38 protein-coding genes and 1 pseudogene (1 of these 39 running past the window's edge) are annotated in these 57,671 nt (G+C 35.7%); 15 read left to right on the top strand and 24 right to left on the bottom strand.

What is annotated here, in order from left to right:
* From hpsE (ACP6PK_RS19295) to htpG, 3 genes are all read right to left on the bottom strand, one after another.
* Positions 1-666 carry the 5' portion of a hormogonium polysaccharide biosynthesis glycosyltransferase HpsE gene (gene hpsE, locus ACP6PK_RS19295; protein WP_426561805.1) on the bottom strand. Its footprint begins 345 nt before the window's first position, so 666 of the gene's 1,011 nt are visible here — the first part of the coding sequence; the start codon lies at positions 664-666; its stop codon lies off the left edge, out of view.
* Positions 667-1,467: 801 nt separating this feature from the next.
* Positions 1,468-1,704, bottom strand: coding sequence for a 50S ribosomal protein L28 (gene rpmB / locus ACP6PK_RS19290; RefSeq protein WP_094676490.1), 237 nt, complete (start codon positions 1,702-1,704; stop codon positions 1,468-1,470).
* 804 nt (positions 1,705-2,508) lie between these two features.
* Complete coding sequence (gene htpG, locus ACP6PK_RS19285; RefSeq protein WP_426561802.1) at positions 2,509-4,518, bottom strand: molecular chaperone HtpG; 2,010 nt, start codon at positions 4,516-4,518, stop codon at positions 2,509-2,511.
* Positions 4,519-5,159: 641 nt separating this feature from the next.
* Between htpG and hpsE (ACP6PK_RS19280) the strand changes: the two genes are divergently transcribed.
* Together hpsE (ACP6PK_RS19280) and ACP6PK_RS19275 are read left to right on the top strand one after the other, a co-directional pair.
* The gene (gene hpsE, locus ACP6PK_RS19280; RefSeq protein WP_426561841.1) at positions 5,160-6,233 is read left to right on the top strand and encodes a hormogonium polysaccharide biosynthesis glycosyltransferase HpsE; all 1,074 of its coding nucleotides are present in this window, start codon (positions 5,160-5,162) and stop codon (positions 6,231-6,233) included.
* A gap of 1,013 nt (positions 6,234-7,246) precedes the next feature.
* The gene (locus ACP6PK_RS19275; RefSeq protein WP_426561800.1) at positions 7,247-7,963 is read left to right on the top strand and encodes an O-methyltransferase; all 717 of its coding nucleotides are present in this window, start codon (positions 7,247-7,249) and stop codon (positions 7,961-7,963) included.
* Between the two features lie 635 nt (positions 7,964-8,598).
* On the opposite strand, the gene ACP6PK_RS19270 is transcribed toward ACP6PK_RS19275, so the two are convergent.
* From ACP6PK_RS19270 to ACP6PK_RS19250, 5 genes and pseudogenes are all read right to left on the bottom strand, one after another.
* Complete coding sequence (locus ACP6PK_RS19270; protein WP_210407460.1) at positions 8,599-8,808, bottom strand: DUF6887 family protein; 210 nt, start codon at positions 8,806-8,808, stop codon at positions 8,599-8,601.
* A gap of 32 nt (positions 8,809-8,840) precedes the next feature.
* A pseudogene (locus ACP6PK_RS19265) lies at positions 8,841-8,963 on the bottom strand (DUF6888 family protein); the annotation flags it as partial.
* Positions 8,964-9,255: 292 nt separating this feature from the next.
* On the bottom strand, positions 9,256-11,973 hold the full coding sequence (gene clpB / locus ACP6PK_RS19260) for an ATP-dependent chaperone ClpB (protein WP_426561798.1): 2,718 nt from the start codon (positions 11,971-11,973) through the stop codon (positions 9,256-9,258).
* A 518-nt stretch (positions 11,974-12,491) separates the two neighbouring features.
* Complete coding sequence (gene gloA, locus ACP6PK_RS19255) at positions 12,492-12,920, bottom strand: lactoylglutathione lyase (RefSeq protein ID WP_094673325.1); 429 nt, start codon at positions 12,918-12,920, stop codon at positions 12,492-12,494.
* Between the two features lie 536 nt (positions 12,921-13,456).
* The gene (locus ACP6PK_RS19250; RefSeq protein WP_426561796.1) at positions 13,457-13,906 is read right to left on the bottom strand and encodes a hypothetical protein; all 450 of its coding nucleotides are present in this window, start codon (positions 13,904-13,906) and stop codon (positions 13,457-13,459) included.
* Positions 13,907-14,200: 294 nt separating this feature from the next.
* Between ACP6PK_RS19250 and ACP6PK_RS19245 the strand changes: the two genes are divergently transcribed.
* Positions 14,201-14,323 (top strand): hypothetical protein, encoded by a 123-nt coding sequence (locus ACP6PK_RS19245; protein WP_426561794.1) that lies wholly within the window; start codon positions 14,201-14,203, stop codon positions 14,321-14,323.
* 31 nt (positions 14,324-14,354) lie between these two features.
* Positions 14,355-14,717 (top strand): hypothetical protein, encoded by a 363-nt coding sequence (locus tag ACP6PK_RS19240; RefSeq protein WP_094673324.1) that lies wholly within the window; start codon positions 14,355-14,357, stop codon positions 14,715-14,717.
* A 208-nt stretch (positions 14,718-14,925) separates the two neighbouring features.
* Here the strand turns inward: ACP6PK_RS19240 and lipA are convergent, their stop codons facing one another.
* Positions 14,926-15,852: a lipoyl synthase gene (gene lipA, locus ACP6PK_RS19235; RefSeq protein WP_426561791.1), complete on the bottom strand. Its 927-nt coding sequence runs from the start codon at positions 15,850-15,852 to the stop codon at positions 14,926-14,928.
* Between the two features lie 518 nt (positions 15,853-16,370).
* On the opposite strand from lipA, the gene ACP6PK_RS19230 reads away from it, so the two are divergent.
* Positions 16,371-16,913, top strand: coding sequence for a response regulator (locus ACP6PK_RS19230; RefSeq protein ID WP_426561789.1), 543 nt, complete (start codon positions 16,371-16,373; stop codon positions 16,911-16,913).
* Positions 16,914-18,012: 1,099 nt separating this feature from the next.
* On the top strand, positions 18,013-19,107 hold the full coding sequence (locus ACP6PK_RS19225) for a bifunctional heptose 7-phosphate kinase/heptose 1-phosphate adenyltransferase (RefSeq protein ID WP_426561787.1): 1,095 nt from the start codon (positions 18,013-18,015) through the stop codon (positions 19,105-19,107).
* A gap of 555 nt (positions 19,108-19,662) precedes the next feature.
* Here ACP6PK_RS19225 and ACP6PK_RS19220 read toward each other — a convergent pair.
* Positions 19,663-20,232 (bottom strand): PEP-CTERM sorting domain-containing protein, encoded by a 570-nt coding sequence (locus ACP6PK_RS19220; protein WP_426561785.1) that lies wholly within the window; start codon positions 20,230-20,232, stop codon positions 19,663-19,665.
* Between the two features lie 172 nt (positions 20,233-20,404).
* Between ACP6PK_RS19220 and ACP6PK_RS19215 the strand changes: the two genes are divergently transcribed.
* On the top strand, positions 20,405-23,515 hold the full coding sequence (locus ACP6PK_RS19215; protein ID WP_426561783.1) for a hybrid sensor histidine kinase/response regulator: 3,111 nt from the start codon (positions 20,405-20,407) through the stop codon (positions 23,513-23,515).
* A 672-nt stretch (positions 23,516-24,187) separates the two neighbouring features.
* Here the strand turns inward: ACP6PK_RS19215 and ACP6PK_RS19210 are convergent.
* The 6 genes from ACP6PK_RS19210 to ndhC form a co-directional block, all read right to left on the bottom strand.
* Positions 24,188-24,823 (bottom strand): vWA domain-containing protein, encoded by a 636-nt coding sequence (locus ACP6PK_RS19210; RefSeq protein WP_426561781.1) that lies wholly within the window; start codon positions 24,821-24,823, stop codon positions 24,188-24,190.
* A 284-nt stretch (positions 24,824-25,107) separates the two neighbouring features.
* On the bottom strand, positions 25,108-26,376 hold the full coding sequence (locus ACP6PK_RS19205; RefSeq protein WP_426561779.1) for a M16 family metallopeptidase: 1,269 nt from the start codon (positions 26,374-26,376) through the stop codon (positions 25,108-25,110).
* Positions 26,377-27,185: 809 nt separating this feature from the next.
* A complete protein-coding gene (locus ACP6PK_RS19200; RefSeq protein WP_426561777.1) occupies positions 27,186-32,414 on the bottom strand; it encodes an SdrD B-like domain-containing protein in 5,229 nt (1,742 codons plus the stop codon).
* 459 nt (positions 32,415-32,873) lie between these two features.
* Positions 32,874-33,380, bottom strand: a complete 507-nt coding sequence (locus ACP6PK_RS19195; protein WP_426561775.1) for an NAD(P)H-quinone oxidoreductase subunit J — start codon at positions 33,378-33,380, stop codon at positions 32,874-32,876.
* The gene (locus ACP6PK_RS19190) at positions 33,373-34,095 is read right to left on the bottom strand and encodes an NADH dehydrogenase subunit K (RefSeq protein WP_426561773.1); all 723 of its coding nucleotides are present in this window, start codon (positions 34,093-34,095) and stop codon (positions 33,373-33,375) included. The genes ACP6PK_RS19195 and ACP6PK_RS19190 overlap by 8 nt, the downstream gene beginning before the upstream one ends.
* Positions 34,086-34,448, bottom strand: coding sequence for a photosynthetic/respiratory NAD(P)H-quinone oxidoreductase subunit C (gene ndhC, locus ACP6PK_RS19185; RefSeq protein ID WP_094677266.1), 363 nt, complete (start codon positions 34,446-34,448; stop codon positions 34,086-34,088). The genes ACP6PK_RS19190 and ndhC overlap by 10 nt, the downstream gene beginning before the upstream one ends.
* Positions 34,449-35,052: 604 nt before the next feature.
* Here ndhC and ACP6PK_RS19180 point away from each other — a divergent pair.
* The 6 genes from ACP6PK_RS19180 (at position 35,053) to ACP6PK_RS19155 (ending at position 37,679) form a co-directional block, all read left to right on the top strand.
* Positions 35,053-35,412 carry a rubredoxin gene (locus ACP6PK_RS19180; protein WP_094677268.1) on the top strand — a complete coding sequence of 120 codons (360 nt, stop codon included), beginning with the start codon at positions 35,053-35,055 and terminating at the stop codon, positions 35,410-35,412.
* A gap of 111 nt (positions 35,413-35,523) precedes the next feature.
* The gene (locus tag ACP6PK_RS19175) at positions 35,524-36,537 is read left to right on the top strand and encodes a photosynthesis system II assembly factor Ycf48 (RefSeq protein ID WP_426561839.1); all 1,014 of its coding nucleotides are present in this window, start codon (positions 35,524-35,526) and stop codon (positions 36,535-36,537) included.
* 320 nt (positions 36,538-36,857) lie between these two features.
* Complete coding sequence (gene psbE / locus ACP6PK_RS19170) at positions 36,858-37,106, top strand: cytochrome b559 subunit alpha (protein ID WP_094677272.1); 249 nt, start codon at positions 36,858-36,860, stop codon at positions 37,104-37,106.
* A 24-nt stretch (positions 37,107-37,130) separates the two neighbouring features.
* On the top strand, positions 37,131-37,265 hold the full coding sequence (gene psbF, locus ACP6PK_RS19165; RefSeq protein WP_094677274.1) for a cytochrome b559 subunit beta: 135 nt from the start codon (positions 37,131-37,133) through the stop codon (positions 37,263-37,265).
* 12 nt (positions 37,266-37,277) lie between these two features.
* Positions 37,278-37,403: a photosystem II reaction center protein L gene (locus ACP6PK_RS19160; protein WP_426561770.1), complete on the top strand. Its 126-nt coding sequence runs from the start codon at positions 37,278-37,280 to the stop codon at positions 37,401-37,403.
* Between the two features lie 153 nt (positions 37,404-37,556).
* Entirely contained in the window at positions 37,557-37,679 is a 123-nt protein-coding gene (locus tag ACP6PK_RS19155; RefSeq protein WP_094677278.1) for a photosystem II reaction center protein J, read from the top strand.
* 703 nt (positions 37,680-38,382) lie between these two features.
* Here ACP6PK_RS19155 and ACP6PK_RS19150 read toward each other — a convergent pair.
* The 3 genes from ACP6PK_RS19150 to mfd all read right to left on the bottom strand — a co-directional run bounded on the left by ACP6PK_RS19150 (position 38,383) and on the right by mfd (position 43,825).
* Entirely contained in the window at positions 38,383-38,994 is a 612-nt protein-coding gene (locus tag ACP6PK_RS19150; protein ID WP_426561768.1) for a hypothetical protein, read from the bottom strand.
* A 129-nt stretch (positions 38,995-39,123) separates the two neighbouring features.
* Positions 39,124-39,735 (bottom strand): hypothetical protein, encoded by a 612-nt coding sequence (locus tag ACP6PK_RS19145; RefSeq protein WP_426561766.1) that lies wholly within the window; start codon positions 39,733-39,735, stop codon positions 39,124-39,126.
* 649 nt (positions 39,736-40,384) lie between these two features.
* Positions 40,385-43,825, bottom strand: a complete 3,441-nt coding sequence (gene mfd / locus ACP6PK_RS19140) for a transcription-repair coupling factor (RefSeq protein WP_426561764.1) — start codon at positions 43,823-43,825, stop codon at positions 40,385-40,387.
* 483 nt (positions 43,826-44,308) lie between these two features.
* Here mfd and ACP6PK_RS19135 point away from each other — a divergent pair, with 483 nt between their 5' ends.
* Positions 44,309-45,514, top strand: a complete 1,206-nt coding sequence (locus ACP6PK_RS19135) for an alginate O-acetyltransferase AlgX-related protein (protein ID WP_426561762.1) — start codon at positions 44,309-44,311, stop codon at positions 45,512-45,514.
* 1,016 nt (positions 45,515-46,530) lie between these two features.
* On the opposite strand, the gene ACP6PK_RS19130 is transcribed toward ACP6PK_RS19135, so the two are convergent.
* Entirely contained in the window at positions 46,531-48,357 is a 1,827-nt protein-coding gene (locus ACP6PK_RS19130) for a hypothetical protein (RefSeq protein ID WP_426561760.1), read from the bottom strand.
* Between the two features lie 801 nt (positions 48,358-49,158).
* Here ACP6PK_RS19130 and ACP6PK_RS19125 point away from each other — a divergent pair.
* Positions 49,159-50,223, top strand: coding sequence for a hypothetical protein (locus tag ACP6PK_RS19125; protein WP_426561758.1), 1,065 nt, complete (start codon positions 49,159-49,161; stop codon positions 50,221-50,223).
* A gap of 422 nt (positions 50,224-50,645) precedes the next feature.
* On the opposite strand, the gene ACP6PK_RS19120 is transcribed toward ACP6PK_RS19125, so the two are convergent.
* From ACP6PK_RS19120 to ACP6PK_RS19105, 4 genes are all read right to left on the bottom strand, one after another.
* Positions 50,646-52,052, bottom strand: coding sequence for a hypothetical protein (locus tag ACP6PK_RS19120; RefSeq protein WP_426561756.1), 1,407 nt, complete (start codon positions 52,050-52,052; stop codon positions 50,646-50,648).
* A gap of 502 nt (positions 52,053-52,554) precedes the next feature.
* Positions 52,555-53,898: a hypothetical protein gene (locus ACP6PK_RS19115; protein ID WP_426561754.1), complete on the bottom strand. Its 1,344-nt coding sequence runs from the start codon at positions 53,896-53,898 to the stop codon at positions 52,555-52,557.
* A 553-nt stretch (positions 53,899-54,451) separates the two neighbouring features.
* Positions 54,452-55,705, bottom strand: coding sequence for an SGNH/GDSL hydrolase family protein (locus ACP6PK_RS19110; protein WP_426561752.1), 1,254 nt, complete (start codon positions 55,703-55,705; stop codon positions 54,452-54,454).
* A gap of 381 nt (positions 55,706-56,086) precedes the next feature.
* Positions 56,087-57,340 (bottom strand): pre-peptidase C-terminal domain-containing protein, encoded by a 1,254-nt coding sequence (locus tag ACP6PK_RS19105; RefSeq protein WP_426561750.1) that lies wholly within the window; start codon positions 57,338-57,340, stop codon positions 56,087-56,089.
* Between the last annotated feature and the right edge of the window lie 331 nt (positions 57,341-57,671).

Here is a 57,671-nt window from a genome sequence, read left to right as displayed (position 1 = left end):
AATTAATTCCATTGCTGGATTATACCAAATTTCCCAGCCTGCTTGTTGAATATAACTAATAGTTTCTGTATCCTCAGCAGTTAACATTGAACCTGGTTTTCTACCACTTAATATACAGTATTTGGGAACACTTTCTAGCCAAGCTTTTCTACGAACTACTAATCCTGCGGAAGGCGGTATTACCTTCAATGCTGGTTGATATAGTAATGGTTCTTCGCCCCTTTCAGTAATTGCAAAAAATGGTTTAATTCGATCAAAATTAGTTGGTAGTTCTCCAGCAAAATCTCCATGAATTTGACTGGCATAAGCACCTGCCTTGGGATATTTTTGAGCAAATTCATAAGCTGCTGCAACCCAATTTTGTGCAGGAATATTATCATCATCTAGAAAACCAATTAAAGGTGAATTGGCTGATTGAACCGCTTTTTTTCTAGCAAATCCTGCACCTTGTTTTTCTTCAAAAAAGTATCTTAGGATCATTGGCTGAGGACAGTTTTTTTGATATTCTCTAACTACTTTTTGCGTATTGTCTTTGCTGTTATTATCTACAACAATAACTTCCCAAGATAGTCCTTCTGTATTGATTTGAGAGCGTAATTTATCTAGAACTAATGGTAATCTTTCTGCTCCATTATATGTAGGGATGACTACAGTAAAATCAGTCATAACAATTTACATCCTAAATTAAGTAATTCTATATTTACAATATATTTAATATTATGCTACCCTGACGACAGTATATATTCGTAAGTTCCTAATTTAATCTACAGCTTTCTACGAAAAAATAAAGGTTTTGGGATTGTCGATCGAGCAAATTTGACATCCTCACGACCGCAAGACTATTTCTCTGGTACGGGTCTTATGCCAAAATTAAGCTCAAACAGGAAACAAAACCCTCAAAATTTTCCAGAACTGAATTTTTAGGAGCTATTAATAATATTTATAAATTATAGACTTATATTAAGTCTTCTTGAGATAACTTTGGGTTTGGGATGAGGCAACAATTTGAAATCCTTGACGATCATCAGTCTTTAAATAGAGCTTTTCGATTAAATCCAAAAGCATTGACATATAAAAGCTTTAGCTTTTGCGTGTGTGAAAAAAGTGCAGGGTTTTTGTTCCCTTAAGCTGAAAATACTCAGATTTTGAGTAGACAAACGCAGAAAAAGGAAGGGACAATTCTGACTCCTATCTCCTCTATAATTCCTGTTCTTCCTGACTCCTGACTCTCACCCTTACCAAAAGACTTTTTTAGCAAACCCTAAATATTGAGTTGACAAACAGTCTCTGGGCTAAAAATGTTATTCTCAGAATTCCTAAAGATCCTAAATTTCAATAAAATTAATATATATACATACATACTAATTAACAATCATCCGGAAAAAAGAAACAAATATATAAATAAATAGCCCTATCCTACAGTTGATGAGGACAGGGCTAAATTATTGGAGTAAAGAAACAAAGATATCAACACTTATTCAAGTTAATGCCAGCTTCTTTGGCCATAGCTTGTATACCTTTGTTTTCTAAAGTTTTAATTGCTTTGGTAGATAATTTTAGCTTTACCCAACGATTACCTTGAGGCCACCACACTCTTTTCCACTGGAGATTTGCGTGCTGTAATTTGTGGGTACGAATATGGGAGTGGGAAACTGCATAGCCATTATTAGCTTTCTTTCCCGTCAATTGACATTTACGACTCATAACTTTGTCCTTCGATCTTGTGTTTACAACCTTTTTATTATATAGGTCATTTCAGTTATCAGTATCTCTAGCTAGGGTTTGCTAAAAAAGTCTTTTAGTAGAGGGGAGGAGTCAGGAGTCGTAGGGGCGTTTGCGGAGCATTCCGGAACGGAAATGGCCATGTGCTAACGCAAAGCTCCGCTTTATATGTCGCGCAGCGTTAACGGAGTTGTGCGATAGCAAAACGCCCGTACAGGAGTCAGGAGGAATGGGAGTTATAGAGTAGGTAGTCACAAGAACAGTCCCTTGATTTTTCTGCCTCGCACCTGCCTCAAAATGGTCACTTTTTCAGCTTGAGGGACCGAAAAGCTGGTACTTTTTCCAGACCTAAAAAGGCGAAAACTTTTATCTGTAAATGCTTTAAGATTTACTCAGCAAGTCCTGGTTAAAGTCCTGTGGTTGAAATACTGAAGGTGATTTTTTTCATCCTCTATCCAAGGAAAGGCTATTAACGATGTTAATCCCAAATATTTTAGTTATTGGAATTCCTTATGGGAGTAGGGGAGAAAGATTGTTGTTGGGTTGAGGGACGAAATCTAAGCTAATGGACTGAAACAACTAATTTTGTGCATTGGGACGGGTTTGTCTAAATCTCAGAGTCAGGATGAAAATTATATCTAAAACCCGCCCCTACTATAGAAATAACATGGACTGAAACAACTAATTTTGTGCATTGGGACGGGTTTGTCTAAATCTCAGAGTCAGGATGAAAATTATATCTAAAACCCGCCCCTACTATATAAATGACTATGAAACTGACCCTGTTTATAATGCTTTTTCGGTTAACTTAGTCAAGACCTCGTTAGACCTTTCCACAAATTCTTTCATCCCTTCAGCATCAAAACCCTTTTGTGCCATTAAAGCTAAATCGTATACATGATGACAGATTTCTTTGGCCAATTCTGATGATGGAGATTCTCCACTACCCTGAATAATACTACCTTGACTAATATTAGCGAGATTCTGAATTAGTGGATGGGCTGTATTAACTAACAAAACATGGTCTTCGGGAAATTCTGTTTTTTCCTGCTGTAACATAGCAGTCATATCCCGTAACCTGCGCATTGCTTCTGGTAATAATACCATTGCTGGAGGAGTAGCTTTAGCATCTTCTGATTTTAATGCCTGTGCTTTAACATTTACTTTGGGTTTATTTAGTGCTTTTTCAAATAACTCTTTAATTTGTTCGCTGCGAGTTTTATTGGTGGTTGGGTCAACTATTTCTGATTGATTTTCTTTGTCAATTAATGTGTCATCTAAATCAGAATCTACTCTGGAAAATTTAACATCTTGATATTCTCTTTCTAGGAAACTAATAAAGTGAGTATCTATGAAAGAGTCAAGGAATAAAACTTCTAGTCCTTGGTTTTTATGTAGCTCTACATAAGTTGCTTGAGAAGCAGGTTCGGTACAATAATAAACTCTATTTTCGTGACGTTCTTTATTACGTTCTAAATATTCTTTGAGAGTTGTGTAATAAAAACCTTGTTCGTCAGTATTTTTAACTTCAGAATTTTCTGGAGTTACTTCTTGCCAAACATCTTCTCCTTCTGCTTGAACTTCTACTGCTGGTTTAGCTTCAGTTTCAGTTGTTTCACCTTCGTTTAGTTGAGCTGTGGTGCGATAAATTATAATGTCTTCTACTTGCTTTTTAAACTTATCATCATTCAATGCACCGAACTTAACAAATGTACCGACATCTTGCCAACCACTAATATATTTATCTCGTTCATCGCGATAAAGTTCTTTGAGGCGATCGCCTACTTTTTTGGCTATATAATCGGCAATTCTTCTGACAGTTCGATTACTTAATAAAGAACTACGAGAAACATTTAGAGGAATATCTGTACTATCAATTACTCCTCGCAAAGGCATCAAAAATTTAGGGATGATTTCCTCGCAATGGTCGGTAACAAATACCTGATTACAGAACAGTTTAATATTGCCTTGAGTAACATCTACATCTGGCTTTAATTTGGGAAAATAAAGAATTCCATTAACAATAAAAGGATAATCAGTATTGAGATGAACCCATAAAAGAGGATCTTCTTGGAAAGGATAGAGGTGACGATATAGTTCTAAGTAATCATCTTTTGTCAGATTCTGAGTAGATTCTCGCCAGATCGCCTTATGTTTATTAACTTCTTCACCCTCAAACTTGATGGGCACTGGCATAAAATCACAGTAAGTTTTAATTAACTGTTGAACGCGAGTAGGTTCGAGATATTCTTTTTCTTCATCTTGGAGAGTTAAGGTAATAGTTGTACCTCGTTCTGTACGAGTCGAATCTGATATTTCAAATTCTGGAGAACCGTCGCAACTCCAATGAACAGCTTCTGCACCTTCTTGATAGGAAAGGGTATCAATTTCTACCTTTTTCGCAACCATGAAAGATGAGTAAAAGCCTAAACCAAAATGACCAATAATAGCATCATTTTCGCTGCCTTTATATTTTTCGATGAATTCTTCAGCACTGGAGAAAGCAACTTGATTAATGTATTTTTTAATCTCATCAGCAGTCATCCCAATACCATTATCAGTAATAGAAAGAGTTTGATTATCTTTGTCTATTTTAATTTCTATTTCTGGAGTGGTAACATCACCACTATACTCTCCAGTTCGAGCTACCATTTTTAGTTTAGCAATGGCATCTACACCATTAGAAACTAATTCCCTTAAGAAAATTTCATGGTCAGTATAGAGAGATTTTTTGATAATTGGGAAGATATTTTCAGTATGGATACTGATTTTACCTTTTTCTAGTGTTGTACTCATAGTGTTATCTATTTTATGTAGATGAATATTTAGTAGATCATTCAGGCAATTGTCTAATGTTTAAAAATCTTCAAAGATACTAAGCCGCAATAATTTTTAGACATTATGGCCAATTGCTCCTGGTAAGTCTTCAATACTATTTAATAATTTTGATTTATAGAGTCTTTTTTTTAAACAGGGATTGCACCAAAAATCTGATTCGGATTTCACTACCTAGGAATAAAGAAACAATTAACAATTACCTCTTATTCAAAACAAGAGGATTTTTTTCTCATGAATAGAAAGTCAAAGAATATAAACTGATCAATTATTATAGTTGATAACAATAGCAGGAACAATTTCAAACATACATAAAAGTTTTTAATCTTAACTTACAGCATTTCCGAAGTTATTATGTACATATATTTATGGTTTTAGGGAATTAGGTATGAAGGCAAAAAATATTCACGATTTTCATTATTTTTCTAGAATAGAGAGTAAAAATGGTTGATACAATCATCGGGTGTTACACTCAAGTTAATGAATTATTAACATTTAAAAAACTGGTTTCCTCAGTATTTCAGTATTATTACTGTAGCTGATAACAATGGGAAACTGTTATGCTAAATTTATTCCTCTCTATACTTTAAGGATAAAATGTGATGAAAAAAAATCAGTATGATTTTACTGTTGCAATTAGAGCATACAATGCAGCAGAGCGTTTACCTGATATAATAGAGAAGCTCAAAATTCAAGAGGGAACCGAAGAAATAAACTGGGAAATTGTTATAGTTGATAATAATAGTAAGGACAATACAGCTGAAATAATCGCCAATTACCAATCTAAATGGCAGGAAAAGTTTCCTCTCAAATATTTCCTAGAACCTCAACAAGGAGCGTCAATTGCTAGAAAAACAGCAATGGAAAAAGCACAAGGTTATTATGTGGGTTTTTTGGATGATGATAACTTACCTGCACCTAACTGGGTTGCTCAAGCTTATGCTTTTGGCAAATCACATCCTCAAGCTGGTGCTTATGGAGGACAAATTCATGGAAAATTTGAAGGTGAACTACCTAAGAATTTTAAAAAAATAGCTCCTTATTTGGCAATTATTGAACGAGGTAAAAAAGCTTTTTCCTATAACGAACATAAGAAAAAAGTTTTACCACCAGGAGCTGGTATGGTTATTTCGAAAAAAGCATGGCTAGAAAATGTTCCTAAAAATTTATTCCTTACAGGACCGGCTGGAAAATCTTTGGCACTTAAGGGAGAAGATATAGAAATTTTAGCTCATATACAAAATGCAGGATGGGAAATTTGGTACAATCCAGAAATGCATATCTATCATCAGATACCTTATTGGAGATTAGAACGGAATTATTTAGTATCTCTAGTGAGTGGTTCAGGATTACACAGAAATCATATTAGAATGATACGGTTGAAACCTTGGCAAAGACCTTTAGGATTTTTGGCTTATCTAGTTAATGATTTTCGTAAGGCTCTATTATACTTTATTAAAAATTATAGTTTGCTGAAAATTGATACAGTTGCTGCTTGTGAAATGGCAATGTTATTAAGTATTTTAGTCAGTCCATTTTATATATGGAAGGTGCAGTTGTTGAGAAAAATGGCATTGGTGAATCAAGCTATGAAATCTAAATTTGTAAAAGATCAAATGCTTTTAAATAAGCACTCACCACTCACCACTCAGCACTCAGGAGGATCTTTTTTTTAACGTTTACAAGGAGATTTCCATTCTTCCTAAACATCCGGCCTATAGAAGCCGGGTATTTACTCAAGCTCAAAAAGCTAGCTAGTTAAATAGGATCTAGACAATCGTCATTTCTAGAACAATCATAGCCAAAATTACCAACACCAATATAACCCAAAGGACAGCTATCTCGCGCATTGACAACGACAGTCACAGCATAGATAACTCTATATTTCTCTGACGATGACTGTCTTTCACTACTTTATTGCTTTGACAATTAAGGACAATCCACCTCTCAATAAAACTCTAGAATATCATTCTCTATTGTGCAACACCAATTCTCTAGATAGAGCTTGCTGATTAAATATAAAAGTATTTAAATATAAAGGTTTCAGCCTTTTTAGGTCTGGGAAAAGTACAAGGTTTTCATTATAGGGATCTCAAAAAGTTAGGATTTCGGGTTGACGCGAGGCAGAAAAATCAAGGGATAATTCTTCCGACTGCCTTCTCTAAATTCCCCATTCCTCCTGACTCCTGTACGGGCGTTTTGCTATCGCACAACTCCGTTTTGCTAGCGCAAAGCTCCGCTAACGGCTAAGAGCCGACATGAAAAACGCGGAGCGACATATAAAGCGGAGCTTTGCGTTAGCACATGGCCATTTCCGTTCCGGAATGCTCCGCAAACGCCCCTACGACTCCTGACTCCTACCCTCACCCATAACACTTTTTCAGCAAACCTCTAGATAGATATTTGAAAGGATGAACTAATTAATGAAAGAAAAAATAAAACTACGAAAATCAGAGAATTTAGCATTAGAATTCATTAAATTTGAGTAAATAACTGTAAATGTTACTCAATAAACTTCTTGGGAGAGTTTTCATTAAATAAATTTAAGAAATGAAATTAGTTTATTTTCTCTCTCTATTCCCTATTCCCTGACTTCTTTAAATAAGTCTAAGAAGAAAGTTGATAAGCAAAGTTAGTAAGCTAGTATTTTCATTTAAAAAATATGCTTAACCTATAAGTAGGAGTAATAATGATTAATAAAATACAACAAATTTTCAATCGCTCAAAAGTTTTTTTTGGTCAATCTAGACAAATTCAACGAGATAATCTAGCACTTCAGTTAATCAGTGATTTTTTGCCAGATAGTACAAACTATTTTCCGATCACAGGTTTTTCTGTTAATCCCCATACTCTAGCTTGTATATTAAATGATATACAAATCAACCAAAGAAAATACATGATTGAATTTGGTGGAGGTATATCAACAATCTCTTGTGCTAAATTTGCCAAACTGAATAATCTAAATTTTAAATTATTTACAGTAGAAAGTGATAGTAAATATTTGGATATCTTAGAAATAGCTCTTAGAAAAGAAAATCTTACTGACTTTGTTAAACTTATTTATGCACCATTAGAGCCTACCTCTTTAGCTTTGGAAAAAACTCCGTGGTATAGTGAAAAATTCCAAGATAAATTTAGTGATACTAAGTTTGATATTATATTTGTAGACGGCCCGAAAGCAGGAACTAAAAAGAATAGTCTTTCTCGCTTTCCAGCTTTACCCTTTTTAGTTAAAGAAAAATTATTAGCTGATAATTATGCTGTCTTTTTAGATGATTCTAACAGAAATGGCGAACAAATAGCTATGAAAAAGTGGCAAAAAGATTACAAACTTCGGTTTATTAATTTTAGCGATGTAACTTCAGTAGCTTTTAAAGGAAAACATTTTAATCCGCTGCTTTGGTGAAAGTTGTTGACTTTATGCTTTCTTCACATCAAACTATGAGTATGAAAAAATTACTACTTACTAATTAACTGCATCTTCTGTAAATTGTCTCTTAAAATGTTAATGGAAACCAATAACAATATTATGTTTTGGCACTCCTAAATTCACCTATTCTTCAGCAATATCTATTTCTGTTGTATTGTGCTGAATCACAATTTTCCCATTCCTGAAAGTCATTTACTTTTAGTAATAAAACAGAGAAAGATATGAGTATCTAAGAGTATTTTCATGGATTGGTAAACAGGTTAATAATTTCTTCAGCAAGAGGATCGTTAAAGTCATCTGGTACAACAAATTCATCTACAAATAAACCAATAGGATGAGATTGTTTTTGCTGTTAATTTGTAGGAATTGGTTTAACTTCAGCAATAGGTTTATCAGCGTGGTAATGATTAATTTATTACCTTATTGAATCAGTTTAATAAACTCTGATAACTTTTGTTTAATGTCATCTATATTTAGGCTAATCATCGCATTATTTTTGGTTCATTATTGTGAAATTAACATCAAAATTAGTTAAGCAGATAATCATTATTTTTATTGAACCTTTTCGAGAAGGAATACTCAATCAGACCATACCTCTATAATTTGTGCATCTACTTTTCTTTGAATTGTTCTAATTTTTTTCTAATCACAATATCAACTTCTTCAACTTCAGCAATTGATTTCGGAATATCAAAAGTCTCAGTTGGAGCTTCAGAGGTAAAGCGATCAACAAATATATGAAATGCTGCTTTCTCATTAGGATGAGAAATAACATAAGCTCTAAGTTGGCTTTTATTCATGCTATTAAAATCTAGCTTCATTATAAGAATTTCCAAATACCATCGGGATATATTTATATCTCTATATTATCTCCTGCCAAGATGAATAAATTACCTGTTCGCTCGTCTAGACGAACCAGAAAAATAGGAGTGAATGTATTAGTTAAAGATTGACGGAGTATGACACATCTAATACTTTGTTCAGCAGTTAGTAAGTTTGTTTACTTTATATTGTTATGTTGCTGTTAATTTCATGTTTAATTACTACTAACTTTTCGGACAGTAATACTATAGCAATCCTCCGCATATTCATGTCAAAAATCTTACTGCTTTTTAAGCAACAGGCAACAGGCAACAGGTGTGAATTTCAGCTTTTTTATTTACTTTTTGATTACCCGCAATCTATTTAGGATTGCTATAGCTGTAACTTTTATCTAAAAAAAATCATTTAATTATACTGGCGAGCTAGAAGCTCGCGCTGTTATACAATTATTTTTTTACCAATTCTAGTTCCTCTTTTTTTCCAAATACCAAACTCCCATCTACACAATCAATTACCACAATATCCCCACCAATAAATTTATTCTCTAAAATCAAATTTGCTAGAGGATTTTCTAATTCTTTTTGAATCGCTCTTTTCAAAGGTCGCGCTCCATAAACAGGGTCATATCCAACTTCAGCAATGTGGTCTAAAGTTGCAGCAGTTAACTTCAAACTAATTTTTTGTTCCCCTAATAATCTTTCAATTCTCTTCACTTGAATCTCCACAATTTGACGTAATTCACTCTTCCTTAAAGTGTGGAACAATATAATTTCATCTACCCTATTTAAAAATTCTGGGCGGAAATGTTTTCTCAATCCTCCCATCACTCGCTTATACATTTCCTCATACTTAGAATCATCTCCTGCCACATCTAAAATATACTCACTACCAATATTACTCGTCATCACAATTACAGTGTTACTAAAATCAACCAACCTACCTTGAGAATCTGTAATCCTACCATCATCTAATACTTGTAGTAATACGTTAAATACATCCGGGTGTGCCTTCTCGACTTCATCAAACAAAATTACAGAATAAGGATGTCGCCTTACTGCCTCCGATAACTGACCCCCTTGGTCATAACCTACATATCCGGGAGGCGCACCCACTAACCGAGAAACGGCGTGTTTCTCCATATATTCCGACATATCAATTCGTACTAAAGCATCATCCCGGTCAAACAAAAATCCTGCTAATGCTCGTGCCAACTCAGTTTTACCAACTCCAGTCGGACCCAAAAACATAAACGAACCAATAGGTCGCCCTGGGTCTTTCATTCCTGCTCTTGCTCTTCTAATAGCTGCTGCTACAGCAGATACAGCTTCGGACTGTCCAATTACTCTTTGATGTAGATGTTTTTCTAGTTGGAGCAATTTCTGCCTTTCCGACTCCAATAAACGATTTACCGGAATACCTGTCCACTTAGCAACGATAGTGGCAATATCCGCATCTGTAACTTGTTCCCGGAGTAGGGATGAACCTTGAGCTTGGACCTTTAATAATTCTCCCTCTTTTGCTTCGCGATCGCGATGTACAGTTTCTAGTTGCCCATATTTTAATTGAGCTGCCGTATTCAAATCATAAGCTCGTTCTGCTTGTTCTATTTGTACTTTTAATTTATCTTCTTCTGCTTTGAGAGAGTTAATAGCATTTAACAACTCTTTTTCCCCCGACCATTTAGAGGAAAATTTTTCCTGCTTTTGCTTCAAAGTATTAATTTCATTAGTAATACGTTGTAAAGCAGGAGATACTTTTACAGGTGGGGTAGCTTCAGCATTTTTATCTTTATTATTGCCTTGCAACTCTCCTTCAATGGAAAGTTTTTCCATCTCCAACTGCATTATCCGTCTGTCAATAGCTTCTAACTCCACTGGTTTGGAAGTAATTTCCATTTTTAATTGAGCAGCAGCTTCATCTACCAAGTCGATCGCCTTATCTGGTAAAAAGCGGTCTGAAATGTAACGGTTAGACAAAGTAGCAGCAGCAACCAAAGCAGCATCAGTAATTTTTACTCCGTGGTGAGTTTCATAACGGTCTTTCAACCCCCGCAAAATAGAAATAGTATCCTCAACACTAGGTTGACCAACCTCTACTTTTTGAAACCGACGTTCGAGGGCAGCATCTTTCTCTATATGTTTACGATATTCATCAATAGTTGTTGCACCAATACAACGAAGTTCCCCACGAGCAAGCATTGGTTTGAGCAAATTCCCTGCATCTACACCAGAACCAGTACCGCCCCCCGAACCTGCACCAACAACTGTATGTAACTCATCAATAAACAGAACTATTTGACCATCCGAGTGGGTAACTTCTCGCAAAACTGATCTGAGACGCTCTTCAAATTCTCCTCTAAACTTTGCCCCCGCAATGAGACTACCCATATCCAGACTAATAAGTTGCCGTTCTTTGAGAGACTCCGGAACATCCCCATTAACAATACGTTGAGCTAAACCTTCGGCGATCGCCGTCTTACCCACCCCGGGTTCCCCAATAAGTACAGGATTATTTTTTGTTCGACGAGACAGACAACTAACCACCCGCCGAATTTCTTCATCTCTACCAATAACCGGGTCAAGTTTACCTGCTTTAGCTAACTCCGTCAGGTCGCGCCCATATTTTTCCAAAGCATCATAAGTAGCTTCTGGGTTTTGGTCTTCAACCTTGTTACTACCTCGAGCTGCTTTAATAGCTGCCTCTAGTTCTTCAAATTCAACTTGTGGAGTAGTTTGGGGGCGTTCAAAACCAGGGCGAGTTGGTAGTTGGGGAGTACCACCACCAATAAGTTTATTACCCAAACGTTTATCTTGGTGAAAGGCAAGTAGGAGGTGTTCAACAGCAATAAATTTATCTTCCCATTTTTCTCTAGCTTCATCAGCGAGGTCTAGAAAAATTTCCAGACCTTGCCCTAAGTAGAGATGTTCTATACTACCTATTTTAGGTTGGCGTTTAGCAAAAGTGTCTATTTGTTGCAGAAGGCGTTCCGGTTCTATACCAGAACGATTTAAAATTTTATTAGCTGTGCCTTGTTGTTCTAGGAGAGCAATAATTAAGTGTTCTACTTCTAGTTGTTGGTTTTGGTAGCGTCTAGCAACATCTTGGGATTTTACTATAGCATCCCAGGCTTGTTCTGTAAATTTGCTTGGGTCAGTTGGCTGCATGGATAATGGATAATGGATAATGGATAATGGATAATTGATAATGACCTCGTTGATTAATTATCAATTGTCCATTGGTAATTAAATAAAATGATAATTATATAGTAGGTTTAACCTTGCTGTAGCTTAGTTTAACCCTTGTATTTCTTAGAAAAGGAAGAAGTGAAGATGTATTATGGGTTTAACTCTAGACTGTATTTATCTACTCAATAAGTCTATAATTTTGCCAAATTATGACAAAGGTTCATAGATGTTAGCCTGATATTTTTCCAGCCAAAATATTTACCACAAATTAATCCTCCCTGAGTTTTTCAGATTAAAGAAAGATAGCCAAAAACATCATTTATTTAGCTTTGAGTTAATTACTAATTATTTATTATCAAAATAATTGGGTAATTTACCCTACCTTTACCCTACCTTTTTGAGGGAAATGTTTTTGGAGGGTTGCTCACGCACCCCCCTTTACAAAAACAACTTTCTGACTTCCTTAACTTTTTCTCTTTTCCCTCTTCTGTAATTTTTTAATTAGCACTAGCTGCAACTTCTTTTTCTGAGCTACTACTGTGAGTGCTTAACTCAATTAGCTCTACTTTATATCCATTTGGGTCTTCCACAAAAGCAATAACTGTGGAACCATGTTTCATTGGCCCTGGTTCCCTAGTTACTTTGCCTCCTTGTGCTTTTATTTGTTCGCAAGTGCCATAAATATCATCAACTCCCAAAGCAATATGGCCATAAGCGTTGCCCAAATCGTATTTATCGGTACCCCAGTTATAGGTCAGTTCTAATACTGTATGGTCTGACTCATCGCCATAACCAACAAAGGCCAGAGTAAATTCCCCACCAGGATAGTCTTTCTGGCGTAGTAGTTTCATGCCGAGGACATCGCAGTAGAATTTGAGGGATTCTTCTAAGTTGTTGACTCGCAGCATGGTGTGTAATAGTCGCATGGTCTACTCCTTATTCCTTGACTAAATCTATACTCTTTATTTTGAGGCAATTTGGTCAATATGGGGAGTAGATGTTGTGTTACTTATTCTGCTTTTTTTCCTCTATAGCCTAATTTTCTATTTTTGCCAGATTTACTGTGTCAGATTTAATATAGCAATCCTCCGCATATTCGTGTCAAAAATCTTACTGCTTTTTAGGCAACAGCGGTGCGACCCCGCGTCGGCGATAGACGCAAGCGGTCAGACCCCGCGTCGCCGCCAGGCGCAAGGGAATGCTGACCAAGAGAGGGAACGCGCACCAAGAGAGGCACTATTGCTACAGCTCATCTGGTGGGACTTTCAGTTTTTTTATTTACTTTTTGATTTGTTACGACTTATTTAGGATTTAATATTTGTTTTGTTGCAGCGATCGCTTTGTTTAAATCTGTTATAAATATAAGTTAATTAATTTTACTATTTTACTCAATTGCTATTTAACTCAACTTGACAATTAGTCAAATAGCAATCAATATTTTTATCGTTTTATTTCAAAAATTTTAGTGACTGATTTTTTCTAATCTAGACTTTTCTTGAGCTAAAGCATTCTCAATTTTTTGGATTCCTTCTAATGAGATTAATGACTTACATTGTTTGACTAAATTTTCCCATTTTAATAAGGTTTGAATTGAATTAGACTCTTCAATTTTTTTGACATAAAATTCTGACCAAAATTTAGGTACATACTTTTGCTTTCTAGTTTTTATTCGCTTGCGCCATTTAGCAAAATCAGCTTTTCTTGGTTCCTCTACTCCTAAAATTGGTGGCATATCAGCATAACTGACAAATCTACTTTTACCTTTTCCTACAACATGAATTACATATCGCCAACAGCTTATTTTGTAGATATTGTCTGATTTAATTCCTAAATGAAATGCTAGGGCCTCTCTAGTTACAAATCTATTCAATGGATGAGTACCAGTAGACTTATTTTCTATAGACTTTTTCATAAAATCTACCTTAAAGTTAAATATATTATTGTGGCCTAAGTTATTGATTTATTTGTTTATAGTTTTATTTTAAATAATACTTGGCTATTTTGTCAACATACAAAAGTAAGGTAATTTTTTTCTATAAAAAATCAATAATTAAGTCCCTATGAGGGGATAGAGTGTGGACAGTATCGAAACTAAGTGAAAGATTTTATTGTCCGAGATACACTGCTACGGACAAGTCCAAAGTCATCTCTGAGGTTTGTGTAGCATGACATGCTCTCAGAAAGTCCCGATCTAGGAGGCTAACTAATGACTGATATTGGTGCAGACTTCCTACAAGGTCTAACTGTCGATGTAAAATTTTGTCAAAAATCAGAATATTTTTTAGAAAAATGTAAAAATAGATACAGAAATAAAAATACTTTTTGTTAATGAAAATAACTTTACAATAGGGTCTGAGGATATGAAACTAAATAATGACTATCCAAATAATCGACAAGACCTTCCCACTATTAATACGATCTTTGGGGAAGAGGTGGAGAAATATAGAGGACAACATAGAGGTCAAGGATGGAATTATCCTTACCCTAGACATATCCCCATACATGGGCATCCTCCTAAAAAGATGTTTTGCACTGTCAACTATTCCTTAGGTAAGGAGAAGCAAACTGTTTCTTTTCTTCAAGCAAAAAACAATGTAGCTCAGGTTCACAAAATAAATCTATGTAATATTTTGGAACGCCGATGTTTAATAGCTAAGGCGAAAGGAGATGAAAAGTTATTGTCTTTATTAAAAGATGAATGGCAGTATATATCTTGTGGATAAATTCAATAATTAATAATTAACAATTAATAATTAATAATTACCTCTTCTTGAAAAGAAGAAGATTGGTTAAAAGGGAATTTTCTTCTTCTCTTGGTCGATTGGATATGGCGTTTTGCTCGGCAAACGACCGCTTTTTTCTCCTTTAAAGGAGAGGCTTTAAACCCTTATTTTTCAGTAAGAATATTGTGGAAGTTATCCCCAAATAATCTTAAATACTATCTCCAGCATGATAGGAACTACGAACTAAAGGACCAGAACGAACATGAGAAAAGCCCATTTGTTTAGCGATCGCCCCTAGCTGGTCAAACTCTTCTGGTGTCCAATATTTTTGCACGGGCAAATGTGCTAGGGAAGGTCGCATATACTGGCCTAAAGTTATGCGATCGCATCCTACTCTTCTCAAATCTGCCATTGCTTCTACTACTTCAGTTTCTGTTTCTCCATGTCCCAACATTAACCCAGACTTAGTGGGAATACTCGGATTTAACTCCTTAACAATTCGCAATACATCAAGCGATCGCTCATATTTTGCCCCACGACGGACAGGGCCTTGCAAACTTCGTACCGTTTCAATATTATGGTTATAACAAGCAGGATCAGCATTCACAACAACTTCAATCCGTCTTCTTTGCCTTTCAGCTAAAGAAACAGCCAACTTATCAACACCCACTCCATCTTGACCACCCCAAAAATCAGCAGTCAAGACCTCAATTTTCGCCTCTGGGGTCTGCTCTCTAATAGCTGTCATTGTTGCCACAAACCAACTAGCACCACCATCTGGCAAATCATCCCTAGCCACAGAAGTCAGTACCACATATTCCAAACCCAATAGATAAACAGCTTCAGCTACTTTTTCCGGTTCCTTTGGGTCTAAGGGCATTGGAGCGTGACCCTTATCCACTTGACAAAATGCACAAGACCTGGTGCAAGTAGGACCCATCAACAAAAAAGTAGCAGTCTTTTGGGCATAACATTCACCTCTATTAGGACAGCGACCTTCCTCACAAATTGTATGGAGCTGACGCTGCTTGATAATTTTCTGTACAGTAGAAATATCACTAGCTTTTCCCAAAGAGGGACGTAGCCACTTTGGCATACTCTGAATTTCGGCTTTCATATCTACTTGATTGAGCATTTTTTTGTAGCCTTCACATTTTTCCGATGTTGCGCTTGGACCCTCGTGGGATATCCCTAAGCCTCACGACTTAGGTTTTCTGCTTCTAGCACACCTACCTCAAAGGTAATTCCTTTTTCCGCTTTTGCGGTAGCTCTACAGACTGGTAGTGCTAGTCCAGGAGCCTGATGAAGAATAACACATTATTGTCAGAAGGGCAATATTGATTTGTCTGGGCTGATGAGGATCTACTGAAAAACAGCGCAGGTCTTCGACCAAGGTTATGATTAAAAATAAACAATAATATAGCAGTCGCCAGGGTGATTAGGAAATTATTGCTTATCTCAAATTTCGTCGGTACTACGAATTTAACTTCTGACTTCTTAATTCTGACTTCTGACTTCAGCTATAACTTTGTGGGTTTCTATATTTAGAACAGGTGAATATTAAAGCCAAGATTTAGCTATACTTATGGCTGACTATAAGAATATAGATAAGCTTAATTTGAAAACACCAACTCATCACTGGAGGGGCAAGTTGTGGCAGGACACAAAATTTTAGTTATTGATGATAGTAAAGTCATTAGAGTAAGAGTCCAAGAAATGCTTCCTCAAGGAAACTTTACTGTTATAGAAGCAAAGGACGGCCAAGAGGGACTGAAATTTATTGTTAAGGAGCGCCCTAACCTGATTATGTTGGATTTTCTGCTACCTAAAGTTACTGGTTGGCAGGTATTTCAAAAAATTCAATCCGACTCTAAACTAAAAAAGATTCCCTTGGTACTAATGTCAGGTCGAAAAGAAGAGGTAACAGATAAAATTCCTGAACCTTTTGATAAACATTATTTTGCTTTTCTAGAAAAACCTTTTGAGAAAAAAGAATTAACTGCAGCTATTAAGTCTGCTTTTGATTTGGCCAAAAAACGTCCTACCGATCAGCAAGTTGACGTTGCTGCTTCGGGAGGTAGTTCTAACGACATTCAGGCATTACAAGCTCAAGTTAAGAAAATGGAAGCTGAAATTGCGGCATTGAAAAAACAAATGACTCAACTTGTGACTATTGTCAAACAAAAGTTGAAGTAGTGAAATTAGACATTAAGTATTGGTTATTAATTACTCTAATATTTTTTCTCCAGAGAGCAGTCTAGTAGAAGTCCAGTGGGTTGTGTTAGGTTCTTACTAAAAAATATTGTTGAACTGTCAAAAATTACATTGTGCCGTAACGCACTTTTGAGTAGTTTGTAATGGACATCTCTGATAATAAAAAATTAAATCAATTATTGCACATACAGCATATTTCGGACAAATGAAGTACAATTTTGAATGGTCATTTCAGTTATCAGTTATCAGTTATCAGTTATCAGTTATCAGTGAACCTCCAACTTAAAGTCGGAGGCTTGAAATACTGAGTTAAATATTTTTTTCATCCCCTTAAAAGGGGAGGCGCATACCCTCATTTTTTGGTAAAATTATTGTAGTGTGGGCATCTTACCCGCGATAGGCGTAGCTCATAACAACGGGAAGCGCTGTAAATAATCAATTCTTTCCCTTTACTCCCTACTCCCTCTTTTCTGGATAGGTCTAATGGACTGATACAACTAAAGTGGTGCGTTACGATGAATTGCTAAATACTTTGTCACAGCTTAAATTGTAGCCATCTAACGCACCCTACTGGACTGACACACCTTAAATGGTGCAATAGATGTAGGTTGGGTTGAGGAACCGAAACCCAACAAAAATTTTGCTCCCCTACTCCCTTACTCCCCCACTCCCCTACTCCCTAATGCACTAAATTAGTTGTGTCGGTCTACTACTGGACTGTTTCATCTAAAATGGTGCAATAGAAAATGCAGGATGGGGTGATGGGGTGATGGGGTGATCGCAAAAAAAGCTCATGCACGCTCATTAGCTGAAACAGTCCACTACACTTATTGCACCATTTTAGATCGAGACTTACGCAAAATATGAAAATATATACCATCTGCAGAGGTGAATGGCAACCCCCCTACTAGATATGGTGGTTATGCGTAAGTCTTGTATATGTGTCAGTCTACTACAACAATGAATTTAAGCTTTTGTAGTAATATTGAATTCTGGCTCAATTAATAAAGCCTTTATCTACAGTAAAAGCAATAGCTATAGCCGATAGCTGATGGCTGAATGCTTACAAGAAAAATAAATTATGGTACTAAATTCAGAATTTCTCGCTCAACTCAAAACTTCTACCCCTCGACTACTGAATTTACTCGCAGGTTTTTCTCAAGTTGAGGTATTAGTAGTGGGAGATTTAACCTTGGATGAATTTATGACTGGTCAAGTTGAGCGCATTTCTCGTGAAGCACCAGTATTAATTCTGCGTCACGAAACTACAGAGCGAGTACCTGGAGGTGGAGCTAATGCGGTTTATAATTTTGCTAAGTTGGGTGCTAAAGTTAAGGTTGTTGGTTTGTTAGGAAAAGATGAGCAGGGTATTGCACTGCGTCATATTTTTGAAACTGCTGGGGTTGATACTACTGGAATTTTAGTTGACTCTAACCGTCCCACAGTGACTAAAACTAGAATCTCAGGTCATGCTCGTCAGTCTGTAACTCAACAAATTGTTAGGATAGATCGAAAATCTGATGATTTGCCAGAAGTTGATTTGCAACTGCAACTGGCGGAGTCTATTCGGCAGCAAGTTGGTACAGTAGATGCAGTAGTTTGTTCAGACTATGGAGATGGTGTTCTAACAACACCCGTTATAGAAGCAGTTATATCTCATTCTCAAAAAACTATTGTAGATACTCAGAAAGATTTACAACGTTACAAGACTGCAACTCTATTTACTCCTAATCTTCCTGAAGCGGAGAAAGCTGTGGGATATGCTATTACTAATTTTGATACTCTTTATCAGGCAGGGTGTGACTTGTTGCGGTTAACAGATGCAGAGCAAATTTTAATTACTCGTGGTGAGGAAGGAATGACTTTGTTCGATCGCATCAGTAGTTCAAGTGCTAGTCTAAATGCACCCCCTCCTTCTTTTACTATTTCTGATACTGATGATGTTGCCATATATTGTTGGCATATTCCTGCTTTTAACCGGACTGATGTTTTTGATGTTACTGGTGCTGGTGATACAGTTGTAGCTGCTTTAACTTTAGCTTTGGGTGCTGGTGCTTCTACTTGGGAGGCTGTAGTTTTGGGAAATTTGGCTGCTAGTCTGGTGGTGCGTAAATTTGGAACGGCAACTACAACAGTGGATGAACTTAGGAAGGCTTTGGAAGCATTGGTAAGTTAGGTCTAGGAGCAAATATAGTGAAGAGACAAACCTTATATTTCTCTCAACTACTAGACTGATATCAAATCTGAATAATTACTATACCCAAGTCGTCAACAACTGGAATGGAGTGGAAGCAAGCAATCTCAAGGGTTGCGCGAGATTGCTTCCCTTTGGTTACTGCCTACGACTTTTCAAGCTGAATTCTGACTCCTTTGTCAAAAACCCGCACCTTTGCCAAGATACCAAATGGCTTCTATATTTAGGTCAACTTTTTGCACCTACTGAACCGACACAGCTAATTTTGTGCATTAGGGCGGGTTTATGTAAATCTTAGGTAAACATTAAAATTCTAGCTAAAACCCGCCCCTACTATTGCATCATTTTATCTGTGTCAGTCCACTAAATTATTACCGAATTATTAATAATTCGGTAATAATTCTGGTTTAAAGCCTCCCCTTTTAAGGGAAAAAAATAAATCATATTTCCTGATCTTCAATCAAGAACGGTTTTAACCAGAGGTAATTATCAATTATCAATTATCAATTATCAATTATCAATTATCAATTAATGAACTCAGCTATTAGTTTGTTCTTTGAGCTTAACAATTAATCCTAACCCACCAACAGCTAGAATGCCAAGAATAGTTCCAGGTTCAGGAACTGAAGTCTGAGTAATAGAAGAATCTTGATAAGTGTAACCTCCTGCTCGTCCGACTTCACCTATAAAAGTGAATTTTGAAGCATTTCTCTGTAGAGTGTATCTGGGAGCATCAAAAGCAATACCAAAATCAACCGATAAATCCCAATCTGAGGGAGAAGAAAGGTCAAAACTGATAGTAGGTATTAAATCAGGACCTAAACCTCCGTCCAATGTCAAACCAGATTCTAAATCTAATTCCAATCCATCAACGCTAATTTGCCAATCTTCTAGAGTTCCATCTTCTGAAAAAAGGACAAAACCTGAATAGTCAGTGTCTTCAGGTGAGAAATTTGTCAGTAAAGGACTAACTTGAGTTCGGGTGAAATTTCCTTCAAACTCTTGTCTAATTGATTGAGCATTAGCTGTAGGTGAAAAAACTAAGCCGACAACAGACATTCCTAGAGCTACTCCAGCAGGTAGCTTTTGTAATAAAGTTTTAATCATAGTTTATACAATCTTAATTTATTAGGTTTTCTTTAAAATAAATATTAGTTGATATTCTTCAACTGGGCAACAAATATATAATTTTGATGTAAAATATAAGATTTAATTATTTAAACGACGTATATTTAACTCAAAGTAGTTCTGTATCTGAGTTATAAACAAAGAATTAAAAATGAATTATTTTCCTGAAGAACTCTATAATAACCTACCTTGTGGATATCATTTCCTAGATAAAAATGGGATATTTATTCGCATTAACGATACTGAACTCCAAATGTTGGGATATAGCCGCGAAGAAGTTTTAGGGCGGAAATTTTCTGACTTTATTACTCCTGAAAGCTTACCAAATTTTCAGAAGAATTTCTTGATTTTGAAACAGGGAGGTTGGATTAACGATATCGAATTTCAAATGCGCTGTAAAGATAGCTCCATTCTACCCATAAGTTTGAGTGCAACAGCTATTAAAGACGAAGCAGGGAACTACCTAATGAGTCACTCAGTAGTTATTAACATTAGTAAACGTAAACAAGCAGAATTAACCTTAAGTGAGTCAGAAGCAAAATATCGTAAACTGTTCAATTCAATTGACCAAGGGGTGATTTTCTGCGACGTGATTTTTGACAAAAATGACCACCCTGTTGACATTATTTATGTAGAGGCAAATACTACTGCTAGTAAGATGAATGGCCAAAAACTCCCCGGTCGATGGACGAGTGATATCATTCCAGATTTTGAACATGATTGGTTTGAAGTCTTTGCTCATGTCGCTCTCACTGGTAAAGCGGTTCGCATGGAATTACCAGATACCGACCTTAACACATGGTATGAATTCTACATCTTTAGACCAGACTACGATCGCAAAAAAAGAGTAGCATTGATTTACAAAGATATCACCGAACGCAAGCAAGTAGAACAAGAACGGGAGCGCTTTCTAGCAATTGGTTTGGATTTACAAGTGATAGCAGGTAATAAAGGATATTTCTATTGGGTTAGCCCAACTTGTGAGCAAATACTCGGCTGGGCAGCAGAGGAAATGATATCTTGTCCATGGACTGAGTTTATTCACCCTGAAGATATCAAGGCAACTATCACAGAAGCCGAAGATTTGTTTGCTGGCAAGATAACTCTCAACTTTGAAAACCGCTATCGACACAAAAATGGTTCCTACCGCTGGTTGTTGTGGAGAGCATCTCCATCCCCTAAAGAGCAGATATTATATGGTACTGCTGTTGATATTACTGAACGCAAAGAAGCAGAGTTAAGACTTCAGCAGCAAATAGCAAGACAGCATCTGATCACTGAAATCACTGAAGCAATGTACCAAAGCTTTGATATTGAGAAAATATTACAATTTGCTGTGGAGGGGGTGCGACAGTTACTACAAACTGAACGGGTGATTGTCTTTCGCTTTGACCCAGACTGGTCAGGTATAGTAGTTGCCGAATCAGTGGCTTCTGGTTGGACTTCTATTTTGAACTCAAGGATTATCGATCCCTGTTTTACGGAAAATTATGTCGAACCCTATCGCCGGGGTCGAGTATATATGAATAGTGATTTTATTGCTTCTGATGTTGAGTCATGCCACAAAGAGCTAATGGCGAACTTCCAGGTAAGAGCGAATTTAGTGGTGCCTATATTAGAAAGAGAAAATTTGTGGGGTTTAGCGATCGCTCATCATTGCTCTGCTCCTCGACAATGGCAAACTGAAGAAGTTGAACTATTGCAACAATTAGCAACCCATTTAGGAATTGCTATCCAAAAGTCGGAACTATATCAAAAAAATGCCGAACAAGCAGCCTTAATTGATATTGCTAGCGATGCGATATTTGTTCGGGATTTGTCGAACAGGATTTTATTCTGGAGTCAGGGAGCAGAACGCCTGTATGGTTGGAAGGAAGAAGAGGTGATCGATCGAGTAGTCCAGGAGTTATTTTATGCAGAATCCTTAGCTGAACAGGAAACTGCGCTGAAGATTACCCTTAAGCAAGGTAATTGGAATGGAGAACTCAAACAACTTACTAAAAAAGGTCAGGAAATCATCGTAGAAAGTCGCTGGACATTAATGCGCGATCGACAGGGTAATCCCCAATCAATTTTGATGGTCAATACCGATATTACTGAGAAAAAAGAATTAAGCCAGCAACTACTACACGCTCAACGTCTAGAAAATATAGGAACTTTAGCGGGGGGTATTGCCCACGACCTTAATAATATTTTGACTCCTATTTTGGGCTTCGCTCAACTTTTGCCGTTAAAGATTCCTAATCTAGATGAATCAAGTTTGAAACTTCTGAAAATCATTAGAAATAATGCCCAGCGTGGTGCTGATATTATCAAGCAAGTGTTGTTGTTTTCGCGGGAAATCGAATCGCAATGGGAATTGGTAAATTTAGCTCAAGTGTTAGAAGAAGTTGTTAACTTAATGAGAAGAACTTTTCCCAAATTGATTGTTATTGAAAATTATATTTCACCTAACTTGTGGCAGGTTCATGGAGATTCAACTCAACTACATCAGGTATTTATGAATCTCTGCGTCAATGCCCGGGATGCTATGCCCGATGGTGGTAAGTTAATCATCTCTGCTGAAAATCTTAGTTTAGATCGGCAATATTCTTGCACCAGTTTAAATATAGAAGTCGGCAATTATCTTTTGATTACCTTAACTGATACGGGAATAGGTATTCCTCCAGACATAATTGACCGCATTTTCGATCCTTTTTTTACAACTAAAAAACCCGGTCAGGGGACGGGATTAGGTTTGTCTACGGTCATAGGTATTGTCAAAAATCATGGTGGTACTATTCAGGTTGAGAGCGATCGCCGTTCTGGTACTCAATTTAAGATTTATCTGCCTGCATCAACAGAAATAGAAGCAACTGAAACTATAACTGTGGAGACTATACCTTGGGGTCAAGGAGAATTAATTTTAGTTGTCGATGATGAAACTCCAATTAGAGAAATTACTAAAGCTACTTTAGAAGCTCACAACTACCGAGTTATTACTGCTAATGATGGTATTGATGCGATCGCTGTTTATGCTCAACATATCCAGGATATTGAGGTAGTATTGATGGATATAATCATGCCCGAAATGGATGGTTTCACTGCTATGCGTGCCTTGAAAAAAATTAATCCCAATGTCAAACTAATTGCTACCAGTGGACTAACAACACAAGAGAAGATTTCCGCAGCAAAATTAATTGGGACTAAATCTTTTCTGCCCAAACCATACACAGCAGAAAAGTTATTGTTGAATTTACATGAAATTATTTCCTGCGATTAAGTAATTAAAAAGTTTTCCCTTTACTGTTAGAAAAAATATTTATTCAATTAAGCGTCTTTGGTTAGATTGTCTGATATTTGAATTAATATCATGTCCGGTAGCATCGGTATTGCAAGTGAGGAGGTAAGGAAGAAGGCTCATATTATCTAGGAGAGAAGGAATAAGAAAAGGAAAAACCTTACATAAGGTAAATATTTCCCCAACTTTTACACGCTCCTATACCAGCGAACATGATATAAAATATCCTGCAATTAAAATGATAATTGTAAATATCAAATCTGGTAGTATTTTTCTTCTAAAAAAGTCTAAAAATAGGCTTTATGCTAAGATTTTGTATTTTCGGATATCTAAGATTTTTCCCAGTTTATTATATTATTAAAAAAAATATAGCAATTCCCAAGAAGCGTGAGGTACAAAATTCGTTTGTTTTAGGGAACAGGGAATAGGGAATAGGGAACAGGGAACAGGTATGGAGGGAACAGGGAATAGGGAATGAGGAATCAGGAATAGAAAAGAAATTAAAGAGCTTGTGTACCTCATAAGCTTGAGAAACGCTATAACTTTATGAATAATAAGGATATTAGAATTCGGAAGTAGTGAAGTGTGATAATTGATAACTAACACTCCCTCCTCCCTATTCTCTATTCCCTTATTTCTGATAAGAGTGTTTTGCTAATCAACTAAGGCATGAATCAGAATATCTGTAAGAGATTTTTGCTTAATTTCATACCATAATTTTGTATCTACAATATCACATTTTGCACCAGCATCAACAAGATGATCGTCCAGGTAAGTCAGATGTTCTTTTGTAATTGGGTCTTCTCCTATCTGTAAAAAACTAATTCCTAATTCATAACTATTTTCTGTACCTGGAATTAAATCAATTTTTTCAGTGGCATTCATAATTAGATCGATTAATAATTCTTGCTCGTCAGATATTTTGTCTACTAATACTAAGATAATATCTCCATTTTTAGTTTGCTTTGCATCTCTACGCTGAAAATAGTCATCAATAGCATCTTGTAAACTACTTACTAAATCGATTGTTTCGGGAGGATTTTTGAGTTGAAATAGTTGGGCTAATTTTATGACTTCTGTGTTTGTATGCTTTATAAAAGGATTAGATGCAAAGTACACTGTAATTCCATCATGATCTAATAATTGACAATATTTTGCTAAATCAATGATTTTTGTTTGTGCTGCCACCCAATGTTCATAATACTTATAGGAAGAAGACCAGCTTTCAGGACTTCTGGCAAAAATAAATGTGTAGTCTCTATTTTTCAGTAATGAATTGTTATCAAACATATACTTTCTACCTAGAATTTTAGTTAGGAACAATTAGCTTTTTGTACTATGATCAAAATAGTAGCAACCTGAATTGATATATGTCTATTAAATTAATCTGAAATTACATCAAATAGGGAGTAGTTATCATGAATAGGAATGGGAACAAGTAGTGATATCAAATCCGGTTAATTGCATATATAATCTGGTTATACGATCTATGTTTATAATTCTATCTATACTTCAATCTCCCCAGACTCCCCAGACTCCCCAGACTCCCCAGACTCCCCACACGCCCCATCTCCCTAACTAGGTATTAATACTGTTGCTGCATAGCGATTTGGAGATAGGTATTTTGCTGCTAAATTGAGTAATTGTTTTGGTTGAAATGCTGCTATTTTTTTTGGATAAGTTATTGCTAACTCTGGGTTAGCTATAGTAAAATAATAGCCATAAAGACCTGCTAATTGTCCAGGACTTTCGGTGGAAAAAGCATAATCATTACATAATAAACGTTTACATCGAGCTAGTTCTACTTCAGAAATCTCCAAAGTCAATAACTCATCAAGGCGATCGCCAATCCTCGCTTCTACTTCTGGAATATCTTTTGGTTCTAGCATAGCGCTAATTGTAAACAAACTTGAGTCTTGCTGTAAGGAAAAATTACTACCAATTCCTTGTACCAAAGCTAAATCTTCTCGCAATTCTCTGACTAACCTAGAACTTCTTCCCTCCGCCAAAAGCACTGACAGCAAATCTAACCCATAAGCATCATCTAATTCTTCTACTCCTGGTCCGATCCAAGCCATTGTCAGGCAACCTTGTTCTAATCTAGGTAAATGTATTTCCTGACGACGAACTTTAGTTATTAATGCTTCCCCTTCTATTTCAACTTGCGGACAGTCAGAACATTTTGGCAAAAATTGTTCAAAAGCTGTACTAACTAATTCTATGACTTGTGTTTGCTCTACTCCCCCAACAACTACCACTGCCATATTTTCTGGTTGATAGTGATAACGATGGAAACAACGCATTTCATTCACTTCTCGCTCTCTTAACAGTGCTTCTGTTCCCATCACTGAACGTCCATAAGGATGAAGTTGGTAAACATTTTCCATTAATGCTTGAAAACCTAGATCATCTGGAGAGTCTTGTGACTGGCGAATTTCTTCAAGTACAACTTCTCGTTCTCTGGCAAATTCTGATTCTGGTATGGAAGCTCGCAATAACAATTCTGCCAGTGCTGGTACTATTTCTTCTATATATTTAGCTGCAGTGGTAATAAAAAAGTGAGCATAGTCGTGGCTAGTAGCTGCATTTGCTATTCCACCACGGTTTTCAATTATTTGATCAAATATACCAGGACCTAATTTTTCTGTTCCCTTAAAAATCATGTGTTCTAGGAAATGGGCCATACCTGACCAGCGATCTGGTTCTTGCCTAGCGCCTGCTCTTACCCAAACATCTACGACCACTACCGGAGTGGCTGGAATATATTGATGAATAACTGTTAGACGATTATCTAGCTTTACTATATGAGCTGGAAATTTAGGACTAGAAGTTGCTATAGACAATTGTTTTAATAAAAAAATTTAGTCTAGTATTTCCATATATATTTTAAAGGTTTCTCATTGGGCAATTTGTAAAATTTAATACTAATATCATGTCGGGTTAAATAGTTATAAATAAGGACCGAGGAGTCAGGAGTCAGGAGGAAAGAATAGGGAATTTTAAGTTATAAGGAGGAGAAAGCTTTTTTATCACTAATTATCCGGACATAATATAATCTCAAATCTGCTTACTTTGGCAAATAAAGTTCTAAAAAAGGCAAAAACTCCCATTTTGGTAGGTGTTTGGAGACTAAACCCCTACGGGGCGTGAATTGTACCGATACTACCTAATTTGATATAATATTGTGTCTCTTTGAATACCTACTGGACTGTTTCATCTAAAATGGTGCATTAGGGAGTAGGGGAGTGGGGGAGTAAGGTAGGGACGTTGCATAAGGGCGTCCCTACGGGAGAAAGACTGTTGTTTGGTTTCGTCCCTCAACCCAACCTACATCTATTGCACCATTTAAGGTGTGTCAGTCTACTACAAGAAAAATTTTACAGCGGTTTTCATTTTAGTAGACCACAGTAGGGACGTTGAATACAACGTCCCTACAAGGTTTTGGTTATAGCGATGTAGTTCATCAATTTGAAAAGCGCTGTAGGGAACAGGAAATAGGAGCAGGGGAAAATTTGCAGAATTGCTTATTGCTGAAAGCTTGAAAAAAAAGCGTAGTCAAATCTCAAATAATGATTGACTACGCTGAATTTTAAATAAATATTAGATTCAACTGCCTTAGTTTTACTTCTAAGTGCAGTTACAAAATGTTTTATTAGAACTCTGAACTACCCACGATAATACTATCACGACGGACATTACCTATGTTAACCGCTGTGAGATTATCCCCTCCAAAAGTGCTAATAAAGATTGGTTCATTTGGACCAGGAACAGTTTGAACAAAAATTGCTGCCTGATCTGAATTTAGCTCTTGCCGAACTGTATAAGTAGCATCTGCTAAGTTTGAGAAGCCATAGCTACCGTTAGCATCACTGGTAACAAATAGTTCATTCGCATCTCGAACAGAGTTGTTATTCTGATCCAAGTAAACAACAATACCACCAATACCAGGTTCAGTACCATCTAAGAAGCCGTTGCCATTGAGGTCTTCAAAAGTTACCCCACCTATACTACCAGTACCTGTAGGTGGTAAAGGTTGTACGGGTGGTATTGGTTGTGGGTTAGCACTATTACCAAAGTTGACAAAGTTAGCATCATCTCCTGCAAATAGGGTAACAGTTGGGTCTTGAGTAGTTTGGAATAGACCTGGTGGTGGCACCTGTCGAACTGTATAAGTACCAGGTGGTAAATCTGTAAAGTCGTATACTCCCAATGAATCTGTAACAGTCTCGCGTTCCTCATTGTCAAGGATTAAGTTACCGTTGCGGTCAAGGAATACAGTAACACCAGGAATACCATTATCTCCTGGATCTATCTGACCATTACCATCAATATCGTTGAAAACAATACCACCGAGATCAACAACAGGAAGCACAGCAGGTGGCAGATTTGTTGGATCGTTGGCAAAGTTAACAAAGTCAGCGTTATCCCCTGCTGCCAGAGTGATTATTACAGGTTGTGGAGTCGTAGAGTCAGTGAAACCAGGGAATGGTTCCTGACGAACAATATAAGTTCCTGGATCTATCTCAGGGATATCATAGCGACCAAATTGGTCTGTCAAAGAAAATCGTTCGTCATCATCTCGTTCCCCGTTTTCGTTAGCATCTATGTAGATAATAGCATTAGGCAATGGTCGGTCACCATCTAGTGGTTCTGCCTGACCATCTCCGTTATCATCTATAAATGCAATACCAGAAATATTAGCACGGCCAATAGGAGGAAGTACGGGAGATTGACCGAAATCAACTACTAGGTTAGAGTTCTCAAACTCGTCAATAGTAATTGTCAGATCCGTTAGAGTTGTAGGAATAAAGCCTTGTGAAGTTGCAGTTGGATCATTCGGATCTGTAATAACATCTCGCGGAATAATTCGTAGCGTGTAAGTACCTGGCAACAGACCAACAATTGCATATTCTCCGTTTGTGTCTGTGAAAGTATTAGGTTCTTCTAAGCCATCAAAACGGCCATTGTTGTTGATATCAACATAGATTTGGAAACCAGGAACACCCCTTTCTACAAATTCATCAGGATCAAGGACACCATTGCCATTAGTATCGCCAAAGTCTTGGATACCATTACTGTTAAAGTCTTCAAATACAGTTCCAGTAATTAGAGTTTGCGGTTGGTTCCCAAAGTTGTAAACGGTACTGAGACCATCACCAACAGTTATCAAAGCTGTTGGAGTTGTCTGAGTAAAGCCTGTGCGCAGAATTTGTAGAAGCTGATACGAACCTGAATCTACATCAGATACATCTAAACCAAAACTACCACCAGGACCACTAATTTGATTTGGTTCAAAGCCTTGTATCTGACCATCTGCTTTTGTGTCTAGGAATACTTCAACACCAGGTAAACCAACTTCCCCTAGTAGAGGTTCAAATAGTCCGTTACCGTTGTTGTCAGCAAATACAATACCACTAACAGTATCTTCCTGTGGCGATCTGACATTCACACCGAAGTCAATATCAAATACACTTTGACCAAAGGGAAGATTAATTGGCTCTGTTGAGATATTGGGATCTGCTGCTGGTGGCACCTCACCAATAAAAACAGTAACAACTGGACGAGTGCTTGTTCGGAACAAGTTTTCTTGGCGAACAACATCAACTGTGTAAATACCAGGAAGTACACCGTTAAATGTATAACGACCATCAGGGTCTGTGAACGTTTCAGGTTCGTCTATATCGAGTCTACCATCGCCATCTATGTCTTCCCCTTCATCTAGTACCCCGTTAAGATTGAGGTCTTCATTGCTATCTAGTTCTCCATCACGATCTATATCTAGGAAAACTTGAGCTGTAGGAATGCCTGGTTCAGTGAAGGTTATCCCATCAATTATACCGTTATTGTTGAGGTCTTCGGTTGGGTCTAGTATTCCATCATTGTTGATATCTTCACTGCTGCCAGTAGTATCTCGTACCCCATTGTTATTCTCATCAGTAAAGATGAAACCACTAATAACAGTGTTCGGGTCAAAGATGCTGGTATCACCAAAGTTGTAGACAACCGTCTGACCAGGAACAACGGGAACTAAAGGAGTAGGAGTAGTGTTAACAAAGCCTGCTGGTGGTGTTTCCCGAACTCTGTAGTTCCCTGGTCGCAATGTAAAACTATAGAACCCATTAGGATCTGTGCGGGTAACTGGTTCATTGGCTTCTGCGAAACCGTTATTATTGAGGTCTACAAAAATTTCGACATCTATTAGTCTTGGTTCATCAGGACCGGCTAAACCATCAGCATTGCGATCGTCAAATTTAACGCCAGCAATTGTACCCCTGGCCTCTGTATCTGGGATAACTGAAGGAGGTGTTACTGTTGCATCAGGTTGGTTTCCAATATTGACGAAATCAATATTGTCACCGTCAGCTAAGTTAATTATTGGATCTGGAGTAATTTGGGTGAAACCTGCTTGTTGAACTTCCCTGACTGGATAAGTATCAGGTGGTAAATTCTCAAAGCTATAGCGACCATCTGCATCAGTAATAGATGTTGGTTCACCCGTGTCTAGAACTCTATTGTCATCAAGGTCTAGATAAATAGTGAATCCAGGAAGACCAGATTCATCAGGATCTATTGCATTGTTACCATTGATATCATTAAATTTAGTACCAGCAATTCGGCCTGTTCCTGTTAATTGGCTAGCAGTTCTAGTTTCATCTGTTGCTTCTGGAGCTGGTTCTGGTTCTGGCGCTGGTTCTATAGGTTGCTCTGGTTCTATAGGTTGCTCTGGTTCTGGCGCTGGTTCTAAAGGTTGCTCTGGCACTGGTTCTAAAGGTTGCTCTGGCGCTGGTTCTAAAGGTTGCTCTGGAACTGGTTCTATAGGTTGCTCTGGTTCTGGCTCTGGAGTTGGTGGAGCGATCACAGCATTACCCACATTCAATACAAGACGCGGATCACCTTGTAGAACATTAATAGGTTGAGTTAAAGTAATTTCCTGATCTGGAGTAGTTTTGACAAAACCCGGTTGAGGTATTTCCCGTAAAAAGTAAGTTCCTAGTGGAAGATTATTAAAGCTAAAGTCACCATTAACATTTGATATTGAAGCTGGTTCTTCAGGGTCTAGTATATTGTCTCCATCAAGGTCTAAGTAGAGAGTAAAGTTAGCTAAACCAGGTTCTCCTGGATCTAAGACTCCATTGGAATTGAAATCGTTAAATTTATTACCGATTAAATCACCCTGTAGGAAGGGAGTGTCAGGAACTTGACCGATATTAACAAAGTTTGCATCTTCCCCACTGGTAACAACAATTACTGGATCTGGTGTTGTTAGGGTAAAACCAGGTTGAGGTACTACTCTGACAACATATTCATCTGGAGGTAGAGTATTAAAGCTGTAGAAACCTCGATCGTTAGTAATTCTGAAAGGTTCCTCTTGATCAAAGATACCATTTTCATTGAGGTCTAAATAAACAGTAAAGTTTGATAGACCTATATCTCCATCTGATATACCTATATTTTGTAAAATATCTGGTACAACTAGATCTGTTAGATCAATGGCTCCATTACCATTGTTATCTAAGAAAACAATACCTGAGATTGCATTAACTTCAGCATTACCAAAGTTAACACCAAACAAGGTTTCCCCATCTGGTATATCAACAGTCCGAGATTGGGTTGTTACATTAAATCCCAGTTGTTCTTCCGCTTCCCGAATAGTGACTAGGCGGTTTGCTGGTAAATTAGCTAAGAAGTAACTGCCATTTGCGCTAGTAATATCGAATGGTTCACCAACATCTAGAATCTCATTACTATTAAGGTCTGCATAGATAGTAAAGTTTGGTAGACCAGGCTCATTAGGGTCTAAGATGCCATTAGCATTTGCATCGAGATATTTAACTCCTTCAACATTACCTGTACCACCAGGAGTAACTATACCAATATCTTCAACCACAGTTGGTGGTAAATCTTCTGTACCAGTGAAAATAATTACTGGGTTAGGAGTTGTTCTTGCTTCGTCTAAGTCTCGTACAACATCAACGTTGAATAGACCAGGTGTTACTTCTATGAATGAGTAAAAACCAAATTCATCAGTTATACTGACAACTTCCCCTTCATCTAGAATGCCATTTCTGTTTCCGTCAAGAAATACTTCGCCACCAGAAATTCCAGGTTCATCAGAGTCACGAATACCATCAATGTCTAAGTCTTCAAATAATACACCACTGATGTTACCTGTACCTGGGCCAGTTATCGCGTTACCGAATGGAAAATCTGAAACAGTAGGCTGGTCTATGTTCAAGGTAACAAATACAGGATCTGGGATAGTTTGCTGGAAACCTGGCTGCGGAATTTCCCGAATACTGTAAGTTGAATTCAGCGGTAGATTGGTAAAAGCAAATTCACCATCATCTCCACTTATTGATGAGGGTTCTTCAGGGTCTAACTGATTATTATTATTTTGATCTAAGTAGATAGTAAATCCAGGTAAACCTGGTTCTGCGGGATCGCGAAAGCCGTTACGGTTAAGGTCATTGTACTTGACACCAAAAATGCTACCAAGGCCAGGTGGTGGTGGTGGTGGAACAGGGCCACCTACTTTACTACCAAAATTGATCCTGATATCTCTGACCATATCCGCATTGACTACAGGTACTGGGATTGGTTCTTGTATAACAGTTGAAACAGTACCAGGAGGGGGAATTTGTCTGAGTGGATATTCACCATCTAGTAATCCTAAGAAGCTATAGGCACCATCTGGACGACTAACTGAAAATAATTCACTAGGATTTTGCAGACCATCATTATTTTGATCCACAAAAACTGTAACACCGGATATTGTTTGGTCTTCTGAATCAAAGACCCCATCACCATCTACATCATTAAATGTGACACCTACTATATTGCCAGCCCCGCCAAGTTGGGCGGCTTGTCTTTCATCACTCACGTTCTAACTCCTCCACCAAAAAATCTATAGTTAATAGTGATTTGTATTTAACTAATGGCTAAAAACCACCAAATCAAGAATACAGATATACATTAAATCAATATGATGCTTATCACCCATGACGAGTAAAGCTAAAGCGCAGACGCTGAGGATTATATCAGGTTGATAAGAATGTGACAATTAGATTGGAAAATATACTAGAATAATTTAATCTTAAGGCCATAAGCAAAATTTAACTATTCAATTTAGTAAGATTAAGCACCCCCCTATTTAATGGGTGGGTGCTATCTGGTGTCGGGACGTTGCTTATCCCTGACAAGTTCCTATTCCAGAGAAAATTTATTCTATTTTCTCAAAATGCAGAAATATAGATAAACTTGGATAGGAGATGAAAAAAATCAACTTCAGTATTTCAATACCACATACTTCAGAATTCGGTACTGATAACTGATAACTGATTTAATAGGCATCTTGTAATTCGTAAAATTCTGGGGAAATATAATCCTTACGCAACGGCCAACCTACCCAGTCTTCCGGCATCAAAATTCGTTTGAGATTAGGATGTCCTTCGTAGACAATGCCATACATATCATAAGATTCCCGCTCTTGGAAATCTGCTGACTTCCAAATCCAATAAACTGAAGGAACTCTAGGATCGTCTCTGGGGATAAATACTTTTACCCGTACTTCTTCTGGTTGGTCTACATCATCACTGACTTTGACCAAGTGATACATACTTACTAAGTCTTCTCCAGGTCCTGCATCATAAGCACATTGACACTGTAGATAATTAAAGCCATAAGCATACAAAGCTGTGGATAGGGGAATTAAGAAATCCCTGTCAACTTTGATAATTTCTACTCCCAGATGATCGGGTTCTAAGAATTGATGCTCAAAACCATTCTCTGCCAGCCATTGTGAAACTTTACCTGCTTCAACTACTGGAGCTTCTTCTGATTCAGCCACGACTTACCTCCTCTGTTTGTGTAGCTTGCAGTGCTGGTGGTACTGGCATACCTATTGCTTCTGTTAGCTCTTTTGGTGGTGCTTGACGGTCAGATGTCTGTAGATATTGACCATTCAGAATTGGTTCAACTACTTTCATATTGTGCTTAACACTGTAGTAACGATGAGCTTGCAAGAGTTTACCCCTCTCTTGCAAGGATTCATTGGCAACTTTTTTCCTCAGCTTGATGACAGCATCAATAATTGCTTCTGGACGTGGTGGACAGCCAGGAATATACAAATCCACTGGAATTAATTTGTCTACCCCACGAACTGCTGTTGGTGAGTCCATGCTAAACATACCGCCTGTGATTGTACAAGCACCCATGGCAATGACATATTTAGGTTCTGGCATTTGCTCATAAAGCCGTACCAAGGTAGGACCATATTTCATGGTGATTGTACCAGCAGTAATTAGTAAGTCTGCTTGTCTAGGGCTGGACCGTGGTACTAAGCCAAAGCGGTCAAAGTCAAATCTGGAGCCGATGAGAGCTGCAAATTCAATGAAACAACAAGCTGTACCATACAAAAGAGGCCATAAACTAGAAAGTCTAGCCCAGTTGTAAAGATCGTCAACTGTAGTTAAAACTACATTCTCTGAAAGTTCTTGAGTAACTTCGGGGGGTTGCTCAATTGGATTAATAATTTTTGGTTTTTGATTAGGACTTAAGACCATTCCAAAGCTCCTTTGCGCCATGCGTACACTAGAGCAATCACTAAGATTGCGATGAAAATTAGGGCTTCTATAAAGGCTAGGAGTCCCAACTGATGAAAGGCCACTGCCCAAGGATATAGAAATACTGTCTCTACATCAAAGATGACAAAGACAAGAGCGAACATATAGTAACGGATATTGAACTGTATCCATGCTCCACCAATTGGTTCTACACCGGATTCATAGGTCGAGACTCGCTCTGGGCCACGGGTTTTGGGCCGCAGTAGCTTAGATGCAGTTAAGGCAAGGATTGGTACTAGGCTGCTAATTATGAGGAAACCTAGAAAATACTCGTAACCACTAAGAACAAACACAATTAACCTACATTTTCTAAATAACTAGGACTCTTAGTCTGTGAATATTATAGAGACCATAAGAGTTATTCTACTGCTAGTCCAGATAATAAGTCAAAAGTCTAACTTTAAAAGTCAAAAGTTGAAAATAATATCATGTCCGGTTAAACAGTCTTCATTAATTGATAATTGATAATTACCTCTCCCTTTTAGGGAGAGGATTGACGAATCAGGAAAAGATTTATTTTTTTCCCCTTGAAAGGGGAGGCTTCAAGGCGTGAATGGTCTAATTATTTAATTGTTTAATTATTAATTATTTCGGTAAATAACGAGGGAGGAGTCAGGAGGTACGGACGTTGCATGCAACGTCCGTACGGAGTCAGGAGGGAAGAAACGATAAAGAAGAAGGAAGAGGAAGAAGAGGAGAATAAGCAGAAAGTTTTTTTATCACTAATTATCCGGACATGATATGACCCATCAATTCTAAATAGTTATCTCAAGTCAAAAGTTATAGGTCAAAAGTCAAAATTCAAAAGTTAAAACTAACCAATCAGTTCTAAATAGTCAAATTCTGTAATAATAATTAAAAATATTTTCATAATCGCTAATTCAATCCCTGGGAACTATGAGCGAGGAAACGACTGAGGCCAACACACAGGATGAGGCCAACATAGAGGAACTGGATCGATATGAATGTCGAGCCTGTGGCTATGTATATGAACCTAATAAGGGAAGTTCTACGGGAAAAATTCCACCGGGAACTGCTTTTTCAGATTTGCCTTCAGTTTGGCGCTGTCCTGTTTGTGGAGCGTCTAAAGTCCAATTTATGAATGTTGGACCGATTGAAGGCCCTTCAGGATTTAAAGAAAACCTTGGCTATGGTTTTGGTGTTAATACTCTCACACCCAGCCAGAAAAATCTTCTAATTTTTGGTGGATTAGCCCTGGGATTCTTGTTTTTCCTGAGCTTATATGGTTTACGATAAGATGGCCATAAAGATAATTGATAATTGATAATTGATAATTGATAATTAGAGATAGTTTTAATTATTTATTATTCATTATTCATTATTCATTTAATGAATGATTAAATTGTGATGCACTCAATAGTAAAATTCTGGAAACAAATTTTCATAGTATTAGCAGCAGTTATACTTTGTAGCGGTTGCAAAAATGCTTTTTTACCACCGATGAGTTACAATCCCTGGGAGGTAATTCAACTACCAACTGAGGTTACGTTGTTTGATATCGGATTTACAGACGATCTTGACCATGGTTGGATTGTGGGTGGTGATACAACTATTCTTGAAACTACTGATGGTGGCGAAACTTGGCAACCTAAAAGTATCGATTTAGAGGAAAAATCTCGCTTGACATCAGTAAGTTTTAATGGTAATGAAGGGTGGATTGTCGGACAACCTTCTTTACTTTTGCATACTGATGATGGAGGAGAGTCTTGGAGTCCAATTCCTCTAAGTTCTAAACTGCCTGGTGCTCCTAATACAATTGTGGCTCTGGGGCCAAATTCTGCGGAAATGACGACTGATGTAGGAGCTATCTATCGGACTGAAGATGGAGGATACAATTGGCGTGCTCAAGTGGAGGATGCTGTGGGAGTAGTGAGAAATATTTCTCGTTCTGCTGATGGTAAATATATCGCTGTTTCGGCAAAAGGCAACTTTTATTCTACTTGGGCACCTGGGGAAAAATCTTGGACTCCTCATAACCGTCAGAACTCTCGCCGTTTGGAAAATATGGGTTTTGGTGATGATGGTGGTTTGTGGTTATTAGCGCGTGGAGGTCAACTGCGGTTTAGCGATCCGGAAAACCTAGAAGAGTGGGGAGAAGCTATTACTCCTGAGTATGCTACAAGTTGGGGTCTTTTAGATTTGGCTTATAGAACTCCTGATGAAATTTGGGTTTCTGGCGGTAGTGGTAATTTACTTCGCAGTACCGATGGAGGTCAGACTTGGGAAAAAGACCTTGATGTAGAGAATGTTCCTGAAAATTTCTACAACATTGTATTTATCAATTCAGAAACAGGTTTTATTCTTGGTCAAAGAGGAACTATGCTCAAATATAATAGTTCAGCAGTTTCAGAGGCGGTTTAAAAACAGAAGCTATCCGACTATAACAATAGAAAAATATCATTGTTTATCACTTAATTGGGTAGTATTACTCAAACGGCAAGATATGATTTCTTTGTATTGTTTTATTTGCTGAAAATCAGTCTGAATGTGTTAGAATTGATCCCGTCTGGCTAAGAGATAAAAATGACAGATGTAAAAAAGACAAAAAGTTAGTCTATTTTTACTCTGGAAAAAGACAAAAAACTCATCCCATTTATAACTATGGTATGAGCAATTTAGAAAAGTTTTAAGACTATCATATATAAATGATGGTTTAAGATTATTTGGGAGGAAAAAATTAGATGGCTGGTGGCAGTACAGGTGAACGTCCATTTGGAGACATTATCACAAGCATTCGTTATTGGGTAATTCATAGTATCACTATTCCAGCTCTGTTTGTTGCAGGTTGGTTATTTGTGAGTACCGGGTTAGCTTATGATGTTTTCGGTACACCTCGACCTAATGAGTATTACACTCAACAAAGACAAGAATTACCAGTTGTTTCAGACCGTTTTGAAGCAAAACAACAAATTGATGAATTTATCAAATAGATAAAAAATAAGGAGATTAAAATAATGACTAGCGGAAATCCAAATCAACCAGTTAGCTATCCAATTTTTACAGTTAGATGGTTAGCAGTTCATACTCTTGGTGTACCTACAGTTTTCTTTTTAGGTGCCATCGCAGCTATGCAGTTTATTCAAAGATAGGAGCATAAGATAATGCCTTTAGACCGTAATACTAATACTAATCAGCAACCAGTAGAATTAAACCGTACTTCTCTCTATCTTGGTTTGCTCTTAGTTTTTGTTCTTGGTATTCTGTTTTCTAGTTATTTCTTTAACTAATTTGGGAAACGGAATTGAGAAATTTCTACCTATACAAGTTATCATATTTTGCTAATGTATAGGTAGTAGAATCAACTAAAAAGTTAACAATTAGATTGTTTACAAATTTCTTTGAAATAGTAGTTAGTTTTGAAATAATTGAGGTGAAGTATTATGATGTCTGAACCAGGAAGAATTCCTTTATGGTTGGTTGCTCTTGTAGCAGGAACTGGTGTACTTGTAGTTGTTAGTCTTTTCTTCTACGGAGCTTATGTTGGTGTAGGTTCTTCTTTATAAGAAAAAGTAGAAGTTTGACTTAGTTAATACTCAGATTATAGGATTTAGTTTTCTGAGATTTTGTTGAATAATTCCACTTTTTTGAGAGTGGAATTATTTTTTTTACCCTAATTTTTGATTCAGATAGCGATCGCTACTGATATCATGTCCGGTAGCATCGGTCTTGTAAGGTAAGGGTAAAGAAGAAGGCTTTAGTTATCTAGGAAAGAAGGCTTTAGTTATCTAAGACAGAAGGGTTAAAAGCACAAAAAAACTTAAATTTCCCATAGATATTAACGGTTAGGTTGACACAAACGATACCAGCGGACATGATATGATATAAAGCAAATCAGTGTAATTGAATAAGAAGATGATGATACAGCGCTTCCCGTTGTTATGAGGTACAAAATTTTAGGTTTGAGGGAACAGGTATGGAGGGAATAAGGAATAGAAAATAATAAAAACAACTGTACCTTATAGCTTTGGAAACTGCTGTAATTAGTAGTTTTTATAATTGTAATGAATTATAGTATTTTATCAAGCGCTTGATAACCATAAACAATGAGATTTTAGAGGCAATTTCAATCATTCTCTAACTGCAATAAACATTCCTGAAACACATAATTTACTACGGCAAATAATCTCTCTAAATCTCCAATATTATAACTGATAATATTTCTGGTAAAAATATCTCCTTATAAACAATGAGATTTTAGAGGCAATTTCAATCATTCTCTAACTGCAATAAACATTCCTGAAACACATAATTTACTACGGCAAATAATCTCTCTAAATCTCCAATATTATAACTGATAATATTTCTGGTAAAAATATCTCCTTCCAATTTACCAAACTGCCAAACTTGACCATTAGAAACAATACCAAAAATTGTTTGTTCTAAATCGTTGTTAATTTTCTGTACTGCAACTAATTCAGCCAAACATTGACCCCATCCTTCTACAAATTTATCTTGCTTTGCCTCGACTACTAAAAAATATGGTTTATCAAAAATAACTGTAGTTAAAGGATGGCGTTTTGCCACTATATAATCTGGTTGCCCAGAAAGATTTTCATCGTAAGTTAATGTCTGATGACTCCAAAGAGTTAATTTTTTTCTATACATTTTCCAGACTTCTTTTAACACTGGATAAATAAGGTTTTCACAAATAGCATCTTCTGAATTATCAACAACACCATCTGTAAATAATAATTCTAGTTCTGCTTGAAAAGTCTGAGGTACAGCAAGTTCAAGTTCGTTGATAAAATCTGATAAAATATACTTAATTTGAAACTCTTGGGCGACTGCTGCAATATTTTTGTAGTTACTGAATGGCATAATTTAATCCTCCGTTTTAATCATTCTCTAACTGCAATAAAAATTGCTGAAATATACTTAATTTGAAACTCTTGGGCGACTGCTGCAATATTTTTGTAATTACTGAATGGCATAATTTAATCCTCCGTTTCAATCATTCTCTAACTGCAATAAACATTGCTGAAATACATAATTTACTACGGCAAATAATCTGTCTAAAGATTCAATGTTATAACTGACAGTATTTCTGGTGAAAATATCTCCTTTCAATTTACCAAATTGCCAAACTTCACCATTAGAAACAATGCCGAAAATTGTTTGTTCTAAATTGCTATTAATTTTCTGTACAGCTAACAATTCAGCCAAACATTGACCCCATCCTTCTTCAAATTGATCTTGCTTTGCTTCAACCACTAAAAAATAGGGTTTACCAAAAATCATTCTGCCTAAAGGACTGAGTTTAGCCACAATATAATCTGGTTGTCCTGAAAGCTTTTCATCATAAGTTAAAGTCCTATGACTCCAAAGCATTAATTTGTCATAATAGGGTTTCCAGACTTCTCTTAAGATTGGAAAGATTAAATTCTCACAAATAGCATACTCTGAACTGTATACAGATAAGTTAGAAATTGCAAAATCTAACTCCTCTCTAAAATTCTGATTTATGGAAAATTTAATTTCATTGACAAAATTTGTATAAATATATTGAATTTGAAATTCTTGGACGACTGCTTCAATATTTTTGTAATTACTAAATGGCATGATTTAATGGATAATTGATAATTGATAATTGATAATTGATAATTGATAATGGATAATTGATAATGGATAATAAAAAGTATCTATAATTATCAATGTTATTGTAGTTCAATATATTGAATTTGAAATTATTTCATTACTTCTGCAATATTTTTGTAATTACTAAATGTCATAATTTAATGGATAATGGATAATGGATAATTGATAATTGATAATTGATAATGGATAATGAAAACTATGTCTAATGAGGGTTTGCTGAAAAAGTATTATAGATGAGGTTAGGAATCAGCAGTCAGGTAGGGGAGTCGTCGGATTGGCGACGTACAGGATAAATAGAAATTATAGAGGAGGTAGTCGGATATTTCGTATCTTGATTTTTCTGCTCTTATTTAGCTAATATCAAATCCGGTAGCATCGGTATAAAAAAGTAGAGAAACCGGGTTGGTATCAAATACCCTACAATACTAACATTGACCTCCCACAAACCCGGTTTCTTATTACTCCGAAGCCAGCAGATTTGATATAAAATCCTAACTTTTTGAACATAAGCAACCTAAAAGCTTAAACTTTTTGATACCTAAAAATACTAAAACATTTACCTCTAAAGACTTTAATATTTAATCAGTAAACCCTAATTATCAATTATCCATTATCAATTATTAATTACTAAAGCTCCTTCCATTTTACTCAACCAATCTATTAAACTTTCTAACTGTTTATCTGCACTTAAAACACCTAATCCTCTGACTGTAACTTTACCCTTACTAAAGACAAAACGAGATTGTAAATGACCAGGTAATTTCTCCTTCAATAAATTCCATGCAGGTTCCTCCATTGGTGTTTCTAAAACAACGTGTTGTTTACCCTCTACTTTAATCCGAGAAAACCCTAATTTTTTAGCAATTTGTTTTAATTGCATCATCCTTAATAACTGTAAACCAGCTTTCGGAATTGCACCGTAGCGATCGCTCCACTCAATTTCTATTTGATTCAATTCTTCCCGACTATTTGCAACAGCAACCGATCGATAAGCACTCATTTTTTGGTCTAAGTCTGGAATATAATCTGCGGGAATGAATGCAGTCAAAGTCAGGTCAATTTGTGTATCATCAACTTGAGGAATTTCCTGACCTTTGATTTCCCGAATTGCCTCTTCTAACATTTCTGTATACAGATCGAATCCGATAGTGTTCACCTGACCAGACTGCTCTGCTCCCAAAATATCCCCCGCTCCCCGAATCTCCAAATCTCGCATTGCCAACTGATACCCAGACCCTAATTGAGTAAATTCCTTAATTGCCCGCAACCGTTTTTGCGCCTCATCTGTCAGCGCTGCTCCACCAGAAGCAGTAGTCGGATAAAATAACCAAGCATGAGCTTGCACTCCCGCACGACCAACCCTTCCCCGTAACTGATACAACTGGGACAACCCAAACTTTTGAGCATCTTCTATTAATATAGTGTTGACGCGGGGAATATCTAAACCAGATTCAATAATTGTCGTACAAACTAAAATGTCAGCTTCCCCCGCACTAAATGTCAACATAATTGACTCCAACTCTGCTGCATCCATTTGCCCGTGACCGATATTAATTCTGGCTCCGGGAATCATTTCTCGCAATTTTCCTGCTAATTCTTCAATACCTTCAATGCGTGGCACTACATAAAATACCTGACCTCCACGATTTAATTCTTGGCGAATTGCAGTGCGAGCAGTTTCCAGATCGTAGGGTGCTAGATGAGTTTTGATCGGGCGACGCAAAGGGGGTGGTGTAGTAATCAAACTCATTTCGCGAATCCCTGAAAGTGCCATATATAATGTTCTGGGAATTGGAGTAGCGGTAAGTGTCAGCACATCTACCTGAGCTTTGAGCGCCTTAATTTTTTCCTTCTGGTTAACACCAAACCGTTGTTCCTCATCCACCACCAACAACCCCAACTCCCGAAACTGGATCGTCTTACTTAAAATAGAGTGAGTACCGACAATAATATCTAATTCCCCTGTTGCTAACCGCCGTTGAATTTCTTTCTTTTCATTAGCAGTACGGAAGCGGTTGAGTAAACCTATTTCTATGGGGTAGGGAGCAAAACGTTCTTTGAGAGTGTGATAATGTTGTTGGGTTAAAACTGTTGTCGGTGCGAGAAATGCTACTTGTTTGTTGGCGGTGACTGCTTTAAAAATTGCTCGGATGGCGACTTCTGTTTTGCCGAAACCAACATCACCGCAAACCAGACGATCCATTGCTCGTTCACTTTCCATATCCCTTTTCACATCTTGGGTTGCTTTCAACTGATCGGGGGTGGGTTGGTAGGGAAACGAATCTTCCATTTCTTCTTGCCACGGGGTGTCAATAGGAAAACTGTAACCTGTTTTTTCAGCGCGTTGAGCATACAGTTTCAGCAAGTCAACGGCTAATTTTTTGATTGACTTACGGACTTTATTTTTGGTACTTTCCCAAGTTTTGCCAGTCAGTTTATTGAGTTGGGGTTTTTTCTTATCGGTGCTTCTTAAGCGTGACAGGGAACCAAGTTGGTCGGCGGCAACTCTGAGCAAACCGTCAGCATATTGAATTGCTAAATAATCACGGGTTTCATTATTTAGAGTCAGACTTTCTAATTTTACAAACTTACCAATACCATGTTGGCGGTGAACTACATAATCTCCTGGTTGCAGTTTGTTGGGGTCTACTTGTTTGGAAGCAGCTTGACGACGTTTGCGAATATAGGTGGGAGTGGCGAGGGTGTGTTGCCCGTAAAATTCTCTATCGGTGATTAGTGCTAACCGGAATGTAGGCAAAATAAATCCTTCTAATTCTGCTAAACCACTATATTTGAGAGCGACGGGAGTATATTGGGTTTGCAGTCTGTCAATGGCGGGGTAGTCGCGGGGGTTGGGAATAAACTGGGCGGGGCAGTCGTGTTCCTGGAGTAGAGAAACTGAGCGCGACGGTTGAGCGGAAATCAGGAAAACGGAATGTTTACGTTCCCTTTCCTGACGCAAATTTTCTGCCAGTTTCGCGTATTGATGTGGCATTACTGGTAAGGGGCGACTGGCAAGGTTGAGGGTATAGGGAAGGTCGGCGGTAATTTCGCTCTTGGTTTCTTTGGTAAGTTCGGATAAATATAGTCTGGGAAAAAATTCGACTTCTGTGAGAGAGTCGGCAAAGGTACGATGAATTTTTGGTAATTTTGTCGAGGTGTTGAGTTGTTGCCAATTTTCTTCTACCAGTTCAAACCAGCGATCGCCATGAGCAGCACATTGATCTGGTTCGTCTATGGCAATGAGAGTATTTTCTGGCAAGTAGTCTAATACAGAAGCAAATGTTGAGTCGGTTATTGACTCTAAATTTCCTAACCCCCACTGACTAAAATCTCTAGGTGTTAAGACTATTTGGGGAATTTTGTCAAGGGAACGTTGGGTGGAAGGGTCGAATTCCCGAATTTTTTCTAGTTCGTCTCCAAACCATTCTAGGCGTACTGGTAATTCTGAGGCGACGGGAAATATATCTATAATATCTCCCCGGCGACTCCACTGACCTTCGGTTTCAACTAATGCTACTCGTTCGTATCCCATTTGGGCGAGTTTTTCATCGAAGATTTTGGAGTTACTGGTAATGCCAGGGATGAGGGTTAGGCAGTAGGGTTGAAAATTTTTAACTGTAGGTAGGTGGGGTTGGAGCGATCGCTCTGTTGCCACCACGGCCATTTTTGCTTTATTGCTACTGTTACCGTTGCTAGTTACATTTTCTGGGGCATTCTCACTCACCAAGTCTGCTAATACCTGCATTTGTCCCCAAATCATTTCTTCTGAGTAGGAGGGTTCGTAAGGGGATGCTTCGGAAGTTGGGTAAAAGTGAACTGTTGGCCATCCTATTGCTTCTAATTGTGCTGCCCACCGCCCCGCCTCTTCTAATGTTGCAGTGACAATGAATAAATTTTGCTCTTGTTGTTGGGCGAGGGTAGATGCGACTAAACCTTTGGGTAAACGGGGAGCGCCGTTTAGTTGTAGACATTGGTATTGTTGGAGTTTATTTAGGAGTTCGGTTGTCAGAGGCGATCGACCAAGTAGTTTAATAATAGATGATAGTGTCATTTCAGTTATCAGTTATCAGTTATCAGTAGGCAAATAGAGAAACTTTGATCCAGTTTCAGTAATTTTTATTAGTATGTTATAGCAACACTAAATAGGTTTTCAATAATTAATAATTAATAATTAATAATTACCTTTTCTTATAAAGAAGAGGATTGGCTAAAAGGAATTTTGTTCTTTTTTCTCCATGAATGGAGAGGCTTTATACGCTTAATTTTCCGGTAATATTTTATCATAGGGGTTTGGTCTCTAAGCCCCATTTCTATCATAGGCTGTAATATTTTATCGTAGGGGTTTGGTCTCCAAACTCCATTTCTACTTAGGACTTGCTGATTAAATCTCAAACCTTTAAAGATAAAGACTTGAGATTTTTAGTAATTTTTCTGAGTATGTTATAGCAAACCTAAATAGGTTGCAATATTTTTTTTCACCAATCATTTACTCTTGCTATATATTATCCCAGATTCATAACTTAATTGTCATTCTATGAGGAATTATTTCCAATTTATTAAATCCCAACAAATCAAAACCTTTTTATTCTTAACATTTACCTGGATAATTATACCTCTATTATTGGTAGAAATTTTGATGATTATTTTTGAACCATACCTATTTAAAGGTCTGTATCAATATGACCCAGATTTAGGTTTTCGGGTGAGACCTGATATTAATGGTAATAATCAGTTTGGCTTCAATGACCAAGATTATTCTTTAGAAAAAGATCCTAATAAATTTCGTCTGCTGATTGTGAGTGACTCTTTTAATTGGGCGGGTGGAAAAGAGGGAAATTATACAGCTTTATTAGAGAAAAAGTTTGATAATTTTTATGGTCAAAATCAGGTAGAAGTGATTAATGTTGGCTATCCCGGAACTCATACTGGGGAACAATTAGCAATGTTGAAAAAGTACGGATTAAAATATAATCCAGACTTAGTAGTTTTAGGCTTTTTTGCTGGTAATGATTTTCGGGATGCCGACCCAGAAAGGAAACGAATTATTGTCAATGGCATATATATAGATATAGATAAAAAAGACGAGTTAATTCTTTTTGGTTATCCAATTATTGGTAAGTCTAGATTACTAATGTTTTTACAGCAAAAATATAAAGTTTACCAAGAATTACAAAAGGCTAAACATGATTCTGCTAAGTTGCCAAGTAGTTCTCTAGTTGCTAGTTTAAATTTAGCCTCATCTCCAATTATTGAAAGGGAAAAATCTCCAGGAATTTTATCTCAGAAAGCTTTTCTAAGGGTAGAAAAAAGTCGGCTCAAGTTTTGTAAGATTAAAGATTTACTTGAGGGTAAGCGGGATAAAAATATCAACTATATTTTTCAGAGTATTTTAGAGATGCAACAATTACTAAAATCTCGGAATATTGAATTTGTAGTTGCTATTTATCCTGACGAATATCAAGTTAATGATGAGTTACTAAATGAAATTTTTGCCGAGTACGACGATTTAAAACGAGAGTCTTATAATTTGACTTGTCAGCAAGAAATTTTGACTAAATTTTTAGCAGCTAATGGTATTCCTTATATAAATATGTTAGATAGATTTAAAATCGAACAAAATAATCGTCCTTTATACTTACTGAGGGAACCCCATTGGAATAGTGCTGGAAATTTATTAGCTGCCGATATTTTGTTCGATTATTTAGTAAAAGATATAGATGATTTTTTTAGAGATAATTAGGGCTGGCTGATTAAATATCAAATAATTTACATATAAAGTTTTCAGTATTTTTAGGTCTGGAAAAAGTAACTAGAGTTTGCTGAAAAAGTCTTATGGGTGAGGGTAGGAGTCAGGATGAATGAGGAATTAGCGACGAGACAGGAGGAAGAAGTATCCCTTTATTTTTCAGCTATGAGTCAACTTAAAATCCTAGGTGTTTGAGATACATACAACGAAAAAATTGTACTTTTTCCAGACCTAAAAAGGCACCTTATTTCCTGTCAATGGTTTTAGATTTAATCAGCAAGCCCTAACTATTTTTCAGCTCTTTATGCTCAAAAAGTTAGCATTTTGGGCAACAGTTCAGCAAAAAAATTATTCTCCGCTGCCGTACTCCTTAAAAAATACTTTTTTAGCAAACACTAATTAATGTAGTAGGGATTCGAGAAGCAAACCCCCTACTCAAATTAACTCTGAAAATATAATAACTTCAAAAAATAACTACTAACGTAAGCATTCAGCATTCAGCTATTAGTTATTCTCCTGCGAAGGAACTTAGTTAACAGCTTTATTACTTTATAATCGAGGAAAAAGTAATTGAGAGATTTAAAAGAATTAAAAGTATGATTCATTAATTGATAATTGATAATTACCTCTCCCTTTTAGGGAGAGGATTGACGAATAAGGAAAAGATTTATTTTTTTCCTCTTGAAAGGGGAGGCTTTAAACCTAAATGGTCTAATTATTTAATTGTTTAATTATTAATTACCCGGTAAAAGTCAATTAGTCAACCTTAATAGTTTATCAAATCACATACATTTTCATTGCTGTTTGCGCAGCATTCCGCAGGAATAGCTGACTGCTAATAGCTGTTTGCGCAGCATTCCCCAGAAAATGCTTACCGAATAATTAAGGTTTAAAGCTTCTCCTTTAAAGGAGAAACAAGAAAAAATTTTCCTTTTATTCAATCCTCTTCTTTTGAGGGAGAGGTAATTATCAATTATCCATTATCAATTATCAATTATTGAACTACTAATCTAATTCAAGGTTGGTTGATTCCGAAACAAGACAGTAATATTTTCACCATTCTTATTAACTAAATAAGTACCAGGAATTTGATAAAATTTGGTTGTATTTGTATCTAATGCCCAAGCCTTTACCTGAATATTTCCTTGGGGAAACATATGAGTAGATAATACTTTTTGCCATCCTGATTTAAAGTATTTTTGACTCTTAAATTCTTTCACAAGATAAGGTCTTGGCATTGTCATATCTGCCACAGCAGAAACAATAGGTTCGCCTTGCCAATTATCATAACTGAGAACTATTGCATCTACAGGTAAATTTGTATCAGTAAATATTGCCCAGCCAGTCGCTAATAAATTATTACCCCCAATAAATTCTAGCTTCTCAAAATTACCTTCTACTTCTCTACTATTACTCATATCTACTAAATCTGGAATCCGATTAGTTGCGATTAAGCCAGGCTCTAAAAAACCTATTTCTGTTAAGTAATTCGCCCGTTCTTTTATATATTCAAAATAGTAAGGGTCAATTAGATTTTGACAATTATCGTGAGTAAAATCAATTAGTAGTAAACAGCCTTTATATTTCAAAAAATCTTGTTTCCATGACTTCATCTTGTCTACACTATAGGTAAAGTTATGTATTTGGAGAACAGTTATTATGCCGAGAAACCAACAAATAATCTTCGAGAATAAGTTTCTATTAATTAAAAAATATTCTTTTTTAATAGCATCTTCTCCCACAACTATCATTAAATGAATTATGGAGATAATTATGTAGGTTGAAAATGTTGTATATCTTGATGAAAGAGCTTGATCTATACCAAGTGTTACTCTACCAGCAGATGTCACTAAGGCACTAATAACTGCATAAAAACCAAGCATAATCCAACCAATAGTTTTATGTCGCAATTCATAGTCTTTAATATGCCTTATGACATAAGAACAGAAACCAATAAATAGAGTAATAATTACTGCTCCAATAACAATTGAGTTATTGAGTGGCTGTATACTACTACCAACTCCTAGAGAACTACCTAAAAATGCTAGAAAATATTGGAAGGTTTGATATGGATATTGAAGTGCTTCTAATGGACTAGGGTGAGATAATGGCTTTTGATAATCGTGGAAGTAAAAGGTTATATTGGCTAGAAATCCAATTATCCAAAGTAGATATAAAATTATGTTTTTCCTAATATCTGACCAATATTTTAGTTGTATTAAAGCTAGCGCTGGTAAGACTATTACCCAAGCTAATAAACCATTAGCATAAGAAAAAGTGCTAATGATTGATAAGACCATACAAATTAGAATTTTGGCTAGATTATTTAGTCTTGAATAAGCAATTAATATACAAGTAGTAATACAGACTATAGGAGTAAAAACAACTATTTGAATACCCCACAACCAATTTTCATATTGAACAGCAGAAAAGATAAATATATTAGATACTAATGCTATAGTTAGACCTTTGATCTGAGAACCACCTATTGTTAATCTATTTAAGATATAAATATTTATAGAAACTATGCAGGCTAGCAAAAATGTGACTAACATTTCATATCTAATATTCCATTTAGTCAGAAATGCTAAAGTCAGAAAAATTAGTCTGGGAAAAAACTTTCGACTTTCATTGTGTTGTGTTATTAAATCATTAAAAGATAGAGTTCCTTGATTAAATTTTTCAAAGATAGCAGAAATTTGCCATTGGTCTTGAATTGGCACATTGACACTATATTTAAGAATCAGAAATCCTAAAACTATAGCTGGAATTATTACTAGACATAAAGTAATGCATAAAATTAGTCTAGAACTTAATTCATAATTATTTTTTTGCATATTTTTCTGTATATTATATTTGAAAAATTTGTCTTGTATAATTTTCGGTTGAATAGTTATAAATAATAGGTAATGGGCAAGAGGTTGAGTAGGTGCAATTTATCAATTGCTTCTACAAGATGATTCTATTTATAACTGATTATCCGAACAGGATATTAATGATACGCTCATTAATGGATAATGGATAATGGATAATTACCTCTCCCTTTTAGGGAAAGGATTGACAAATAAGGAAAAAAATTTATTTTTTCCCCTTGAAAGGGGAGGCTTTTAACCTGAATGATTTAATTAATAATTACTAATTATTAATTATTCGATAAATTTTATTGGCTAAATTAATTGCTAAAATTTAATCAATATCATAATATATATCTACTTTATGATTGTCAACTATAGCAATCCTCTGAGAATTTTTATGTTGATTAAATACAGCAACTAACCCTAATATCAACATGGCTATAGAAAAACTAAGTCATGCAAAGTTAATTGAACTGATGGTAGAGGTAGTTAACAGATAATCTAAGATTTATATCTACAAATAATTCTGTCTATCTACTTAAAAAGCTAATAACTGACAATTATATAGCAATCCTAAATAGGTCGTGACCAATCAAAAATTAGATAAAAAAACTGAAATTCCCACCTGTTGCCTGTTAGCTGTTCCCTAAAAAGCAGTAGGATTTTTGACACAAATAAAATAGGATTACTATATGTTATATTAACGTCTTACTGATTATTAATCTAAACTGAGTTTGGTTAAATCCAGCAAAAATATTCATTTCACAAAACTAAAACTTAATAATGAAAAATATTTTTTCTCTCCTCCGTCAAACAGTAATTATTTCTTTAATAACATTTGGCTTAACAGAAATTGCATTCAGAATTTATCACAAAATCAATCCTTCGTTTATGTTTTATGACCCCTCATCTTATAATCGCTGGCGAGGAAAACCATTTTCTACAGATTATGGTTTTCAGTTAAATTCTAGAGGATTTAAAGATGTGGAATTTACTAAACAAAAAGCAGAAGGTACATATAGAATTATTGGCATAGGTGATTCTTTTGCTTATAGTGGCGTACCTTATAAACATAACTTTTTAACTCTATTGGAATCTAAACTTAATCAGGATATTCAGCAACCTATAGAATTAATCAATATGGGAATAATTGCCATTGGACCGAAAGATTATTTATCCCTATTTGTTAATGAAGGATTAGAGTTAAATCCTGATATGCTTTTGCTATCTTTTTACATTGGTAATGACTTTTCTGATAACTATAAATCACAAGAAGATAGGAGGTTACTTAAAGTTCAAGATTCTTACGTTTTATCTTTCTTTGATTTTTTAATTAAGGTAAATAGTAAGTTTGAAGGCAACCTCTATCATCATGGTATTGAATATCGAGAAGACTTACCTACCTCACCGGATGACTTTCATCTACAAGAGGCAAAAAAGAGAAGTTATATTTTTATCAAAAATCCTGAAAAAACAGATTTTCCAGAACATTTTAAGGATGCTTTTGGCGACTTATTAAAAATTAAAGAAATTTGCGATAGCCGAAATATTACTTTAGTCGTAGTTTTAATGCCTGATGAGGTACAAGTCATTCAACAATTAAGAGAAAAAGTAATTGCTAGTTACAATTTTTCTCCAGAACAATTTGACTTCCGACAGCCTAATAAATTATTATCTCAAGAACTGGATAAACATAATATTTATCATCTTGATATTGTGGAAGAATTTGTTTTTGCTGGTTCCGAAACTGCTCTCTACAAACCAAATGATATTCATTGGAATATTGCTGGTAATAGATTAGCTGCGGAAGTCATAGATAAGTATCTCTCTCAGAAATTTTTTCCCTAATTTTCAATATAAGTAGTTGTGCTTTTAGGAATTTCCTAGTTGAGAGAGGTTATTTCAGTTATCAGTTATCAGTTATCACTTATCAGTGAAGCTCCCAGTTTAGTCGAAGGCTTGAAATAATGAGTTAAATATCTTTTTCATCCCCTTAAAATGGGAGGCTTTTGACCTCATTTTTTGGTAATAAGCAATAAAGAGTCAGCAAAATGTGTAATTAATTGTGTAATTAATTTTGCTTATGCACTTATCACTTTCCTTTTTTTTTTAATATTTACTCCTTCTTCCTTCTGGCCGAATAATTAAGGTTTAAAGCCTCTCCTTGAAAGGAGAAACAAGAAAAAATTTTCCTTTTATTCAATCTTCTTCCTTTTAGCTAGAGGTAATTATCAATTATTAATTATCAATTATCAATTATCAATTATCAATTATTGACTTCTTCCTTCTTCCTTAAGTTTAGTAAAAATTGAATTAGCTATAAATTCTGACAAAATATTTTCTCCAGTTTGAGTATAGTGACAACAGCTATCTATATAAACTATTTCTTGGGCATCATCTAAAATTTTTACACCATTGAAAAAATTCACACCATTCTGTTTTAAATTATCTATTTTACTTAAAAGTATAGGATATCCTAATTCTGTTGCTTCTCTAAAAGGACTATCAGAATCAAAAGCAATTTTCTTTTCTGCTTCACTGTAAACTTTGTTAGTTGGATAATATTGATTAGGTTGTAGAACATGAAAATATAAAATGTTATTATTAGCAGCTATCTGTTGCATCATTATTGATGTTTTTTGCCAATTTTCTGCCATTTTATCATATAATTCTGATTCTTCTAGTTCTGGATTTTGTGCATAGAAATAAACAATACTAGCTTCTGTTTCACCTGCTGCTTGTTGAGCTGCTTTTTTCCTTTCCTTATCAAAAATTTTGACATTTTTGCGATAGGTTGTTGCTAAATTTTGTACATAGATTGATGTCAGAGCATAACAATAAGCTACTTGACATTTTTCTAAAGTTTCTAAAGCATCTTTCAATTTATCTTTACTATCATTAATTTTCAACATAGCTTGAATAGATTTTGTAGAGAGACTATTATTTGCTATGTTTGTTAAGGGTACAACATGGTTGGTACTTGGCATCATAATATCAACAGCATTTTCATTATTTGCTTTAGCTATTGTCACCTCATTAAATCCATCAATATTGACGATCATATCAAATTCCTGACCTATGGAAAGAAAGTAGTTTAATAGTATTAATTGTTGTGGTTGTTTATAGCCTCCTGTTGCAAAAGACAAGATAATAAATTCCTTATCTTTAAATTCTGGAATTTGTTTTAATTTCTTTTCTAAGATTTGATTTTGAATTTCATATATTGAATAGTTTGAGGCAACCGAACCACCGAAAACTCCAATTATATATTGATTATTATTCTTTTTTTTATAAGGATAATCATAAGGAGAAATAAAACCAGCAGCATTATATTTAAAACCTTCTCTAAAATCAGGTCCTGGTTTTTGCACATAGCCAAAGTAAGGGTGCAATCTTTCTATTATAGAGTCTTCTAATCTAATTCCTGCTAAGTTTATTCCCATTGGATTTGTATTGGTATTAATATTTTCATTTTCATTTTCATTTTCTTTTTGATTTTCTAGTTCTTCTCCTTGATGATTTTCCGTTACTTTTTCTCTGGTGTAGAAAAATTGTTTATATCTAAAAAAATACCAACCGAGAGAACCTAACTCTAAAAATACAAATAATAAAATTATGTTAATCAATATGATTTTCCATAGTTCTTGAGAATTTTTCAAAATCATCAATTTTTTCATGGCAATTTTATAGAAAGTAATTTAGATATTTTTGCGGTTTTGCTCCAGCAGAAATACTGGATATTTTAGATTGATAATGAATAATAAGTGCCGAGGCAAAATTAATTACCTAATTTTTTTTATGTGATTTTTACAATACAAGTTTTTCAGCTCTAGACTATGTGTAATTAATTTTGTACACCTACTTAGTAATTTCGCTTAATGCAAGCTACTCCTTAAAAACATTCCTATTTTTTATGCTTCATGTTCTCATGGTTTACCTAAAGTATATACTGGAATATTTTTTTGTTTACCTTCTCCATTTTTTCCTGAATTTTATTGATTTAATAATTACAATTTTAATCCAATATTCTCGCTAGCTTTCTCAAATTTTCTCTGTATTTTTCCGAGAGTGGATAAATTTTTACTCAGAGAAACTCTAAATGATTATAGTCACATTTTATCATCTACCTTCTCTATGTACTCACCCATTTATTTTCTTTACCTAAATGATTCTCCATCTTTACTTTTCCATAACACTTTTAATAGAATTAGCAATATAATTTTCTAAAATTGTGTCTCCCAAAAAATTATAATGGCAACAAGCATCTCGATAAACTATTTCTTTTTCCTGATCAAAAATATTCGCACCATTAAAAATATTAACCTTAGCTTCTTTTAAGGTATTAATTTTAGAAAGTAATAGTGGATAACCTTTTCTAACACCTATAGAATAAGGATGACCTTCGATAATAAAAACTTTTTCTTCTGGACTATAAACTCTTTCTGTAGGATAATATTGATTTGGTTGAATAAAGTGAAAATACAATATATTTCTTTCGGCAAGAATTTGACTCATTGCTAGAGATGATTCATACCAATTTTTGCCAATTTTCTCAAACGCAATTTCATCTTCTAATACTTCTGGCATTTTATTCAAATAAACTAAACTGTTACTACCATCAATGTTGCTAGAATTTCTGGCGACTTTTTCATCGTATTTAATAATTTCTTTTTGATAGCTGTCTAGTAATCCTTTTAGTTGTAAACTTCTTAAACCATGGCACAATGCTAATTTACAACTTTCCAATTTATTAATAGCAGTTGATAAATTATTTTTCAGTTTACTAATTTCGACTATTGCTTTCATTACAGATAAATCATCACTAGCTAATCTAGTTAAGGGTAAAATATGCTGAATACTTGGTAAGTAAAGTTCTATTTGTTGTTGATTATTTTGGTGAGAAAGTGCTACTTCATTAAAACCATCAATATTAATTACCATGTCAAATTCTTGACCAATGGAAAGAAAATAATTTAACATCAATAGTTGTTGTGGTTGTTTATAACCCCCGCCAGCAAAACAGAGGATAATGATTTCTTTATCTGCTAACTCTGGTATGCTTTTTAAGCTGTTGATAAATTCTTGATTTCCTCTAGATTGATTAACGCGAATATTTACAGCAAAATTATTAGCTACTGAACCACCAAATACACCAATAATAAACTGATTTTTATTTGTTTTAGTAAAAGGGTAATTGTACTCAGATATAAGACCATAATTATTAACCATAATTCCAGATTCTTCATTAGTAAAGGAACCTCCTTTAAGTACATAGCCAAAAAACGGATGAATTCTCTCTAATATTGACTGATTATTTAAATCAGTTCCAAGTCTAGTGCCTCCTTTTTCCAACTCTTCTCGTACTTTGGAAGTAGTATTTTTTCTAGTATAAAATAGTTGATTTTCCTCAGCATAATAAAATCCTAGTGATACAACTTCTAAACCAATAAATGCTAAAAATAAATTAATAGTAAGTAGACTGAATCCTGTTCTAATTCTCTGGAACCATTTTAAATTTTTCATAGTATTACTAAAGTTTGCTTTACCCTGTCAATAACTTGGTTCATTGTCACCAAAAAAATGTAGCAATTAGGAATCAAATGTGAAAATTTTACTTTCCCATAAAACTCTAAAAGATAGAGTTTGGCTTATTTATTAAGATACAGTTTTTTCTTTCTTATATTTTGTAAGCATTCAGCAGTCAGCTATTTATTTTAGTTTGATAAAAAAGCTTTATTAGTTAAGATAAATTGAATCTTACTATCAAAGCCGAGTTTAAATGTTATATTTATTTAAAGCCTTTTTAAGGTTTAGATAGGGTTTGTACAAGAGTTGACGGCTAATAGCTGAATGCTTATTAGATTTTCCCTTTGATCAGTTAACCTTTTATATAAAAGTCTACAATATCTATTGATACAAAAAGTACCTAAGTCTAAAGCTTTTAACAAGTGCCATAAATAAATTTACCGAAATATTGTGGTTTAAAGCCTCCCCTTTTAAGGGGATAATAAATAAAAATTTTCCTGTTCGTCAATCCTTTTCTTTTTAAGGAGAGGTAATTCTAAATTCTTAATTCTTAATTCTTAATTCTTGAACGTTTTTCCTTTTCACCTTCTTTGCTGAGTTGATTAGTATATCGGTCACACAGATAATTTGCCATTATTTCTCCTACCAATTTATGACCTTCTATATTCCAATGACCTCCACAAGGAACTGCATTATCAAAACCATGCAAACATTTACCTGTTTTTTTTGCTTTATCCCAAATAGGTCCGGCTAAATTATATACTGGTATATTTTCCTCCTTACCAAAATTTTTTAATCTAATATCTGGATAGAATAAATTTGGCACATTCAAAGATTTTCTAAATCCATCACGCTTTTGAGTATCGGGTAAAACCTGATAAGCATCACTGGCTGTTATTAGCATAAATTCTGCTCCTTTCTCATCTACTTCATCTCTCATTAGTTTAATTAAATCTTCTGTTAATTCCCAAGTTTCTTCCCAGTCAGAATTGGGTTTTGGTTCCTTGTAAAAAGCAAGATTAATTTCACTATAATCTTTTTCAAACTGACGACGTTTAGTATTAATATCAACCTTTCTAATTAGCTGTAAAATTCTCGAATTTTGTACTAACCAAAATGGCAAGGAATCTACTAGGGAAAAATTATAACGGTCTCTCTGCCAAAATTTCAAATCTCGGAATGACATATCTGCTACAAGTTGACCATCTTGATAAATAAAATAGGGGCGTAAATGGTCATGTTCTAAAGTACGAGAATTATTACGCAGGTCGTTACCAGAATAAAAAACTAACATGACTAAATCTGGTGAATAATCCCAAACATGATGTCTTAAAGTCATTAATTCTTGAGCTGTTCCATAACCTTGTACGCCAAAATTCATTACCTCAACTTTCCGGTCTTTTAATACAGGACATTGTTGTAATTTTTGCTCTATTATTGCACCATAAGTATCTTCTAATTTGACATGAATTGCTTCTGTAAAAGAATCTCCCAATAAAGCAATTCTCAATCCATTTTCTGGTTTACTTTTACTCCGTTCATAATCCCTAAATCCTCCACTATTCATTTTTATTTCAGAAGGTATTCCCTCTCCAGTCCAAAATGATTTGCCGTTAGGATTTCCTGCCCAACCTCGATAGGGGTCTTTTGTTGTGTATAAAAGTTCTTTATTAGAGTCTTCTCTTGGTGGTGGTGGAGTTTCTATTTTTGCTATTCTTAAACCTATTTCACCTACGGCAATACTAAATATTAATGTACTTACTGTTAGTCCTAAATTGATAGCTAAATTTTTTAGTTTTTTCATTCTATAAAGGTTAGTTAAGCAAGAGATTATTTTTAATATTCGGAACTCAGTTTGTTTTTAAACCAAATTATATATACTAGCCGAAAATTGAAACAATTCTGGAAATTTTCTTAATTTTTTATCCTAGAAGTTTAGTCTCCCAACACAAACAAAAATGGGGTTTGGAAACCAAACCCCCTACAAATGCTCAACAATAGTTATAGCGCGTAGTGCTAGGGAATAGGGAATAGGGAATTAGGGAAAGGGTTTCGGGATTTAAAAATCTCCTAACCTTAATCTGTAGGGCTATAATTAATCTCCCACACTCCCCACACTCCCCACACTCCCCACACTCCCCACACTCCCCACACTTCCCACACTCCCCACACTTTCCTACTTCACCTAAACAAAACCATCCGTACTTGCAGGAAGTGCCCAGAAACCAACAAACTCATCTCGATAGTTGAGGGTATCAAGCACTAGCTGTCTATTATTTGGATCAGAAGTATAAAAGTGAGTAATATTCAAAGGATCTACTTGTTCGGCATCCAAATTGGCCAGTCGGTAAACAGGTATTGCATTAGCAGGCGCATCTGCTGGCCTAATCTCTGTTGTACCTACTGGTTTATAAGCATTAAACGCTATACCTGTATTGACAAATTGCGGGAGAAAATCTTCTATTCCCACCTCAAATGATAAAAAATCACTGCCTGTAGCGGTATTAAGGTAGCGAAATACAGGATCGCCCTGATTGACTGGAACATCAAACTCGTTACCTTCCTCCCGGAAAAAGGTAGGTTCACCTGTTAAATCATCTATTTCAAATTGATTAGCTGTAAAAATATGTGATTGTAAGGTAAAGTCCCAGAAGCGCAATACATCTTGAGAACTTCCTCCAAAATTACCACCTCCAAAATTACCACCTCCAAAATTACCACCTCCAAAATTACCACCTCCAAAATTACCACTAATTTCCTGGACAGCCAATGTATATTCTGTAGATGCTTGTCCTCCATCAGGAATACTCACACTGGTATCAGCAGGTGTTACTCTGAGCAAATAATTTCCTGTAGCAAGATTTTGAGTAATTAATCCGTTATTTGTTACTGTCGCTGATGCCGAGTTTATTAGATTTAAACCTCTGTCATATAGCTCTAATTGAGCATCGTCTTGGATAGCGTCTAATGTGACTCTAACTTGACTATTACTTGATACTTGAAAGTTAAACCAATCATCTGGATCGCTATTACCAACAAAACCATTAATTGATGGATTATCAAACACATTACCTATAGAAACTGCAGTATTAGAAAAGTCATTACTACTATCTTCTGAACTAACTTCTAACAAATAAAACCCAGTAGTTCCATTAACGCTTGTCACGGAAGTTGTATAATCTATATTCGATACTAACGGCTCGTAAACAATTTGTTCCGCTTCTCCTAAACCACCAAAGTCGCTAAAAAGTGGTAAATCTGGTGCATTTCCATCTAATATTAATTCAGCATCTAAATTAACACTTTCATCTGGATTATAACTAATAGGAAATACTGTTACTCTTAAAGGTTGATTAGATTCAATTTCTGATGATGGTATTAATATCTGTTCTGTTCCATCGCTGAATAAGATGTTACCAACTCGTCTAAAACCACTCATTGTTTTTACCGCATTAATATACTTATTTCATTAATATTAGAAGCCCTATACTAAGTTGATAGCTAACTTAACTAACTTAACTAACTTCACTAAATTAATTAACTTCAATAACTGTTTAAAACTACTACCATTGAAAAATACTCCCTTACCAAATTCGGAGGTATAAAGCCTCCCCCTTTTAAAGGGATGAAAAAAATCCAATGTCAGTATTTCAATCCTGGTGCTTTAGTGGGAGGTACTAATAACTAATAACTAATAACTGATAACTAATAACTGATAACTGATAACTAATAACTGATAACTGATAACTAATAACTGATAACTAATAACT

The organism is Dapis hubbardiae BLCC-M172 (assembly GCF_050016015.1).
Taxonomy (GTDB): Bacteria; Cyanobacteriota; Cyanobacteriia; order Cyanobacteriales; family Microcoleaceae; genus Trichodesmium.
Note: the sequence above shows the minus strand (reverse complement) of the source record. Positions and strands in the feature narration are given on the sequence as shown.

Excerpts from the sequence above, each read along its gene's own strand:
- rpmB (WP_094676490.1), bottom strand. The coding sequence starts at position 1,704 with ATGAGTCGTAAATGTCAATTGACGGGAAAGAAAGCTAATAATGGCTAT.
- htpG (WP_426561802.1), bottom strand. The coding sequence starts at position 4,518 with ATGAGTACAACACTAGAAAAAGGTAAAATCAGTATCCATACTGAAAAT.
- hpsE (WP_426561841.1), top strand. The coding sequence starts at position 5,160 with ATGAAAAAAAATCAGTATGATTTTACTGTTGCAATTAGAGCATACAAT.
- ACP6PK_RS19275 (WP_426561800.1), top strand. The coding sequence starts at position 7,247 with ATGATTAATAAAATACAACAAATTTTCAATCGCTCAAAAGTTTTTTTT.
- ACP6PK_RS19270 (WP_210407460.1), bottom strand. The coding sequence starts at position 8,808 with ATGAAGCTAGATTTTAATAGCATGAATAAAAGCCAACTTAGAGCTTAT.
- clpB (WP_426561798.1), bottom strand. The coding sequence starts at position 11,973 with ATGCAGCCAACTGACCCAAGCAAATTTACAGAACAAGCCTGGGATGCT.
- gloA (WP_094673325.1), bottom strand. The coding sequence starts at position 12,920 with ATGCGACTATTACACACCATGCTGCGAGTCAACAACTTAGAAGAATCC.
- ACP6PK_RS19250 (WP_426561796.1), bottom strand. The coding sequence starts at position 13,906 with ATGAAAAAGTCTATAGAAAATAAGTCTACTGGTACTCATCCATTGAAT.
- ACP6PK_RS19245 (WP_426561794.1), top strand. The coding sequence starts at position 14,201 with ATGACTGATATTGGTGCAGACTTCCTACAAGGTCTAACTGTCGATGTA.
- ACP6PK_RS19240 (WP_094673324.1), top strand. The coding sequence starts at position 14,355 with ATGAAACTAAATAATGACTATCCAAATAATCGACAAGACCTTCCCACT.
- lipA (WP_426561791.1), bottom strand. The coding sequence starts at position 15,852 with ATGCTCAATCAAGTAGATATGAAAGCCGAAATTCAGAGTATGCCAAAG.
- ACP6PK_RS19225 (WP_426561787.1), top strand. The coding sequence starts at position 18,013 with ATGGTACTAAATTCAGAATTTCTCGCTCAACTCAAAACTTCTACCCCT.
- ACP6PK_RS19220 (WP_426561785.1), bottom strand. The coding sequence starts at position 20,232 with ATGATTAAAACTTTATTACAAAAGCTACCTGCTGGAGTAGCTCTAGGA.
- ACP6PK_RS19215 (WP_426561783.1), top strand. The coding sequence starts at position 20,405 with ATGAATTATTTTCCTGAAGAACTCTATAATAACCTACCTTGTGGATAT.
- ACP6PK_RS19210 (WP_426561781.1), bottom strand. The coding sequence starts at position 24,823 with ATGTTTGATAACAATTCATTACTGAAAAATAGAGACTACACATTTATT.
- ACP6PK_RS19190 (WP_426561773.1), bottom strand. The coding sequence starts at position 34,095 with ATGGTCTTAAGTCCTAATCAAAAACCAAAAATTATTAATCCAATTGAG.
- ACP6PK_RS19180 (WP_094677268.1), top strand. The coding sequence starts at position 35,053 with ATGAGCGAGGAAACGACTGAGGCCAACACACAGGATGAGGCCAACATA.
- ACP6PK_RS19175 (WP_426561839.1), top strand. The coding sequence starts at position 35,524 with ATGCACTCAATAGTAAAATTCTGGAAACAAATTTTCATAGTATTAGCA.
- psbE (WP_094677272.1), top strand. The coding sequence starts at position 36,858 with ATGGCTGGTGGCAGTACAGGTGAACGTCCATTTGGAGACATTATCACA.
- psbF (WP_094677274.1), top strand. The coding sequence starts at position 37,131 with ATGACTAGCGGAAATCCAAATCAACCAGTTAGCTATCCAATTTTTACA.
- ACP6PK_RS19160 (WP_426561770.1), top strand. The coding sequence starts at position 37,278 with ATGCCTTTAGACCGTAATACTAATACTAATCAGCAACCAGTAGAATTA.
- ACP6PK_RS19155 (WP_094677278.1), top strand. The coding sequence starts at position 37,557 with ATGATGTCTGAACCAGGAAGAATTCCTTTATGGTTGGTTGCTCTTGTA.
- ACP6PK_RS19150 (WP_426561768.1), bottom strand. The coding sequence starts at position 38,994 with ATGCCATTCAGTAACTACAAAAATATTGCAGCAGTCGCCCAAGAGTTT.
- ACP6PK_RS19145 (WP_426561766.1), bottom strand. The coding sequence starts at position 39,735 with ATGCCATTTAGTAATTACAAAAATATTGAAGCAGTCGTCCAAGAATTT.
- mfd (WP_426561764.1), bottom strand. The coding sequence starts at position 43,825 with ATGACACTATCATCTATTATTAAACTACTTGGTCGATCGCCTCTGACA.
- ACP6PK_RS19135 (WP_426561762.1), top strand. The coding sequence starts at position 44,309 with ATGAGGAATTATTTCCAATTTATTAAATCCCAACAAATCAAAACCTTT.
- ACP6PK_RS19130 (WP_426561760.1), bottom strand. The coding sequence starts at position 48,357 with ATGCAAAAAAATAATTATGAATTAAGTTCTAGACTAATTTTATGCATT.
- ACP6PK_RS19125 (WP_426561758.1), top strand. The coding sequence starts at position 49,159 with ATGAAAAATATTTTTTCTCTCCTCCGTCAAACAGTAATTATTTCTTTA.
- ACP6PK_RS19120 (WP_426561756.1), bottom strand. The coding sequence starts at position 52,052 with ATGAAAAAATTGATGATTTTGAAAAATTCTCAAGAACTATGGAAAATC.
- ACP6PK_RS19115 (WP_426561754.1), bottom strand. The coding sequence starts at position 53,898 with ATGAAAAATTTAAAATGGTTCCAGAGAATTAGAACAGGATTCAGTCTA.
- ACP6PK_RS19110 (WP_426561752.1), bottom strand. The coding sequence starts at position 55,705 with ATGAAAAAACTAAAAAATTTAGCTATCAATTTAGGACTAACAGTAAGT.
- ACP6PK_RS19105 (WP_426561750.1), bottom strand. The coding sequence starts at position 57,340 with ATGAGTGGTTTTAGACGAGTTGGTAACATCTTATTCAGCGATGGAACA.